This window comes from Microcystis sp. M061S2 (genome assembly GCF_020245605.1).
Taxonomy (GTDB): domain Bacteria; phylum Cyanobacteriota; class Cyanobacteriia; order Cyanobacteriales; family Microcystaceae; genus Microcystis.
The window spans coordinates 1-46,117 of record NZ_JADBUP010000087.1; the positions used below are offsets into that span (position 1 = coordinate 1).

The 46,117-nt window shown below is 43.0% G+C and carries 37 protein-coding genes and 3 pseudogenes; 9 read left to right on the forward strand and 31 right to left on the reverse strand.

From position 1 onward, the window contains the following. The 7 genes and pseudogenes from IM475_RS15570 to IM475_RS15600 form a co-directional block, all read right to left on the reverse strand. Positions 1-2,238: right-handed parallel beta-helix repeat-containing protein (locus IM475_RS15570; protein WP_287728150.1), on the reverse strand; the 2,238-nt coding region annotated here is incomplete at its 3' end. Positions 2,239-2,450: 212 nt separating this feature from the next. Then, positions 2,451-2,759, reverse strand: a pseudogene (locus IM475_RS15575) (DUF4351 domain-containing protein); the annotation flags it as partial. 13 nt (positions 2,760-2,772) lie between these two features. After that, the gene (locus tag IM475_RS15580) at positions 2,773-3,819 is read right to left on the reverse strand and encodes a DUF4351 domain-containing protein (RefSeq protein WP_287728152.1); all 1,047 of its coding nucleotides are present in this window, start codon (positions 3,817-3,819) and stop codon (positions 2,773-2,775) included. Positions 3,820-4,005: 186 nt separating this feature from the next. Continuing rightward, entirely contained in the window at positions 4,006-4,983 is a 978-nt protein-coding gene (locus IM475_RS15585; RefSeq protein ID WP_287728154.1) for a GNAT family N-acetyltransferase, read from the reverse strand. A gap of 268 nt (positions 4,984-5,251) precedes the next feature. Next, complete coding sequence (locus IM475_RS15590; RefSeq protein WP_110579929.1) at positions 5,252-5,749, reverse strand: PIN domain-containing protein; 498 nt, start codon at positions 5,747-5,749, stop codon at positions 5,252-5,254. Continuing rightward, a complete protein-coding gene (locus IM475_RS15595) occupies positions 5,746-5,991 on the reverse strand; it encodes a UPF0175 family protein (protein WP_110579930.1) in 246 nt (81 codons plus the stop codon). Before IM475_RS15595 ends, IM475_RS15590 begins: the two co-directional genes overlap by 4 nt. 168 nt (positions 5,992-6,159) lie before the next feature. After that, the gene (locus IM475_RS15600) at positions 6,160-7,116 is read right to left on the reverse strand and encodes a DUF4351 domain-containing protein (RefSeq protein ID WP_287728156.1); all 957 of its coding nucleotides are present in this window, start codon (positions 7,114-7,116) and stop codon (positions 6,160-6,162) included. A gap of 916 nt (positions 7,117-8,032) precedes the next feature. Here IM475_RS15600 and IM475_RS15605 point away from each other — a divergent pair. After that, entirely contained in the window at positions 8,033-10,678 is a 2,646-nt protein-coding gene (locus tag IM475_RS15605) for an efflux RND transporter permease subunit (protein WP_287728157.1), read from the forward strand. Positions 10,679-10,699: 21 nt separating this feature from the next. On the opposite strand, the gene IM475_RS15610 is transcribed toward IM475_RS15605, so the two are convergent. The 4 genes and pseudogenes from IM475_RS15610 to IM475_RS15625 form a co-directional block, all read right to left on the reverse strand. Then, positions 10,700-12,124 (reverse strand): FAD-binding domain-containing protein, encoded by a 1,425-nt coding sequence (locus IM475_RS15610; protein WP_287728159.1) that lies wholly within the window; start codon positions 12,122-12,124, stop codon positions 10,700-10,702. Positions 12,125-12,264: 140 nt separating this feature from the next. After that, positions 12,265-12,957 carry a Uma2 family endonuclease gene (locus IM475_RS15615; RefSeq protein ID WP_287728160.1) on the reverse strand — a complete coding sequence of 231 codons (693 nt, stop codon included), beginning with the start codon at positions 12,955-12,957 and terminating at the stop codon, positions 12,265-12,267. Positions 12,958-13,087: 130 nt separating this feature from the next. Next, positions 13,088-13,291 (reverse strand): annotated as a pseudogene (locus tag IM475_RS15620) (chromosome partitioning protein ParB); the annotation flags it as partial. 252 nt (positions 13,292-13,543) lie between these two features. Continuing rightward, positions 13,544-14,485, reverse strand: coding sequence for a serine hydrolase (locus tag IM475_RS15625; RefSeq protein ID WP_287728161.1), 942 nt, complete (start codon positions 14,483-14,485; stop codon positions 13,544-13,546). A 110-nt stretch (positions 14,486-14,595) separates the two neighbouring features. On the opposite strand from IM475_RS15625, the gene IM475_RS15630 reads away from it, so the two are divergent. From IM475_RS15630 to IM475_RS15650, 5 genes are all read left to right on the forward strand, one after another. Next, positions 14,596-15,258, forward strand: a complete 663-nt coding sequence (locus IM475_RS15630) for a 4'-phosphopantetheinyl transferase family protein (protein WP_287728163.1) — start codon at positions 14,596-14,598, stop codon at positions 15,256-15,258. 97 nt (positions 15,259-15,355) lie between these two features. Next, positions 15,356-16,489 carry a glycosyltransferase family 4 protein gene (locus IM475_RS15635; RefSeq protein ID WP_002752604.1) on the forward strand — a complete coding sequence of 378 codons (1,134 nt, stop codon included), beginning with the start codon at positions 15,356-15,358 and terminating at the stop codon, positions 16,487-16,489. A gap of 55 nt (positions 16,490-16,544) precedes the next feature. Next, on the forward strand, positions 16,545-16,838 hold the full coding sequence (gene clpS, locus IM475_RS15640) for an ATP-dependent Clp protease adapter ClpS (protein ID WP_002758084.1): 294 nt from the start codon (positions 16,545-16,547) through the stop codon (positions 16,836-16,838). 2 nt (positions 16,839-16,840) lie between these two features. Further along, the gene (locus IM475_RS15645) at positions 16,841-17,125 is read left to right on the forward strand and encodes a DUF2103 domain-containing protein (protein ID WP_002732155.1); all 285 of its coding nucleotides are present in this window, start codon (positions 16,841-16,843) and stop codon (positions 17,123-17,125) included. A gap of 5 nt (positions 17,126-17,130) precedes the next feature. Beyond that, positions 17,131-19,077, forward strand: coding sequence for a pentapeptide repeat-containing protein (locus IM475_RS15650; RefSeq protein WP_287728164.1), 1,947 nt, complete (start codon positions 17,131-17,133; stop codon positions 19,075-19,077). A gap of 548 nt (positions 19,078-19,625) precedes the next feature. Here the strand turns inward: IM475_RS15650 and IM475_RS15655 are convergent. The 9 genes from IM475_RS15655 to IM475_RS15695 all read right to left on the reverse strand — a co-directional run bounded on the left by IM475_RS15655 (position 19,626) and on the right by IM475_RS15695 (position 31,331). Further along, positions 19,626-22,121 (reverse strand): formylglycine-generating enzyme family protein, encoded by a 2,496-nt coding sequence (locus IM475_RS15655; RefSeq protein ID WP_287728165.1) that lies wholly within the window; start codon positions 22,119-22,121, stop codon positions 19,626-19,628. A gap of 8 nt (positions 22,122-22,129) precedes the next feature. Beyond that, positions 22,130-23,227 (reverse strand): AAA family ATPase, encoded by a 1,098-nt coding sequence (locus IM475_RS15660; protein WP_287728166.1) that lies wholly within the window; start codon positions 23,225-23,227, stop codon positions 22,130-22,132. Continuing rightward, on the reverse strand, positions 23,217-25,067 hold the full coding sequence (locus IM475_RS15665; protein ID WP_287728168.1) for a caspase family protein: 1,851 nt from the start codon (positions 25,065-25,067) through the stop codon (positions 23,217-23,219). The genes IM475_RS15660 and IM475_RS15665 overlap by 11 nt, the downstream gene beginning before the upstream one ends. 11 nt (positions 25,068-25,078) lie before the next feature. Then, positions 25,079-25,930, reverse strand: a complete 852-nt coding sequence (locus tag IM475_RS15670) for a hypothetical protein (RefSeq protein WP_287728169.1) — start codon at positions 25,928-25,930, stop codon at positions 25,079-25,081. Between the two features lie 267 nt (positions 25,931-26,197). After that, positions 26,198-28,552, reverse strand: a complete 2,355-nt coding sequence (locus IM475_RS15675) for a GH116 family glycosyl hydrolase (protein WP_287728170.1) — start codon at positions 28,550-28,552, stop codon at positions 26,198-26,200. A gap of 423 nt (positions 28,553-28,975) precedes the next feature. Then, positions 28,976-29,419 (reverse strand): DUF3531 family protein, encoded by a 444-nt coding sequence (locus IM475_RS15680; protein ID WP_002749339.1) that lies wholly within the window; start codon positions 29,417-29,419, stop codon positions 28,976-28,978. Between the two features lie 102 nt (positions 29,420-29,521). Continuing rightward, positions 29,522-30,103, reverse strand: a complete 582-nt coding sequence (locus IM475_RS15685; RefSeq protein ID WP_287728171.1) for a CPBP family intramembrane glutamic endopeptidase — start codon at positions 30,101-30,103, stop codon at positions 29,522-29,524. Then, positions 30,100-31,158 carry a DUF3326 domain-containing protein gene (locus IM475_RS15690; protein ID WP_287728172.1) on the reverse strand — a complete coding sequence of 353 codons (1,059 nt, stop codon included), beginning with the start codon at positions 31,156-31,158 and terminating at the stop codon, positions 30,100-30,102. The genes IM475_RS15685 and IM475_RS15690 overlap by 4 nt, the downstream gene beginning before the upstream one ends. After that, on the reverse strand, positions 31,155-31,331 hold the full coding sequence (locus IM475_RS15695) for a DUF8621 family protein (protein WP_002734354.1): 177 nt from the start codon (positions 31,329-31,331) through the stop codon (positions 31,155-31,157). Before IM475_RS15695 ends, IM475_RS15690 begins: the two co-directional genes overlap by 4 nt. Before the next feature lie 207 nt (positions 31,332-31,538). On the opposite strand from IM475_RS15695, the gene IM475_RS15700 reads away from it, so the two are divergent. Further along, positions 31,539-32,093, forward strand: coding sequence for a Uma2 family endonuclease (locus IM475_RS15700; RefSeq protein ID WP_287728174.1), 555 nt, complete (start codon positions 31,539-31,541; stop codon positions 32,091-32,093). Positions 32,094-32,170: 77 nt separating this feature from the next. Here the strand turns inward: IM475_RS15700 and IM475_RS15705 are convergent, their stop codons facing one another. The 11 genes and pseudogenes from IM475_RS15705 to IM475_RS15755 form a co-directional block, all read right to left on the reverse strand. Further along, complete coding sequence (locus IM475_RS15705; RefSeq protein ID WP_287728175.1) at positions 32,171-33,013, reverse strand: Rpn family recombination-promoting nuclease/putative transposase; 843 nt, start codon at positions 33,011-33,013, stop codon at positions 32,171-32,173. Between the two features lie 179 nt (positions 33,014-33,192). After that, positions 33,193-34,674 (reverse strand): DNA methyltransferase, encoded by a 1,482-nt coding sequence (locus IM475_RS15710; RefSeq protein ID WP_287728176.1) that lies wholly within the window; start codon positions 34,672-34,674, stop codon positions 33,193-33,195. A 374-nt stretch (positions 34,675-35,048) separates the two neighbouring features. Beyond that, positions 35,049-36,269: an efflux RND transporter periplasmic adaptor subunit gene (locus IM475_RS15715; protein WP_287728177.1), complete on the reverse strand. Its 1,221-nt coding sequence runs from the start codon at positions 36,267-36,269 to the stop codon at positions 35,049-35,051. 43 nt (positions 36,270-36,312) lie between these two features. Then, on the reverse strand, positions 36,313-36,534 hold the full coding sequence (locus tag IM475_RS15720) for a DUF4327 family protein (RefSeq protein ID WP_287659680.1): 222 nt from the start codon (positions 36,532-36,534) through the stop codon (positions 36,313-36,315). Positions 36,535-36,702: 168 nt separating this feature from the next. After that, the gene (argB, locus tag IM475_RS15725) at positions 36,703-37,590 is read right to left on the reverse strand and encodes an acetylglutamate kinase (protein ID WP_002802403.1); all 888 of its coding nucleotides are present in this window, start codon (positions 37,588-37,590) and stop codon (positions 36,703-36,705) included. Between the two features lie 79 nt (positions 37,591-37,669). Further along, complete coding sequence (locus IM475_RS15730) at positions 37,670-38,893, reverse strand: M20 family metallopeptidase (RefSeq protein WP_287728179.1); 1,224 nt, start codon at positions 38,891-38,893, stop codon at positions 37,670-37,672. Positions 38,894-39,121: 228 nt separating this feature from the next. Continuing rightward, positions 39,122-39,415: pseudogene (locus IM475_RS23000) on the reverse strand (group II intron maturase-specific domain-containing protein); the annotation flags it as partial. Positions 39,416-40,004: 589 nt separating this feature from the next. Beyond that, a complete protein-coding gene (locus tag IM475_RS15740; protein ID WP_002802399.1) occupies positions 40,005-40,562 on the reverse strand; it encodes a 50S ribosomal protein L25/general stress protein Ctc in 558 nt (185 codons plus the stop codon). Between the two features lie 27 nt (positions 40,563-40,589). Then, the gene (locus tag IM475_RS15745; RefSeq protein ID WP_287728181.1) at positions 40,590-41,933 is read right to left on the reverse strand and encodes an adenylosuccinate synthase; all 1,344 of its coding nucleotides are present in this window, start codon (positions 41,931-41,933) and stop codon (positions 40,590-40,592) included. A gap of 127 nt (positions 41,934-42,060) precedes the next feature. Next, positions 42,061-42,228, reverse strand: a complete 168-nt coding sequence (locus IM475_RS15750; protein WP_287728182.1) for a hypothetical protein — start codon at positions 42,226-42,228, stop codon at positions 42,061-42,063. Positions 42,229-42,288: 60 nt separating this feature from the next. After that, entirely contained in the window at positions 42,289-43,452 is a 1,164-nt protein-coding gene (locus tag IM475_RS15755; protein WP_287728183.1) for an LptF/LptG family permease, read from the reverse strand. Between the two features lie 208 nt (positions 43,453-43,660). On the opposite strand from IM475_RS15755, the gene IM475_RS15760 reads away from it, so the two are divergent. Both IM475_RS15760 and IM475_RS15765 read left to right on the forward strand, forming a co-directional pair. Further along, positions 43,661-44,713, forward strand: a complete 1,053-nt coding sequence (locus tag IM475_RS15760; protein WP_287728184.1) for a dipeptide epimerase — start codon at positions 43,661-43,663, stop codon at positions 44,711-44,713. Further along, positions 44,706-45,749 carry an N-acetyltransferase DgcN family protein gene (locus IM475_RS15765; RefSeq protein WP_287728185.1) on the forward strand — a complete coding sequence of 348 codons (1,044 nt, stop codon included), beginning with the start codon at positions 44,706-44,708 and terminating at the stop codon, positions 45,747-45,749. Before IM475_RS15760 ends, IM475_RS15765 begins: the two co-directional genes overlap by 8 nt. Positions 45,750-46,117 lie beyond the last annotated feature (368 nt).

The window sequence follows — 46,117 nt, forward strand, 5'->3', positions numbered from 1 at the left end:
TAAAACCAGAAAGAATTTTTCATCAGAAGTTAAACCAACAGCATCAAATCCTGTGGTAGAATCTTTGAAAACTTTATTGATACGATAGCCTTCGTAACCCAGGTCACTATAGTCATAGATCTTATCTACTTCTTTGCCTTTATCCGTATCTTTCCAAATATCACGAAAAGCAGTGTCTTTGGCAAAAATCTCAAAGGTTTGGTCGGTAGGAGGCGCACTTCCTAAAACAGTAATTTCTATTTGTTTACTGGTTTGTCCTGGGAAAAAGGAGAGGGTTTGTTTGACAACATTGTTAAAATCTTTTAATTGGTTAGGGTCTATTGAATTGGCACTTCCATCAAGGGTATAGTAATCAACGGTTATGGGTTTATTATATGTTGAGGACAGTTTAACCTCGAAAATAACCTTCCCTGTGGGAGCATCAAACCGCGCATTACTGACTGATATCGTTGGTTTAGGTGGAGGATTAGGAGTGGGTGGGAGTCCAAAAACACTCCCCTCAGTAAATATATCTGGATGTCGATGATCTTTGGAATACCAAGGATAATAACTAGATGTGACGTTGGGGCCTAAATACCAAACTTTGTTCGCAGTATTTCCACTAATAATACTATTTGTATACCATTTATTATCCCCATACGGATTGATACTTCTATTGAAAACACCACCACCGTAATCGGCACTATTGCCAGTAATAATATTATTATTCAAATATAAGCCATCTAATGTTAAATACGGACTTGGATGGTCATTGTAAATTCCCCCTCCTTTATCATTAGCCGTATTACCAACTATTGTGTTGTTGATTGAAGATAATGTTCCACTCTGTTTATAAATTCCCCCTCCACTATCAGCTGTATTACCAGTTATTGCATTATTTTCTAATGTTAATGCCACCCCACTGGCATTGGCGTAAATTCCCCCTCCTCGTTTAGCTGTATTATCAGTTATTGTATTTTTGTTGATTATTCTGGTTGATGTTGCCCCCCACGAAATGTAAATTCCCCCTCCACTATCAGCTGTATTACCAGTTATTGTATTGTTGGTTAATAATGTTGATGTTGATTCTCCAAATGACGAAGTGTAAATTCCCCCTCCCGTATAAGTAGCCTTATTACCAGTTATTTTATTGTTAGTTAATGTTAATGTTCCCCCGCTAAAAATTCCCCCTCCATAACCAGCCGTATTACCAGATATTGTATTGTTGGTTAATGTTAATGTTCCCCCGCTAACGCTAAAAATTCCCCCTCCATAACCAGCCGTATTACCAGATATTGTATTGTTGGTTAATGTTAATGTTCCATTATTTTCAATTCCCCCTCCCGTATTACCAGATATTGTATTGTTGGTTAATGTTAATTTTCCACTGTTGTAAATCCCTCTTCCTGCTTTGTTGCTGATATAGAGATTATTTAATATAACTCCAAGTTGACTAGAGTTGTATATAATAGAATTATTATCATTTTGTCCAGAGATAGGACTAGCATTATTAACAATAGAAGCTAGTGCTGTTCCATCAGTTTCAATGGTAATCGTACCATTCGTCTTCAAACTGCGATCGCCTGTTGTCGTATCATTAACATAAGTTAAAGCATAAGTCGTTCCTGATTTCAGCTTAATAATATAGGGAGTATTAGGACTTTTATTAGCAATTGCCACAGCATCCCGCAAAGATAAACCACTCCCAATAGTGGCACTACCATCATTCTCATCTATAGTAGTATTGACAATTAAAGTAATTGGTGCTGTTTGTTCAACCCCTATAAATTGTCCCCCTAAATCAATAACAGTACGATCATCTTCTGCTTGAATATAAGTTAACTCAGCCTCAGTTAAATTAACCCCTCTCACCAGATGAGAAAATAATTCTCCCTCATCCCCCACCGTATCCACCCTATTAATTTGAGCATCCACAAAATGCCCAATTTCTTCTAAAATCACCGCAACCAAAGCATCTAAACTAGCAGAAGCAAAAAAACTTTCAGATAGATATATCTTATTGGTGCTAATCCCATAAGCGCCATTTGCACTACCTAAAACACTGCTGTTGACAACCTCAATCTCAGGAAGTTGACTGAAATTTCGGCTTCGCCACTGCTGTTGTAATTGCGTCGCTTTAACCACATCATAACTTGTGCCAAAGGCTGTTTCTAAATTCGCCCAAAAACCATCAGATTGAGCAAAATCGAACAAAACATCGTCAACAACAGGAAGAATCGGCAACAGGGGAGAAGTCATGACATTAACTGCAACAGTTTATTGCTAACAGTTTTAGCCTAACAATTGCCAATTTTTCAAGACCCCTGTAACAGAAATTAATATTTATACAGAAAACGGGTTTCTCAAAGGACAAGAAAACGGGTTTCTCAAAGAAAACGGGTTTTCTAAATAGTTTCTCAAAGAAACCCGTTTTCTCTGACAAATGGCCAAAAGGTGATCACTAACATAAACTAAGCAGTTAAAGTATTTAACCAATTGATTAAATCTTCAACCGTAGAGAAGTCGAATAAAGCTTCTCCTAATACTTCAACATCATCAATACTTAACTCCATAATTTTAGTTTCTAAGGAAAAATTAATCTCCCCTAACTTGCGTTTAAGTTGACGAAGAATCAATGTCTTTTCCCGTTCAATACCTTGTTCAATACCTTGTTCAATACCTTGTTCAATACCTTGTTCAATACCTTGTTCAATACCTTGTTCAATACCTTGTTCAATACCTTGACGCATCCAACTGGTGGTAATTTGCATAACTCCCTCGAAATTACAAGCATTATAAAGTATTTAACCAATTGATTAAATCTTCAACCGTAGAGAAATCGAATAAAGCTTCTCCTAATGCTTCTATATCATCAATACTTAACTCCATAATTTTAGTTTCCAATGAAGGATTAATCTCCCCTAACTTTCGTTTAAGTTGACGAAGAATCAATGTCTTTTCGCGTTCAATACCTTGTTCGATACCTTGTTCAATACCTTGTTCGATACCTTGTTCGATACCTTGTTCGATACCGCGTTCGATACCGCGTTCAATACCTTGTTCGATACCGCGTTCAATACCTAGTTCGATACCTTGTTCAATACCTAGTTCAATACCTTGACGCATCCAACTGGTGGTAATTTGCATAACTCCCTCCTGTACGGGTTGACTAAATGTGCTAATCTCTTGTTGAAATTGTATCTCTTCGGCAGGATTTAGATTGAGATAAGTATCAATAAATCCGGAAATTAATTGCATTTTTGCAGGATTTAACTTTAAAGTAATTAACAAGCGCAGACATTCCGCCTTAACTTTTGCTCGCTCTTTCTCGGCAATGTTCATCTTAGCCATCAAAGCTGAAGCAACCGGATTCGGCTGATTGAGAAAATCTCGCCAATTTAATCGATTTAACTGCACTACTCGATAGTTAAATTCTAATACCTTAAAATCAGGAAAATCGACTACATATTGACTAATCGCTTCTCTTTTTGGCTTTGAATAAGAAAAAATTACAATCGGATAAATCGGTAGGACAAATTTCTCATGAAAACGAGCAAAATAAGTAAACATTCGCCGATTAAACCACTTGCGGGAACTTTCCTGCGCCTCGACATGAATCAGAAAAAAAGATTCTTTTCCTCGAAACTTAACTTGTACGACTAAATCGCTTTCATACCTTTCTCCTTCCGTGACATCGGTAAATACTTCTTTGTCTAAAAAAGTAATCGAGTCCCTATCTAAATAATCCATTACTTGAGGAAAAAATAACTCGATAAATTCGACAAAAAAGGTGGAGATTAACTCCTTAAATAAGCGATCATGGTCAATATTATTAGTCATGTAATGTCATCTTAACTAATCTGAACGATGAATGACTACTCTTCTCTATTGTATTCTGAAAAGTCGCCTTTGGCAACGGATTGTTATGACCTCACCCCCTTAACCTACCAGGAGAGGGGGATGCTTTCCGCAAAAAACCCCACAGAAAACGGGTTTCTTCAAGAAACCCGTTTTCTAGTTTAAAGATCAATTGGTAGATTTAAAGAGTGGTTTTCCTTCTGGTAATCGCCTAATTTTTCCCGACTCATCCCGTTCTACTTCTGCAAAAACATAATTGCCATTACTATCTTGCTTTAAGCATAATTTTCCATCTATTTGTTCATAAACAGGTGGACAAAATTGAGGGATTCCTCCAAATTCTACTACCTCACCCCCTAGCTCTTGTAAGATAGGACATAAGATGAGATTTTCTTCCTCATCAAAGACAAAATTATGAGTATTCGGATCTCGTAAAGGGAGAGGATAAATCGGTAAACCCATCGAACTCGTCAAAGCCTTTCCTGCTGCATCCCTAACTGGCTCTAAAAAAATTGGTTTTCCTTGAGAATTCTTGACAATTTCTTGAGTTTTTACATCCCTTAAAACAATTGTTCCAGTCGGTATAACTTCCTTTTCTATTAGCCTTAAATGAGCCTGGTGTAAATTCGGTAAATTCTTCTCCGATATGTTAAAATGTTTTGTATATTGAATCGCGGCTTTAACAAAGCCCAAGCGTTCTAATAATACCTGAATCCCTTGCTGATCTATACTGATTAATAAGTCAATATCGCTAACCTTTAGTTCTTCCGCTTTAGCAATCGCCGCTTTAATCAACAAATTAATCGTGTCCGGTTTGCGGTGCTTTTCTTTAACATACATCCCCAAAACTGCACCCACACGACGGGGAATGAAAGGATTTTCCCACATTTCCAAAGCAGAAATCTGGGGAGGTGGGGTCTCATCATAAACATAAGTAAAGAGAAACCCGACGATTTGCTGCTCATATTCCAAGACAAAACCGAAAGATAGCGGTTTTTTAAGCTGATACCTCACATATCCTTCATAGTCAAAATCAGGTTTCAGATTGATCGAGGGATCAGCATCCGATCGCCTTTGAGCAAAATCTCGCCAAAGAGGAGCGATCGCTATTGCATCTTCAGGTTTAGCTAGTCGTTGATGATACATAGTGGCTCTCTTGGATTTAGTGAGTAAAATGTATTCTAAGATACAGTCCCGCTGGCGAGGGAGTGGAACGAACCACAAAGACACAAAGGACACAAAGATCGATCAATCCTATGTAAGTTAAGCTTATCACACACAACCTAGAAGAGCCGCTATTTTATGCAAACAATCCCGAATCTTTCAAGGGTTCTATAACAAAAATTAACATTGATTACAAGAAACTGGGTTTCTAAATAGTTTCTCGAAGAAACCCGTTTTCTAAAATCACAACTTAATCTAATTCATTTGCCGTTTGCAAAACCTCCTCATAAAGTTGACGACTGATGCGAAAATTTGCTTGGAGTATTAGAGCATCGATTATGGGTTGAACCTTAGCAATCAATCCTCTATTTTTAGCGATTAAAAGAACTCCTAGAACCCCCGTAATTGACAGCCCCAAACGCACAGCCTCCCTCCGTCCAAGACGCTCATCAATTAACAATTCATCTGCTTTTAATTCTAAGGCAAGAGCGATTGCTTCTGCTTCGCCAATATCTAAATTATATTCATTGCTCAAACAAGCCACAAGTTCCAAATTAGCGGCTTGTTTAACCTGTATCCAGTTCAGAGAAATTATCGCTTTAATGCGGATATCTTCCTCGGTTAAATTGGCTAATTCATTGGCAACTGCTTGGGGAATAACAACATTAGTATAAATATCTCTTAAGATTGACAGATAACCAACAAGAGCAAGACTGCTGAGAGGAGAAGTATCGCTAATAATAATCATAGCCAACCTTTCTCTTTTAAATGCTTAATATCTTCCTGAAACTCAGCAACATCATAGTGAATACAAATTCCTCGTTCAAAAAGCATCCGTTGAAACTTGATTTGATTAATACCTAATAACTCACTTGCTTTTCCTAAGCTAATCTTATCTTGTTGGAATAACATAACAACAATTTCCTTCAACAGTTCATCCTCTGATAAACCACTTGCTTTAATCACTTCTTGAGAAATAACTAGAGTCATATTTTCTCCGTATTTTGATAAGAATTATACAAATTCTATCCTATGTTTTGCGCTCTGTCAATTCCCTTTGGCAGACCTCACTTCTAACTGTTAACTGTTAACTGAAATTCCCTCTCCGAAGCAATCTTACCCCTTGTCATGGCGAAGATGCGATCGCTAACGTCAAAGCTAGGCAGTTAAAGTATTTAACCAATTGATTAAATCTTCAACGTTAGAGAAATCGAATAAAGCTTCTCCTAATACTTCTACATCATCAATACTTAACTCCATAATTTTAGTTTCTAAGGAAAAATTAAGCTCCCCTAACTTGCGTTTAAGTTGACGAAGAATCAATGTCTTTTCCCGTTCAATACCTTGTTCGATACCTTGTTCAATACCTTGTTCAATACCTTGTTCAATACCTTGACGCATCCAACTGGTGGTAATTTGCATAACTCCCTCCTGTACGGGTTGACTAAATGTGCTAATCTCTTCTTGAAATTGTATCTCTTCGGCAGGATTAAGATTGAGATATGTATCAATAAATCCAGAAATTAATTGCATTCTCGCCGGATTTAACCTTAAAGTAATTAACAAGCGCAGACATTCCGCTTTTACCTTAGCTCGCTCTTTCTCAGCAATGTTCATCTTCGCCATCAAAGCTGAAGCAACTGGATTCGACTGATTGAGAAAATCTCGCCAATTTAATCGATTTAACTGCACTACTCGATAGTTAAATTCTAATACCTTAAAATCAGGAAAATCGACTACATATTGACTAATTGCTTCTCTTTTTGGCTTTGAATAAGAAAAAATTACAATCGGATAAATCGGTAGGACAAATTTCTCATGAAAACGAGCAAAATAAGTAAACATTCGCCGATTAAACCACTTTTGGGAACTTTCCTGCGCCTCTACATGAATCAGGAAAAAAGATTCTTTTCCTCGAAACTTAACCTGTGCGACTAAATCGCTTTCATACCTTTCTCCTTCTGTGACATCGGTAAATACTTCTTTGTCTAAAAAAGTAATCGAGTCCCTATCTAAATAATCGATCAATTGAGGAAAAAATAACTCAATAAATTCGACAAAAAAGGTGGAGATTAACTCCTTAAATAAGCGATCATGGTCAATATTATTAGTCATGTAATATCATCTTAACGAATCTGAGTGATGAATGACTACTCTTATGTATTGTATTCTGAAAAGTCGGTTTTGGCAACGGATTGTTATGACCTCACCCCCTTAACCGACAGCGATTGCCAAATTCGCCCAAAATCCATCAGATTGAGCTAAATCGAACAAACTATCGTAAACAGCAGGAAAAATCGGCAACAGGGTAGAAGTCATGACATTAACTGCAAAGGTTTACTGCTAACAGTTTTAGGCCAACAATCCCCAATTTTTCAACGTTGCTATCACAAAAATTAACATTTATTACAAGAAAACGGGTTTCTCGAAGAAACCCGTTTTCTAAATATTTTCTCGAAGAAACCCGTTTTCTAAATAAAGGCAATCACTCTCCCCAATTCATAATTCCAGGCTCCCTTCTCCCGCATCATACTTTGTGCTTTTTGTCAAAAAAACTTTTTTTTTGCAATAAAACTACATAAAAAAAAGATCATCGTTGTGGGTAAAAATGACTGATTTACCCGTCTTAATTAGGATCACCTTCTAGGTGTGGCAAGGGTTTCAACCATTGCTGCCCAAAAAAGCACAAAATAACCCATTATGAAATTCTATCAAATCGCTGTAACCATTATAACGTCGTTGTTAAATAAAAATCTTTCTCAATTAATTCTTAAGAATTTATAAATATTGCGGAATGTTAATTTAAATATTCTCAAGTTTTTGCAGTCAATAAATAATTTTTGCTTATCTTTGTCAGAAAATAGAACTTCTGCAAAAATCCAACATCTACCATTGGGTTAGGAGTCAGTTATCAGTTATCAGTTATCAGTTATCAGTTATCAGTTCACTGAGAAAACACCCCACACCCTACACCCGTTCGGCTGAGCTCACGGCCGAAGCCCACACCCCATACCCCACTTATTCAACAAACATGAAAGAATCGTGGCGAGAACGTCTGAATATCTCTCGAATAGCGATTAATGCTCCCAGGTTAACCATTGCTTTCTGGTTAGCGGTGGCAGTGGCGGGAATTTTGGCTTTTAGTTCCCTAAAATACGCTCTTTTCCCCGATATCAGTTTTCCAGTCGTAATAATTAACGCTCAAGCGGATTTAGCTACTGCTATCACCACGGAACAGCAATTAACTAAACCCCTAGAAAATCCCCTTTTCTCTCTCCCCGGTCGTCGTGATATTTCTTCGACTACTTCCGCCGGACAGTCAGTAATCAGCATTTTCTTTAAAATTGGCACAAATTTAGACAAAGCCACCGCAGCAGTTAAACAGGCTATCTCGCAAGTCCCTTTACCCTCTCAAGCTACTACAGAAGTTATCCCCGTTGATTTAAATGAGTCGGCAACAGTCACCTATGCGCTGGTGAGTGAGCAGAAAACTCTAGAAGAATTAAGCCAAATCGCCCAAGATAATTTAATTCCGCCCTTAAAAGCTCTCCCAGGTACGGCTAAAGTTAATTTACTCGGTCAAGGTACAGTTAGGGAAGATAATCCCCATAAAAGCTTAACCCGACCATTGCCCACGCTGGTGCGCTTTAACGGTCAAGAAGCGATCGCTGTGCAGGTAATCAAAAAAGGTGCCGCCAATAGTCTCGATCTGGCCGCTCAAGCAGAAAAACTGGTTAAAGACATAGCACAAAAACTGCCCGATGTCAAGATAATTTTAGCTGAAACCCAAGCGGAATATATTCGCGCTGCCCTACAAGGCACGATCGATGATTTACTTTTGGCAGTTTTGCTGTCCGTGCTGGTGATCTTGATATTTTTAGGCAGTTTCGCCGCTACGGTCATTTCTGCTCTGGTTATCCCCCTATCTCTTTTGGGGACTTTCATTATCATGGCAATCTATGGGTTTAATCTGGAAACCCTGACGCTGCTGGCTCTCGCTTTGGTGATCGGCATTGTCGTGGATGATGCGATCGTCGATGTGGAGAATATTTCCCGTTTAATCGATGCGGGGGAAACCCCGAAAAATGCGGCACTCAAGGGGACAAGGGAGATCGGATTAGCTGTCACTGCTTCCACTTTAACCATTGTTGCCGTGTTCATACCCGTGGCTTTTATGGGGGGTGCGGTGGGACAGTTTTTCCAACCCTTCGGTTTAACTGTCTCGGCTGCGGTGATTTTTTCCCTGTTGGTCGCCCGAACTTTATCGCCAGTTTTGGCAGTATATTGGCTGAAACCGCAGTCACGGGCAAAAATGACGAAACAAAAGCGACCGATTGAAAACGCCTATCGACGGCTCTTAAACTGGTCATTGCGTCATCGTTTGCTGGTCATTGCTATCGCCCTAATTACCTTTTTTGCAGGTATTGCCCTGATTCCTTTTATTTCTAGGGGATTTATTCCCCGACTCGATCGCGGCGAGTTTAATCTGGTTTATACTTCTCCTTTGCCGAAAATAACACAAATTAGTCCTAATAAACCGACGGCTAAGAGTTCTAGCGATAGTTTCGCTTGGATTTCCCAGTTAGCGAGTTCTCCCGAAATTTTTCTCCTGCGTCGCACTATCCGCGATGGCAGCAAATTAGAAGCGCCGATTTTACGGGATGGGGAAGTGGAATCGACTTTTATGATCGCTGGTTTACGCGGTGAGCCGAATCGTGGCAAAATTCACGTTAAACTGAAGAGCGATCGTAAATCTCACACCAGCGCCGTGCAGCAACGGATTCGGCAAATTTTACCGACAATTAGAGGGGTGAATGTCAGTGTCGAGGACATTCCTTTTGTGCAGACGGAAGCGGAAAAGCCGATCCAAATTGCGATTAAAAGCGATAATTTGCAGCTATTGCGCGATAGTGCCGAGAAATTGCGGGTTGAGGCCGCTAAAATCGCCGGTTTAAAGGATATTTCCCTATCATCTAGATTAAATGAGCGGGGGGATTTTTTGGCGATCGAGCGTTTAAATGGTCAACAGGCGATTTTTCTCAGTGCTAATCTTAGTCCCGATTTAGGATTAGAAGATGCGGCGATTAAAATTGAAGGGATTCCTTTACCGGAAGGGATAACTTTACAGCGTTGGGGTACTTCTTCTCAAAGTAGCGATGTTTTGGGCAGTTTTGGTCGCACTTTAATCCTGGCGACAATTTTAATGTTAGGAGTTTTATGGTTATTATTCAGAAGACTGCTAGAAACTATCGTCATCGCTTTATGTTTACCTTTAGCGATTGTGGGGGCAATGTTAGGGTTATTGGTAACGGGTAGTGAGTTTAGTATGATTTCTCTGATCGGGTTTATCTTCCTCTTGGGATTACTCGATAAAAATGCTGTGTTATTGCTGGATTATACTAACCAATTGCGTCAACAGGGTTGGAGTCGGGAGGAAGCGGTTTTAGAAACGGGAATGATTAGGTTAAGACCGATTTTAATGACCACCTGTTCGACAATTTTAGGCATGATTCCGATCGCTTTGGGATTGGGTACCGGTGCGGAATTGCGGCAACCCATGGCGATGGTAATTGTGGGAGGTTTAGTCACTTCTTCCCTGTTGAGTTTAATTGTTGTGCCTGTGTTATATCTAAGTTTAGAGGATGTTTGGAACCGGATTAAAGCCGGTCAAAAGTAGCTAGTTTTACCGTCCCTTTAGTTATTGTTTTGGCTTCTGATTACTATAGAGTCGTTTGAACTCTTTTTGTTGTTGATTATGATCGACAATTGGCTCAGGATAACCACAACGATGTCTTTCTAAACGGGGGATTTTCCCAGTTACTAAATATTCCGTATCTACGGAGGCTAATTCCGGCAACCACTGACGAATATATTCCCCTTCCGGATCGAATTTTTGTGTCTGACTAGCGGGATTAAAAATTCTTAAAGGTTTCGGATCCATGCCACTAGAGGCACTCCACTGCCAACCACCATTATTAGCGGCTAAATCGCCATCAAAAAGTTTCTGCATGAAGTATTTTTCGCCTTTTTGCCAGTTAATAATTAAATCTTTGGTTAAAAAACTCGCCACGATCATGCGACAACGATTGTGCATCCATCCCGTTTCATTTAATTGTCGCATGGCCGCGTCAACGATCGGATAGCCGGTTTTTCCCTGGCACCAAGCTTGAAAATGTTCTTCGTTATCCTGCCAAGGAAAATGACGAAATTCTTTTCTATAAGCACCGACCGCCAATTCTGGGAAAAAATAGAGACAATGCTGGTAAAATTCCCGCCAAGCTAACTCTTGCTGCCAAGTGATAATACTATCTTTTGCTTCCTCGGCGCGGCAATTTTCTAATAACTCTAGGGTTGCGGTCCAAATTGTGCGAATGCCAATCGCCCCAAATTTTAAAGCGGCACTCAAGCGCGAGGTGCCATCGAAAGCGGGGAAGTTACGATCTTCTTGATAATTGTTAATAACCCCTTGACAAAATTCTTCTAATCTGCTACTAGCGGCTTTTTCTCCGGGGGTGAGGGGTAAGGGATTTTGCCAGGTAAAACCTAAATTTTCTAGGGTTGGTAAGTTAATAGTTTCTGCGAGTTTCTCCCCCTCATTTTCGTCTAATCCTTGCAGGTTTTCTAGGGTTTTGGGGCTGGCTTTGGCTAATTGGCTCCAATTTTTCCAAAAAGGAGTATATACGGTGTAGGGACTTTTTGAGAGGGTGAGGACTTGCCCTGGAGCGTGGAGAAGTTGATCCCAGAAGGTTTCTACTTCAATTCCTTTTGTTTGTAAAGCGGCGATTACCTGTTGATCCCGTTGACGCGCGTAGGGTTCGATATCGAGGTTAAAAAAAACTGCTTTTGCCGATAAATTGCCGGCTAAATTGACGAGTGTTTGACTGGGGTTGCCGCGAATAATCAGTAATTGACTACCTTTTTGGCGATAATTTTTTTCTAATTCCTCTAGACAACCGAGGAGATAGGCAACTCTAGCAGGGGCGATATCATCCCTCTCTAAAATAGCGGGATCGAGGCAGAAAACCCCGATAATTTTCGGACTACGATCCCTAGCTTTACTCAGTCCAATATTATCCGAGAGACGTAAATCGCGACGATGCCAGAAAAGGATTAGATTTGACATAAAGTAAGGTGATGAGAAGATTATCAGGGGCGAGATTATTGGGGTAAAAGGGGGAGACAGTTAAGAACAAATTCAAGTCAAAAATACTCTTTCTGTAATTATAGGACAGTGGATCAAGAATAATTATCTAATTTTACAATCTAGCTGTGATTGGCAGTTAATTGATTGACAAAATCTCGATGTTCTGCTGTTTCTAACCCCCGCTGCAAAATCAATAAAACTTTTCCTAAGTCCCCCGTTAATAAAGCGTTTTTATCTAGCCATAAACCGGGGAAGATTTGGGAGCGTATTATGGCATCACTATCCGGTTCTAGTTTAATATATTCTCCTGCCTGTAGCCGAAACCAATCAATTTCTTGTTCATAAAACCGCCAGACTAGATATTCTTGGACTTGATTGCGACGGTAAACATTTAATTTTTGATGAACATCGTAGGAAGCACTAGAAGCGGCAATTTCGACAATTAATTCCGGCGCCCCTTCTACATAATCATCTTGACTAATTGTCGATTGTCCTCCCTTGTCAATTCTTAATAGGGCATCCGGTTGGGGTTCGTTATCAATATCTAATCTCACGGTGGCATTATCACCTAATCTAACACCTGGAGTCGCCGCTTTATAGAGAGCTAACCATCCGATAATATTAGCATGAGGCTCGGCGTGACTTTCAAATCTGAGGGGAGATGCCATATAAACAATTCCTTCAATTAGTTCCGCTTTTTTGAGATGGGGCATCCCTTGATAACGTCGTTCAAATTCCCATCGAGTTAATTTATCGCCGTTTTCTAGGGGAGGAATCGTTAAAGAAGCAGCTATTACTGGGGTAGTTGTCATAAGTTTTCTCTTTTCACCCGTCTTCTAGTTAATCTTTGCCCGCTATCGGATCAGGCTTTTTTACTGATCTTCCATTATTATAACACCCATCGGTAGGGTGTGTTAAAGCATCTCAACACACCCACAAAAATCAATTGTGAGTCAGCAAATAATCGACAAGCTTAATTAATCTTTTCTCTTTAACTCCTGACACCGGGCGATTTAGGACATCTTCCAAAGAATCAAAGGGCTTTTCTGAACGTTTTTTCAGAAATTCATTAACAGATGCCAGTGGAATTCCCGCTTTTTTAAGTTGATTAGCGTTATAGTTATTGAAAAAATATAAAATCGATTTATAACAATGAGAATAAATAATAATTTTTTATTCTCATTGTTAGTTTAAATGGTGATAGACCTTTCCGTCAAGGTGAAGCACAGACTAAATCCTTACTTAATCAAGTATTTCAGCTGCCATAAAGAACCCCATCTATCCCAGAAAAGCTGTATATTGAGATGCACATCGGTAAATTTACGGATTTATTGCAGTAGGATGTTTATCTAGCACTTTTGACAATGACAGAGAAAATCATCCTACCCACAGCTTCAATTAATTGAACTGCATAATTTTCTCGGCTACTTTCTGGGAAATAAAAGGTAAAATTGAGCGATTTTGACTGTTATCTTTTCCCTCGGTAAATACCACCAAGAGATAGGGAGTATGATGGGGAATTTCAATATAGGCTGCATCGTGACGCACTTGACTTGTCCAACCAGCTTTTGACCAAATTTGACTATTTTCTGGTAATCCTTGTCCCAGAAATCCTAAGATTTGTGTATCATCTCCTTGACTTGTCCAATCAGCAGGATTAAGACTTCGTTTTAGTAAAGACATCATCATCTGGGAACGTTGGGAAGAAACCGCAATCCCCCCGACAATAGTATGAATTAAACGCGCCACTGCATTGCTAGTTAACATATTGCGATTCTCCATTAATTCCCCTAAAAAAGCGCGTTCACGTCCATAGGGACCATCAGACCAAGTTTTTTGATTAACGTTAATTGTCGCTAATTCTGGCCAATTTAGGGATTGAAAATAACGATTAACTATGTTGCGTTGTTGCTTCCAAGTTTCAAAGGGACCGGCGGCAATTTCTGGACCGCTAGTGGTTCCCGTGACCAGATCTACAACTAAACTGGTAGCATCATTACTAGAGTCAACAATCATGTCACGAATGGCGCGATTTAATTCGGTGTTTTCGGGAATCATTTCCCCTTCTAACCACTCATGAATCGCTACTAGATAAAATAATTTCACTAAACTAGCGGGATAGGTTCTTTCTTGTCCGCGATAACTAAATCCGCGGGGGGAATATTTCCAGAATTCTTCGTGAGAAATTGCTCCCCCCGTGTTGACGATCACGGGAGGATCATATACTATCCAAGTTAGGGCAATTTGTTCTTGAGCTAATTGGGGAAATTCTCGCCAAGTTGTTTCTAAAATATCTGTACCGAACTGTTGGAGATGGTCTTCAGTATGAAAAAAGTTCATAGGTGTGCTGCAAAGTCAAGAGTTAGAAGGTGGATAAATTCTTGAGTCGGCAATTCTCATTTTACGGTAAAATTTACCGATAATTAATTATTTGATCGCTTCTGAGTTTAATGTTTATATCTACCGATGAGGTTCATCTCCATTTTATCAGTCTTGATCCGTCCGGGGATAGACTAGAAAAACTGACTTCTTTGCTCTCGGAAGATGAAATAATTAGAGCTAATCGTTACCATTTTCCCCAACACAAGCGGCGTTTTTTGGTGGCGAGGGGGTGTTTACGCGAGATTTTAGGGTCATATTTGGCGATAAGTCCCGAAAAAATCGAGTTTATCTACAGCGAACGGGGAAAACCGAGTATTAACTACCAATTGCAGTTTAATCTCTCCCATTCCGAAGATATGGCCATCTGTGGCTTGACTTTAACCGCTCGCATCGGGGTAGATTTAGAGAAAATGCGCGAGGTGAAAGATTTAGATAGCTTGACAAAAAGGTTTTTTTGTGCTAGGGAACATGAGCTTGTTGAAAAGTCCCCAGAGAAGGAAAAGCTATTTTTTCAGTTATGGACGGCAAAAGAGGCTTATTTAAAGGCACTGGGAACGGGAATTAGCGGGGGACTCGATCTAGTGGAAGTGGGCCTCAATCCCTTAAAATTAGACAATGTGGCGGGGGAATGGCAATTATGGACAGCGGCAATCGGCGATAATTATCGAGCGACGGTGGTTATCGAAGGTAGCGATCGAGTGATTAAAACCTTTGGCCTTTCTGATCTATGATTAATTGGGGAGTTAATTGCCTTGAGAAATTCAGTAATTATTCCTAGCTATCTCAAAAAAAGCTTGTCCTTAATTATTACTTAACCTTGTTTTCTCTATGCGAATTGCTCTTTTTACAGAAACTTTCTTACCGAAAATTGATGGCATTGTCACCCGTCTTAAACATACCGTGGAACACCTACAAAGATTAGGTCATCAGGTATTAGTTTTCTCTCCCGATGGCGGTTTAAAGGAGTACAAAGGTGCTAAAATTCATGGAGTTACAGGGATTCCCTTACCCCTATATCCGGAATTAAAAATGGCTTTCCCCCGGCCTTCCGTCGGTCAAGCTTTGGAAAGGTTTAAACCTGATATTATTCATGTGGTTAACCCGGCTGTTTTAGGGGTGGGAGGCATTTATTTTGCCAAAACTATGAACATTCCCCTCGTCGCTTCCTATCATACCCATCTCCCCCAATACCTACAACACTATGGATTAGGTTCCCTAGAAGGATTACTCTGGGAATTATTAAAACTGGCCCACAATCAAGCAAGTTTAAATCTCTGCACTTCCACCGCTATGGTGCAAGAATTATCTAGTCGTGGCATTGAAAAGGTCGAGCTTTGGCAAAGGGGAGTCGATACGGAATTATTTCAACCTCATTTAAAATCCCCGGCTATGAGACTGAAATTATCCCAAAATAACCCCGATAGTCCTCTCTTATTATACGTCGGTCGAGTGTCGGCCGAAAAAGAAATCGATCGCATTAAACCAGTATTAGAAGCGATTCCCGAAGCAAGATTTGCCATTGTGGGAGATGGTCCCCATCGGGAAGCTTTAACAAGTCATTTTGCCGATACAAATACCCATTTTGTCGGTTATTTACAGGGGTTAGAATTAGCCTCCGCTTTTGCTTCCGCAGATGCTTTTCTGTTTCCCTCACGCACAGAAACCCTCGGTTTGGTACTCTTAGAATCCATGGCTGCCGGTTGTCCGGTGGTGGCGGCAAATTCGGGGGGAATTCCCGATATTGTCACCGATGGAGTTAATGGTCATCTCTTCGATCCTAGGGATGAAAAGGGTTTAATTAGTGCCACCCAAAGATTACTAACCGCCAAGGCAGAAAGAGAGGAATTACGACGAAATGCGCGTCTAGAAGCGGAAAAATGGGCATGGCAAGCGGCCACCAAACAGTTATTAAATTACTATCACCAAGTTTTGAAGAATAATTCTGTGGCTTTTGCCGCTTAATTGTTGTCAAAATGCTCGAATTTAACCGCAAAAACTTTGACCTATTGTAACTTTTATGGCCAGCGCACCCAGTACCACCTTAGATAAGTCCACCCAAGGGGTGAAAAAGACTTATCCCAACTATAAAGTTATTGTTCTCAACGATGACTTTAACACCTTCGATCATGTGGCCAATTGTTTAATTAAATATATCCCGGATATGACCACCGATCGAGCTTGGGAATTAACTAATCAAGTTCACTACCAAGGACAGGCAATTGTCTGGACAGGTCCCCAAGAACAAGCGGAACTTTATCACCAACAATTGCGACGGGAAGGATTAACCATGGCTCCCCTAGAGGCCGCATAATTATGAATAATGGTCGCTTAGTTTGGAATCATTCTACTCATATTCCGGGGTTGATTGCGGTATTAGAAAAGTTAATTACTTATCAGGGAATCACCACTGTCACCCCCGGGGTACTTTCTCGCTCAAAAGGTCATTGTCCGCGGTTACAATTGCGGATATCAGTGCCGATTCGTGGTGGTTTTAAGCTGATTGCGAGGACAGGAAAAAGTGTTCAGGAAGTCTTTGTTATTACCGATTTAAACCAAGAGGATTTAGAAATGGCTATCCAAGCTTGTTTAGGAAAATAACTGTCGTGGGTGCGTTGTTGAAAGGCTGCTGGTTACTAATCATTGTTTTTCTGTTTTTCTGTTTACATTCTCTCCCTAGTTTGGCAGTAATGGATAGGGTTCCTTTAACAGTAACTTTATTGCAGGAACGTTTAAGCGCACCCGTCCTTAAAGAAGGGATGACTACTATCGATTTAGCCAATTTAGTTATCGATATCCGCGATGAAAATAAGGAACTACAAGAACAATTTTATCAACAGATTCAAGGTCAAATTAATCGCGCTAAACAACCCCTAGGTTTAGATTTTAGTAATTCCTTAATTCAAGGCAATTTTATCGCTTCCCGTCTGGGTTTACCGACTCCTTTAACAAAAGTGGCCCTTGCTACCTTGTTATCACCCACAGAAGAACAGTTATTACAACAGGACGAAAATTTTTTATTCGATAGCGATGAACCGGTTTTTAATGTCACAGTATTTCGCGGACCGGTGAAGTTGCAGGGAACCGTATTTATGGGAGAGGTGGACTTTTCTAAGACCTTTTTTCTGCAAATTGTCGAAGCAATGGCAGCAAAATTTAGTCGTGAAAGTAATTGGGTAGAATCGCGTTTTGCTAGGGTGGCAAAATTTACCAAAGCAAATTTTATGGGAGATGTAAATTTTAGTCAAAGTCAATTTTTAAATAAAGCCATCTTTCGCAGCGCACATTTTAAAAGTATTACTAACTTTCATGGCAGTCATTTTACTGCCGAAGCTTATTTTGATCAAACTAAATACGATAAACTCGCAGATTTTACCCGTACTTTCTGGGAAAAAGAAGCCAATTTTTCCCAAAGTCAATGGCGAGATCGTCCGCTATTTTCTAAGAGTAGATTTTTAAGTTTATTAACCTTTAGAAATGCCACTTTTGAAAAATCAGGTGCTTTCCGGTCTAGTTATTTTAATGGTGTGGTTAGTTTTCAAGATGTGAAACTTTTAGATCAGGTAGATTTTAGTAATTCCACTTTTACTAACAATAGTTATTTAAGTGTATCAGGATTAGCTTTTGATTCCGATAAAGCGAAAATCCTAGGAGATAGAGGAGTAATTGGTCAGGCAATTTATTTACCAAACCTAGCAGGAAATGAGACAGTTTTAAGAAATTTGGTTCGTAATTTTCGCTCCCTAGAACAAATTGCCGATGCTAATCAAATTGAATACAAAACCGAAAAATTGCGATTACAACAGTTAAAACAAAAGCTAAATAATATCTCAGTTATTCGCCTAATTAACCTCACTTGGGTAGCTGATTTTCTGCATACTTCTTTCCTTGCTTTACTATTACTCTTAAGTCAAGATGGTACAAATTTTAGTTTAGTTTTCGGGACAGGAATCATAATTTTTGCCTATTTTGGCTGTTTATTTTGGTTAATTGATCGCGTGCGTCGTCTCACTCCTAAACCAGTAATTCCTAGTCGTTATGAAATCTTTTGTATGGTAACTAGCTATATTATTCTCACCCTTTCTGGTGTGTTTAATATCCTGCAATCTGCCAGTCGTCCCCTACTAACTTTAACAGCTATTGCCCTAATTCTTGTTCCCTTACCCTTAATTTTAGTTATCGAACTTTATCGTCGGGGACGCTATCACGATTTAATGGATAGTTCCTATTTTCTGCAAGATGGTAGTATGCGACAATTACGCTTATTAATCACCCGTTTACCCGTGGTTCCTGAATTTCCCCTCTTTCGCGATCGTTATACTCCTATTTCTTGGCAAAAGCGTTGGAATTGGTTAAATTATTACGATTTAAGTCTCAATAATTTGCTAAAATTAGGCTTTAATGATTGGCGAGTTCGCGATCAAGAATTACCCGCTATCATTTCCTTTTTAGTTTGGTATCAATGGGGTATCGGCATCTTTTATATCACTCTCCTTATCTGGACTCTCTCGCGCACAATTCCGGGGTTAAATCTCTTGATTTATTTAAAATAAACTGTAAAAATCAAAGAGGGCGAATGCAATTCGCCCCTACAATCCTATTATTACCCCGCCCCCACAAAAAACTTTTTCAGCCAACCCCGAGGGCGAATGCAATTCGCCCCTACAATAATATTATTCCGCCAATGGTAGGGGCGCATCGTGGTCAGTGAGTTTATCGAACTGCGTGCGCCCAAAATGTCCTATAGATATTTCGACCAAATTGAGATGCACCCAAATTATCCCTATTCTTCTTCTTTCCACACAAAAACTGGAAGAGCCATCTATTTCACCTATGATAGAACTAAGGGACTTGCGCTTTGATAATTACCTTTTGGGCGAACGCAGTTCGCCCCTACATTGTGGACAAAATCCGTTACTGTAGGGGCGCAAAGCTTGCGCCCTCCGATCGATTGGGATATTATTCCCACGCAAGTCCCTAAGGGGGGATCGAACCCCCCAGGTAATTGACCACCCCTAAACCAATACACTTGTACTATAGCTTGCCCAAAAAAATTCCAGAAAAGGGAATGAGGGAAAAAAGGGAAAAAAAGAGAAAAGGGTTACAGGGTCCTCCCAGCACCGCACACCACCCGAAAACCGCTGCTGCTGTCGTAGTCGTCGCGGCGGTTGTTGACGGCGCGGTAAGCAGAACGGCAGTTATCGGGATTGTCGTACCAAGAACCGCCCCGCGGAAGAGAACGATTATCATCCCCATTTTCTGTCCAGACACTGCCATCCCTCGGCGCACCGTCATAATTATCGTGCCAGGTATCGGCGCACCACTCCCAGACATTGCCGTGCATATCGTACAGTCCAAAAGCATTCGGGGGAAATTGTCCCACGGGAGTCGTTTGCTGTCGATATTCTCCCTTCGGTTCCTCAGCATAGATTCTGCTGGCATTGTAGTTAGCCAATTCCCCGGTAATGGTTTCCCCAAAGTAAAACGGGGTGGTGGTTCCAGCACGACAAGCGTACTCCCATTCCGCTTCACTCGGTAGTCGGTATTCCCTTCCCTCCTTTAGTTTTGATAATCTCGCACAGAATTCGATCGCATCGTACCAGTTGACTTGTTCCACGGGACGGCGATCGCTATCGGGACGGTCTTTAAAATGGGCCGGGTTGAGATCAAGGTCTTTTTCTACTTTTAAATCCGTGCGAGAGGCGATCGCTTTCCACTGAGCTTGGGTGATGGGATATTTACCCATGAAAAAGTTGGAGACAGTAACCTCATGTTGAGGGCGTTCATTCTTAAAACTATCTTTCTCATTTGGCGGTGAACCCATCAGGAATTCGCCCCCTGGGATAGCAACCATAGTCAGGGGTTCGATGCCCTCCCCTAGGGGTTCCTCGTAGTAGTAGGCCTCCAGGGGTTCTCTTTTGGTAATTTCTCCCCATTTATCGACGTATAGGGTCTCGAAGGTGAATTTTAGGAGTTTTTCCGGGGTCAAGATTTCCTGTTTTCGCTGCCTCACTCTCTCCTCGATGTTTTGGGCGATATCGGCGTACTCTCCCCCCCAAGTGCGGAGAACAGCCGCGTCCACCTCAGCGAAATAGAGAGAGCGATCGCTGACTGCATCCGCTAGAGAACCCTGTGGATTGGGGATTAGAGCCGAAAAATCGCGAAATTCGCCGTAATGGTCGCGAATATAATCGCCGATGCCGCGCCAAATATCGATCGTGCGCCGGTTGGCACTATCTGCCAACAGTAACTGACGAATGCCGGGGTAAAAATCGTACCAAGCATCCGGAACCGTCGCTCCTTCCGGACTAAAGGTAGATTTTTCGACCAGTCCGCTAAAAAAGACCTCCGCTAGATGCCAATGTTTACTATCGGGTAAAAATCGCCGCTGTGCCAATCGCATCACTGGAGGAATCAGGGGAACGGCCGCCAGCACTTTAGCCAGTTCTCGGGCCAAGGGACTGGCATCGATTAAAAAGCCTCTCAATAACTCTTCCGGGGATTCCGCTTCCAGAGCGGCTGCCTCTTCTTCTCCGGTTTCACCCATATTCACCCCCGCAGTCGTTGCTCCCATTAAAACCCCCTGAATGGAGTTACCACCGCTCCCAGCGATAAATTTCGCCCAGGTTGCAAAGTGAGCAGGGGATAGATTGAAAATGGGGAACCGATAGAGAATCTGCTTCGTGCGGAGTCTTTCCCCCACTTGCAGTATTGCATTGGCAGAAGCGGGACCCGGTGCAATCAAAGGCCGGAGTATTGCCCCCTCTAAAGCGGTTCGTTGCCATAGCTCCTGCGGGAAAATGTGAGCAATGGTGACGGGGTGTTCTTTGCCCAGATCCGCTAGGGTGGCGAAGGCAGACCCCGATCGCCAAGCTTTCCCCAAAGTATCGGTTAGGACGATAAAAAGTCGATTTCCAGAGGGTGCAACCAGACTGCGAGGGTTCCGTTCGATTTGCCCCGCACCGGAAAGCAAACGAGCTTCATTTTCACCGGTCTCGAACCACCAAACCCGCACATCCCTAAAAAAGCCTTGCCAACGGAAGAGGGTGGTCATTCCCCCCGCTAGATCTCCCCAAAATTCCATCGGGGGAGAGCGATCGATCAACAGGTGAACCTCTAACCAACGTTCTAGGGGGGGACGGAAAGCGAGCATCGGTAATCCCCCCGCTTCGGCCGTCCGTTCCACTGTAACCTCGATATCCAACTCGTCGGCCCGTAATCCAGGCACGCGACGCGCTAGGGGAAGAATTGCCTTACTGATGGCGGTGGGTTCGGGTATTGGAAAGGGATCGGGGACGCGAACGGGAGAAGAACGATCGCTCTCGACCGAATCGCGCTTCCGGGGTGTCTGCATCGGGCGATCGATGGTTTCGGGATAGGCAACGGGGAGGGTTGGCTCGATCGCTCCGGGGGGAGGGGTTTCTTCACCGCTGCCGGATGACCGGTTATCCTCCTGATCATTAGATGAGGTTGCTTCCGAATGTTCAGGCTGCTCGATCGACCAAGGCGCGATAATTCGATCGAGGTAAGCAGCGCACCAGATCAGTTCTGCCATTTCCCTCTCGTCTTCCCACCAGATGGCTTTTTTCCCTTCCATCTCTCCCCCTACCCTTGCAAGGATTTAAAGAGGGTGTCTAGCAGCTTGCTATCGGGGTCGGTGAGGTCGTTTCCCTGTAGTAACAGATAGACCGCGTTGAGCAGTTGATCGGTGGCTAGTTTGTCTTTGCGTTTGATTCGATCGAGAAATTCCCGGATCAGATTTCTGGCCGGTTCGTCCAATTGATTTAGGCTCTCCGGGGGGAAACGTTGCTCTAGTATCCGATAGAAATCATCCTCGTTGTCGGGTTGTTCTAGTCTTAAACGCAAACATCGACGCAGGAAAGCGGGGGGAAACTCCCGGGCCTCGTTACTGGTCATGAATACTAGGGGGAACTCCTGACAAGACACACAACCTCGATCGATCGGGATTTTTTCCTCGCTGTCGTCCTGTTGACCGCGATAGGGAAGAACCGATTGGTCGCCGGTTTTTAATCGTGTCAATTCTGGGATCTCAAAAAATCCCTCCTCGAAAATATGGAGGAGATCGTTAGGCATATCGATGTCGCTTTTATCGATCTCATCAATTAGCAGCACCGCCGGTCGTCCTGGAAGGGATCGATAAAAAGCCATCCCCATGGGACCTAATCTTAGATAGCTGCCGATATCCGGCTCCTCGTACTCTCCCCCCTCTCCCACTTTCTGTCTTTGTAGGGAAGCTTCCTGTAACCGTCCGATCGCATCGTAGGCATAAAGACCCTCTTTAAGGGTGGTGCGGGAAACGATCGACCAACGGTAGGGGCCGGGTAATCCCAATTCCCGGGCAACTGCGTAGGCCAGGGAAGTCTTGCCGGCGCCGGGGTTGCCCTCGATCAGTAGGGGACGACGCAAGCAGAGGGCAGCATTCACCAATTCCACCGCTTTCTTATCCGCGACGAATCCTAAAGCCCTAGGGTCGATTTTTCCCTGTTCGGGCGGTATTTCCTGCGATTTCGCCGCTTTTGTCCATTCTTCCGGGGACAGGCTAAAACTGCGCCAAGGAGGTGGCGGTGGGATGCGATCGAGGTGTTTTCTTTGTTCTTTGGGTGTGGGTAAACTATCGGCACTCAGGGTCAACCCCCGATAGATGCGAAGTTCTTCTGCTTTGGTAACTGGTTTATTGGCCATTGGATTCCACCACTCTCGTGTTTAGAGGTCTTGGTCTCGGGGAGGGTTTGGGGTATAGATCGTCCCAGAAAAGGGCGATTTTTCGCTTGTTTCTGCGTAATTCTTTGATCTTATCGGGCCAGTTTTTCCATTCCGAGGGTTTTAGATCGTTATCTGTCATCGGTTGATTGGCGTTTCGACTCCAGACGGCGATCGGCAGGGATTCCACGATCTCTTCCAGATCGGCGATCGATGGTTCCGTTCCGATGTAGTAATCTTTCTGATCAAGATCGCTATTATTTTCCCATAAAGCTCTCTTGATCTCCTCGATCTCGTCGCGGATCTCTCGGAAATCTTCATCGAAATAGCGATCAAAGGAGTTAATAAAGACGGGATACTCGTATCCTAGGGATCTCCACATTGTACCTCGCTTAAATTGAAATTCTTCCAGAGGGTATTTTAAAACTTTTATTGGCAGAAAAATTTCGAGATTTAGCTTTACTGTGTTCGGCAAACTATAACGAGCTTTGCGAATTAAATTAGCGAGAAATGTCTGGCTTTCTGGACAAGATTCTATTTCGCTATTTAATTCAATTTTTTCGTTTTCAGCAAATCTTCCTAAGGGGCGATGTTGACTTTTAATCCAAAGATTCATTCTTAAGTGAAATGAGTTGAACACCCTTCCAGTATTATTATCTTTATCGAGATCCTGTTCTATTTCAATTTGAAGTCTCAGCTCTTCTCGATTAATACGTTCCTTGAATTTTTTCCACGACTGCCTGACTTCATTTTGTATTTTATATAAATCCGCATTTTCTCGATACTTAATAACCCTATACTGCCAACCTTCGATAACATCAATCGACGGGTTAATCCTATCTTCTTCTAATAACCTAGTTCGACACCACTCGGAACAAGCTATGAGAGGACAGATACCCTCTATAACTGGCTTGTTTGATAATTTCTTTAATTGTTCTTTAAGTTCTAGATCGTCCAAAATAAACTCTTCTAAAAATTTACTATTCAATAAAAATGAATTGATAAAAAGTAAATTTTTTGATAAATGTTTTTTAAATTCATTCAATAATTCTTCTGTGAATTTAAGGCGTTTTTCTTCCCAAGTTCGTATGGTTTTAGGAATAACTGGAAAAAATTTTGCTTCTCCCTGAGATCCCGTCAGGTCATGTATAACCTCTTGTTGCATTGAGTCGGGAATTTTTTCATTAACTTTGCCTACAATTTCATCGGGGGAAATATATCGATTACGAGACTGTTGACAAAAATCTTTCAAAACTGCTGCCAAAACGGTAGAGAATACACTCTCTTTAGCGGTTTGTTTGGCACGACAAGCGGCGATCGTGTGAACGGCAATACTTTTTTCTTTGCTCGATCGATATATCCCGATCGAGCCAGCAGCGAATTTTGTAACGTCCACCGCTCCCATTTGGGAGTAACAGGTATCGATAATATACAGGATCTGCGCTATCCGAACCCCATCATTATTGAGAGGACGAACTAAATCTTCGGTCGATAGAGCCGTTTGTCCAATTAGGTTAGGATCAGTATCCTCCAGTAAAAGATAATGTCTATCCCCCAGTATATACTCGCCGTGACCGGAATAATAAAAAATGACAATATCGGTTTCACGGCGATTTTGTTGAAGCCATTGAGCAAATTTGAGGGTAATTTCATCTTTTTTCGGATTAATATCTAAATCGGTTAACACTCGCTGGTATCCAAAATCACGAGTAAACAGATCGATTACCCGTTCTAAATCCGTCTCGACGCTGGGTAATTGCTCGAATGCGTTGTAATCCTTTGTCCCACAAGCGATTAGATAATACTTGGTTTCTTCATCCATACCATTACCCATCAATCGATTAACCCCGATCGAATCGCTTCCCCAGTTTCAACCGCCGTCAGATACCTTTTGGCATCGTGAGCCTTGCAACCATTATCAACTGGCTTATCCTCGACAGTTCCCTCAAATAAAGGGTTGAGTTTCTTTGTCAACGCCACCACATCGCCATCGTCTGCGATATTCACCCATCTTTCCACATTTCCGGGCCAGCACCCCAGGTTATTGCGGGGGGATGGTTGCAGTCGATCGAAAATTAATTGTCTTATCCCCAAAGGAGAACCGAGAGTGACAAAGACTTTAATCGGCCATTCTGGATGCTGACATAAAGTTTCGTAACAGACGATCGAACCGAGAGAATGAGCTACAAGTACCCGCGTATCTTCACCGATACATTCTATTACTCGCTCTTGAATCTGCTGTTTTAGCTCTCGATTGTGTAAATAGCTCCCCACTTGCTTAAGATAAGAAATAACCAATTTCTCGGCAATGCTACCGAAAAACCGAGATTCACTTAACCCCGACAAAGCTCTCTGGATAATTTTCGGGGTAGATTTTTCTCTCAAAAGGCTATCCGCATTGGGATGATTATTTTCCACTCGTTCCGTTTCTTGCCACCACGACTGGAGTAATTCTTTTTCCCAATCGGAATCGATATCATTAACATCGTAGTTCGGGATACCGATCGCTTTCGATTTTCCCCGGAAAATATCTCCGTAAAACGCACAACGAAAATCAGTATCGGACTCTAACTCGGTTCCCGCGAGTTTCAATCCATCCTTGAGACTTGGCAACCACTCAGCACAAATCGTGTTGCTACCCCCAAATTCTTGCGCAATACCGTGAACACCGACAATTTTAGCCATGATCCTCCAGTTACAGGGCTTTCCTATCCCTGTTTATTTTCAATTTTAAACGGTTTTTACCACTTGAGAACAAGAATAAAATAAGCTCTTGACTATCTAAATTACTCGACTCTCTTAAGGTTGTGGTGATGAGCAAATCTGATCGAAGAAAAGACCTACGCTATACACCCCCACCAGTCGCCCATGGTGTGACATGGTGAACATTTTTTAGCCAATATTCAAGGAGAGAAATTGAAGTTGAGAAAAGGGGGATATCTCCAAGAAAATTTATCCCTGAAATTCCGTCAAAACCCCATAGATTGCCCAGATAGCCATGGCGCGTAAATAATGACAAGCACGAAAAGTTCCCACCGATGTAATCGCTTCCGGGGTGCGAAATTGTAGGCCATTTTCATAGACTTGTTTCACCACCGCTTCTGTAATTTGCCATCCTTGCTTTTCCATTCCCATTTGCAGTAAAAAAGCCACCAACCCAAAATTAATTCCTACCCAAACTTCCAAGGGATGAGTTGCCTCGGGATTTTCGGGAGTACCATCGGGTTTTAAACCATTGGCCGCCCCAAATTTTCCCCCATGAAACTTGAGAAAACAAGCCTGATAAATCTTACTTAAAGCTGATTGCGTGTATTGATTTTCTACCACATCTGGTAAACTCAATAAACGAGCATAAAATTGACCGCATAATTGATCAGTCATCACCACATCGGAACCACTGCCACTATCTAAATTATAATATTCTCCATTCCAGAGAGTCTGATGATAAATAGCGCGAGATTGCTGCAACCAACTGGCAAAAATTGCCGTATCTTCTCCAATGATTTCGCCAATTTTAAGCGTCGCTTCTAGGGCCGCTATCCACAAACCACCACAATAGGCACTAATTCCCTGTAAACGCCAATCATCAAAGGTTTGGTCTGGTGCGCCAGAATTTTCGGGAATCCCATCGTTATCAAGGTCAAAAGTTTTTAAATATTGCAAAGTCAGGACAATTGACGGCCAACATTCCCGCAGAAAATCCTCATCTTTAGCCCCCGTTAATAAATAATCCCGATAGACTAATAAAACAAAATCACTGCCTAAGTCTTTCCAGAGATTACAATCTTGATAACTGGTGTAATTGCTCTTTTGCCAAGGGTGTTCATTGGGTGCGCCTAAATCGTGGGGAGTGGCATTTTTGGCCTTACGAATGGCACTAGCTTGGTTATAACCGATAATCCGAGGAGTGTCGTCACTGCTGGGAATTGCCCTGGCAAAAGCTTCCATGACGGCCTTTTCTAAGCGCGGCCATAACATCAATAACCCAAAGGAACCATAGAGACGCACATCCAGACTTTCATACCAACGATAATCAATACATTCTAACACTCCGAATTGACCGATCGGATCCTGTTCCGTGGCTGCCGTCCAGAGAGTGCCGCCGTCAGTTAGGAGATATAATTCGTTAAATAAAGCCATTTTAAACCAATCGGCCAGATCGCTGCGTTCTAGGATCGGTTTTTGCCAGTTAATAATATTTTCTCGCCATGTGTCGCCGTGTTTTAAAGCCGTGCGTACCATCGCCCAAGCATTTTGACCATTGCGACCGAAAAAGTCCGTATAACGACGATAATAGTTAATTCCCTGGGCAAATTCGGTGACGGGTAAATCCCAAGCTAAAATAAAAGGAATTTTGCGAGTTTTCCCCGGAGGAATGGTAAAACGAATCGCCATGGCCGTGGCCGTTTGTTCCCCTTTTTGGGCGGGGGTTTCGTCCTCAATATCCGGTAAAGAGCCATTCATGGCGAAATAGTCCCAAACTTCGCCTCCATCGCCGGCAGGGTTCCATTTACCCAGATAGAATACCTCTAGACTCGGATTAGTGATAGTGGCAATCGCCATCTGTCCATCCCCTTCCCCGGGGTTTTCGTAATCTCGACCCATTAGACAGCCAACGCGGAAATTATCGACAATCCATTGATTATAATTGCCCTCACTTTCTCCCCATTTTGATTGATATTCATAAACGGGACTACCATCATCTCTCACCTTAACCACTGGGGATTTAATCGCGTTAGTAAACCAACCGATTGTATTTTGCCAAGTCAGCATAATACTAATAGTAATCGGTTTATCGGTGGGATTATGAGCCGTCCATTCAAATAGGGCTATAGGATAACTACTTTCTTGATAATTATGCGCCCAAACCGGTGAGAATTGTTCGCAAATTAATTGAGTCTGAAAAACATCTTTATACTCGTACCAACTGCGGGGATAAAGTGCCCCATAGTTTCCCTTTTCGGCTGGATACCACGACCAGCGCGATAAAGTTCCATCCGTCGGGCTTTCCGTCGCCATAGCGTAGGCTTGGGTGCTTCCGTCTTCTGTTTGTTCAAAAATGCTAAATTGACAGGCGGCAAGGCTATTAAAACTGTGTTCACCGCCGTCCAGATGCCAGAGGTTAAAGTCACCTTTGGGGGAACGTCCGATGCAACCGGCCCCAAATCCCCCCAGAGGCATCCCATGCCAAGGACCATCATCTAAATTGCTGGCGTAACGGACGCTGTAGGGTTTTTCCCAACCTTTGCCTAGAGGACGTTTCCAAGCAGCGGCGGGAATTTCTGGAAGGGAGACGAGATTAAGCATAGATTTAAGTGGGAATTATGAATTATGAATTATGAATTAGGAATTGGGGAGAAGGGATAAGGGAGAGGGGATAAGGGATAAGGGAGAGGGGATAAGGGATAAGGAATTGGGGAAAGGGGAAAAGAGAGAGGGGAAAGGGGAAAAGAGAGAATAAATAAAAATAATATCCTGAATTCAGGCTCTACCGAACCTGTCATGTAAAACTATCAACAACTCGTGCTTGTAAAGCTTGTATACTAAAGCTTTGAGTTTTTGTTAGATTGATATTTATCAACTTTAGAGCATTGCTGGGCAGAGAGGGAGCTTAAGGAATTTTCTACAGTGTAAGTTCGGAAACCATAATTTCATAATTCATAATTCATAATTCATAATTCATAATTCATAATTTTGACCCCACCAAGAAACTTTTTCAGTAAACCCTAATTATTCGCTAAAGAGATAATTGCTCCGATCACTAACTGGCCAATCTTGATTTTCTCCACCGATAATTAAACGTTTAATATCGACAAAATCCTTACTTAATTGGGTCAAGGCATTGATTAAAATATCTAAAGCAATAAGATCGCTAGTACCGAGATCAAACCAACAACGTCCCCAAGTACCTAAGTATTCAAAATCGGTCATATTGTGCATCGGTGACATAAAGGCATTTTCGGCCATATCTGGATCGTATTCCATATAACTAATATCGACTCCCACCTCCTGTACCTGTAGGTTTTCGGCATTGAAAGCCCCTAATTTACCCAAATAAAACCAAGAGGCAAAAACTTCTTCTACATACTGCTGTTCCATATTCGAGGGAACTGTCGAAAATTCCAGCCAAAACCAGACATCAAAAGGATTAAATTCGCGAAATTGTACTTCCATATTTTTTAGAGGAGACAGGAGTAGGGAGTAGTCACTGATTACTGATTACTGATTACTGATCACTGATTACTTACCCACTGATAACTGATAACTGATAACTGATTACTGATTACTATGCTGTAATTTCCAGAGAAAACTAGCGAGGAGATTGGTGATAACATGAGCGAGGATCGGGATTAATAAATTACCGGTGATGATGACGGTATAACCGAGGGCAAAACCGACAACAGTTGCCCAGATAACATAGGGCCATTGTTGGGAACCGCTAAAATGGAGGATACCAAAAATTAGACTAGAAACGGTTAAACCAAAGATATTTAAGCCCAAAGCTGGCAAAATCACCCCGCGAAATAATAATTCTTCACTTAACCCCGGCAGTAATCCAATCCAAATTAAATCGGGCCAAGCTAAAGGTTTAATGACTAATTCTAAGTAAGCGTTAGCACTATGGCGATAACTAGACCAAAAACGATAGAGAAGCCCACTAATTCCACTAATTGCCCCCGCTAAGGCTAATCCGAATAGGAAATCTGGGAGAGTCCAGCGAATGGCGGGAATAGCGATCGCACCGAAATATTGCCAAACTTTGGCGACTACCAGCAAGATAATCGCCGTTACCGCCATAATGGTGAGGACTTGTGTGCGTGTCAGGGGATCAAATTCGGGATTAGGGGAATTAGTCACGGATTCTCGGATAAACAGCGTAAAGAGTTTAAATTAGGGCGAAGAGATGCGAGGCTAACCCCTGCCCGTTGACAAACGATCGCACCGATCGCCTCCATATACGAGTGTACCCTAATTGCTTTCACCCCTAGGGGTTCTGGGGCCACCTTCATTCTTGTACTGTTTTCCTGTACAGCAATCAGTACAGTTTTTTCTTGACAAAAACTCAATACTGTGCTAGAGCCGCAGGCACTGGCGGGAACGATCAGCGCGTCCACCTCCCGGCCCCAAATAGCATCGGGACCAGGCCGCTTGACCAATTGGGGGGCGCGACTCAAACCCACCAAAACGCAGGGTAAAAAAGTATAACCGATTTCTTCGGCTGCGGCCTTGGGGGAAAGTTGCGGATCGAGGGGCAGCGGACTTAAAGCGGGAGCGTGGGCTGCCGGTATTTGGAATTGTCGCACCACCAGATGGGAAATTACCGCCTCGGCCCCGGCAAGGGGATCCACCCCCTGACCATGGCGATAATTAGCCAGGGCAATGCTATCGGGATCGTCGGGAAAACGGGCAACAATGGCAATCGCTTCTGCCCGGCCCTGGTTAATCAGTTTTTCTGCTCCCCGCAGCAAGCTGTCGGGATTGCCAATTGTTCCCCAACTGGCCCCGGAGGCTGCCTCTCGCAACTGCACATTTAGGGGGGCATCGGTGATAACGTAATCGGTGAGATCTAAGCCTAGGGTGGCCCGGACAGCATCGGCAGCCTGAAGGTGTCTTTGCAAGAGGTCAAATTCAATGGCGCGATCAAATAGTAACCCGATACGATTTTGATGGACGGGACTTAATCCCCAATCCCCCCGGGCAAAACGATCTAAAGCGTAACCCTCCACATAATAGGTGTTGTCCAGAGGCCAGTACAGTTGTGCGCCGTTGAGGACATTGGGATGGGTAATTAGGCGATCGCAAACTTGGGCGATCGCTCTGGCCACGGGAATGCCATCCCCAGCATAACCGCCAATCGCAGCCCCGATGCCGGTGGGAATAATTAGTACGGCGGTATAGGGACGGGAATTCACGAGGCAGTGGTGACAATCGCTTCGACTTTGACTTGATTATTCTCGGTATCCACTTCTGTGATTGCCCAACGCAAGGGTTCACCGCGTTTGGCTAATTCTTTTTCGATTTCTTGCTGCAGTTGTTGCGGGGTTTCCTGTAGGTCGATTTCGGCACTAATAAAGTGAGTGGTCATGGGGATTGTCTGGGATAGTTATCCCCTTAGTTTATCAAGATTTTGCCCTCTTGCGCTGGTTTATCAGCCCTCTGGGTCAGGAACCACAAAGAGACAAAGGACACAAAGATCGATCGCCGCCATATAAGTTAAACTGATCACACAAAGAATAGGAGAGCCAGAGCCATTCTCGTACTATAATTGATACTAGGCTTTCCCCTAGAGATTATGATCGCAGTTCCCAACTACATCAGTCCCCAAGAATATCTCGCTATCGAGCGCCAGAGTCAGATCCGTCATGAATACCGACGTGGTTTGGTTTATGCGATGGCCGGCGGTACGGATAATCACGATCGCATTGCCCTTAATCTACTCGCTCTGGTTAACCTGCATTTCGGCGACTCTACAGACTGTCGGTTTTACTCGGGTAATGTCAAGGTTAACTATCAAGATCAGTTTTATTACTATCCCGATGCTTTTGTTACCTGCGATCCGCGCGATCGCCAAGATCGTTATCTGAAACGCTATCCGAAACTAATTGCGGAAGTGCTTTCCCCCAGTACGGCCGCTTTTGACAAGGGCGAAAAATTCCAAGATTATCAACAGATAGAAACTTTAGAAGAATATGTATTAATTTCCCAAGAAGTCCAGCGCGTGGAATGCCGTCGTCGTAATTCTCTGGGGATATGGGAAACGACTATTTACGAGACAGGCGATCGCGTGATCCTGTCAAGTATTAACCTAGATTTAGCGATCGCCGATCTCTACCGGGGAATAGATTAAAATGTGAACTACTCTCAAGGGAGTTGAGAGCTTGCTGCTTCCATGGCAATGGATAGACAGCATTTAGTTTACTTGTACTAACTAGCTCGGCAATTTTCCAGCCATTGTTCTAAATCTTGTGGTGACTGAAAATCTAACAAAGCTTCTCCCAAGTTTTCTAACTGTTCTAGGTCAAGACTGCGAATATTGGGCAATAATTCGGGGGAAATGTCCCCTATCCGCCGATTTAATTGACGTAAAACTAGGTTAGCTTCTCCCTCTTGTCGTCCTTCTTGTCGTCCCTCTTGTAAACCTTCGGACCAGATTTCTTGATAGATAACTGATTCTTTCATGATGTCCTTCCTCAATAATCGTTGGATGATGTCTTTCTTTAATACTAACCCGGCTAGAATTGCGGTAGATGCGGCCAGATTACTTTGTTCTCGACTATCGCTGATTTGCTCGATTTCTTGGGCAATTTGCCGCAGTAAGTTTTCTTGTTTCTCAGCTTGAGCGAGTATGGCAAAGGGAAACAGTCCGGGGGCCTTTAATAGGGGTTCCGAGGGTTGTTCCCACAGTCTAATCACTTCAAATTGATGAGAGGTTTTCCCTTGTTTATAATCATTTTGTCGGACTGTGGGGGAGTCACTTTTCCTTAGATAAATAACCACTTGATGGATAGGTTTACGCGGATAGCGTCGATAGAGTCTGGTGGCATAATCTAGCATTCTATAGGGAATATCTTCTTTAGGGTCGGTTTGGAACTCGATATGTAAGATTAATTCTTCCGACTCCAAAAAGATTAAAGTATCGGCTCTAATTGGCTCTAGGGATAATTCCGAGGGTTTGATTTCTGTTAATTCTAAGGGTTTACCCAGTAACCAAGTGGCCAAGTCTCTCGAATATTCAAGGGCGATAAATTTACAGGTAGAATCATACATTTTCAATTCAATTATAGGTTAAGGCTGACCGATATTTTAACAAAATTATCACCCTATTCCCCCTCAATCCCCCCTCAATCCCCCCTTATCAAGGGGGGTAGGGGGGATCGAACCCAAAATCTATCTTCAATTTAATTATAACCAGCTACTTAATACCTAGCTACTTAAACAAAGGAGATTTATTCGGGGAAGGGTATATCTAAACTCATTTGTTGTCCTTGGGTTTCCCTTTGTTTTTCGGCAGCTTTCAGGACTTCAAAGGTGAGGATAACATCGAGACGTTTTTTCTGTTCAAGGATTTCTTGTACTGTCACAATCTCAATTTTATCGACACTTTGACTCATGTAACGACCGCGATAAATTCCCGCAGATTTGGCTGTTTGGATCATATCTTTGCTGGGGGGTTTCAAGGTGATAAATATACCCAGGGCTGCCCCTTGTAGTGTCATGGTTCCCTGTAGATCTCTGATGTCTCCTGATTTGACATTACCGGATTTTACTTGAAAAATAATTTTCTCCCGATTGTCTTTATCTCCCTGAAAATAGGCAATAGCATCGACTCCTTTATCTGCCCCTTTTTTGTCATTAATCACAGCCCGGTTATTACTATAGGTTAAAACCGCCCATTTCTCAAATTCTTTGCGGGTACGATCATCGGGTTTAGTGGCTAATGCTTTGGCTGATTCTATATCTTTGGGAATACCATTTAGTTCAATTTTATCTAAAAAATTTTTACCAAAGGAGTCCTCTAGTCGCTTTAACATTAAGCTAATACTCTGATAGGTTATATCAATTCCAATCCAGTTTCTCTCTAATCTCTCTGCTACAGCGATAGTCGTTCCACACCCACAATAGGCATCTAAAATTACATCTCCTTTATTACTACTTGCTTTGATTATTCTTTCTAACAATGCCTCCGGTTTTTGCGTGGGATATCCTAACCTTTCTTTTGCTGTATTAGTTAAGATAGGTATTGTCCACCAATCAAAAGGAATCCGTCCCAATTCATGTTTTCTTTGATATGCTTTACCTTTAATAATTTTATGTTCAACTTTTTCAGGAGAAGAATAAGGTTCTCTTACTAAATCAACATTAAAAATAACACTATTACTTGATTTAGAATAGTATAAAATTACGTCATGTTTTTTAGAAAAATGATTTTTACTAGCACCTCCTGAACCATAACACCAAACTATCTCATTTTTAAAATCACCCCCCTGAGAGCAAAAAACAGCATCTAAAACTATTTTTAAATAATGACTAGCAGTAGGATCGCAGTGGAGATAAAAGCTACCGGTAGATTTTAAAACTCGATGGATTTCCACAATCCTCAGAGTCATACTCACCAGATAAGCGAGAAGACTGCCTTTACCTAAAACTTTGGTTAAACCGTCAATTAAATCAATAGTCTGACTGGTAAATTTACCTTGATAGTTGCTTTGAATTTCTTCTAAAGCTTCGTTAGCGTGATTATCCCATGTCCAGGTATCTACAAACGCTTGTGCTTGTGCTTGATCTTCCTTACCTAAGTTGTTATAAATTTGGTTGTAATTGCGTTTAGAATTAAAGGGTGGATCGATATAACAAAGATCGATCGATTCATCTTTGATATATTTCCGCAGCACTTCTAGGTTATCACCGTAGTATAGTTTATTGACCATAGAGATTAAGGGGATTGACTGCATTCTCAATTGTATTATTATTCCCCCTTAAAGAGGACGAATGCAATCGCTCCCGACAATAATATTATTGTGGGGGTGCATCGTGGTCAGTGAGTTGCTCGAACTGCGTGCGCTCAAAATTTAATTTTCTTAAGTCCATCTTGCCTGAAAATGAGGGGGTCGCAGGCAGGCACGGATTCCCATTATATAAATAAGTATATGTCAAGTGCTGGGATTTTGTCAAGAGGAATTAAGTAGCTGGTTATAATTAAATTAAAAATGGATTTTAGGTTTGATCCCCCCTTAGTCCCCCCTTGATAAGGGGGGTAATCTGACAGTTTTTAACACCTAACTACTTAGCAATCCCCAACTAATCAAGGATTACTCAGGATACTGACCCGGACTTTTTCGCCATTTTGCAAAGGTTTACTACTATTAACGACGAAACGCTCCCCCGGTTCAAGTCCGGTGATAATTTCTACTTGACCGTCGAGCGCTTGACCGAGACGAACAGGACGTTTTTGCACTTGTGAGTTAGACTCGGAAAGGACAAAAATGGCCGAGGATTCCCCTTGACTGACAATTGCTGTTTCGGGGACAATCACCTGAGGGGCAGAATTATTATTAAACCGCACCCGGGCCAATAATCCCCCTTTAATTAAACCATCCCCATTGGGTAGAGTAATCTCCACGGGAATCCGCCGGGCCGTGCCTTGGCTGAGGGGAAAAATCCTGTTGATGCGACCGGAAAAATTTCTCTCACCGAAAGCATCAAGGCTGACATTAACCGTTTGTCCTAAATTAATTGTTTTTAAATCCAATTCCGATAATAATACTACTACCTTGACCTGTTGAAAATCGCCAATTTTGAGGACTTCATCGCCGATACTGACTAAATCCCCCGGCTCTTTCAGTTTTTCGATAACTATCCCCGTCGCCGGTGATTTAAGAATAGCGTAGGCCTGACGTTGTTGTTCCTGAGCGATGACCGATTTTTGGGCGGCAATTCTGCCGATAATTGCCGCCACTACCTGTTCCTCGACTTTAATTCTCGATCTCGCGCTATTAACGGCTTTTAAAGCTACTGCAGCTGTAGTTTGGGCTGTTTCGCCCTGTTGCAGGGGAATCGCTCCTTCTAGGGCTAATTTTTGCAGGCGCTCGCCATCATTTTTGGCCTGTTGGTATTGTAGTTGTAGTCGCTCCACTTCAATTTCAGCGTTACTGACTTCAATTCTCGCCCGGGCTAATTCTGCTTCTAGGGCCGACAGGGCGGCTTTTTCTTGCCGGACAACGGTGGCGAGGAGACGATCATCAACATGAGCGAGGATTTGTCCTAATTGCACCTCATCTCCCACATCGACGACGAGATTAAGTAACTGACCAGTGGCTTGCGATCGCAGAGAAACTACTTTTAAAGGTCGGGTAGTTCCCGTATAATCGAGATTGCGTCCGATGGTTGCCAGTTTAGCGGTGGTGACGTTGACGGTAGTAGTACGGGCCGCTGGTGGCGGTGGTTGGGTTTCGGTCCTGGGAGAACAACTCGCGCTTAAGGATAAGATAACCAGAGCGGAAAGGATAATCGGAGTCGATCCCATGGCGATAATCTTGGTAGAAAGCTGCTTTTGAGTCGATGGTCGCTTATTCTTCGTCCCAAGCTTCTACCGCTACCACTTCGCTGAGAGGGTCTTGCATGGAGAAACCGAAATCGAGCAACTCCTGCTTCCAGTATGCCCACTCATCTCCGTATAAAAGAGCGAGTTTCCAGATACTATCGCTAGGTTTGACTACTTTTGCATCTATCCACTTGCTAGCCTTGCGTTGAAACCTCACCATCGGGTGAGCTACAGCTTGTTTGGTCATAAATTCAATTGCTATGAATACTTCAGATTTTGCGCTTCCCGACTAAACTAACTCAAGACTAAGACTTTTGCCATTACAAAGGAGCGAGAAGCGCGTTTATTAACTTATTTGTACACCAGATCTCTGGTTTTAGGCAAGTCTTTTTGAGCAAAAGTACGGTAATTACTACTATAGATTAGTATAACCGGAAGCCACAATCATGGAACCGATGCCTCGATCGGTGAAAATTTCCAGTAAAAGGGCGTGGGGAAGACGACCATCGATAATATGAGCGGCCTGAACTCCCTGGGCCAGCGATCGCACACAGCAGCCAACTTTGGGAATCATCCCGCCGGCAACGATGCCTTTTTGAATCAACTCCCGGGCCTGTTGGATATCTAATTTAGCCAATAAAGTGGAAGGATCCTTGTAATTCTCTAAAATTCCGGCTGTATCAGTCATTAAAATCAGTTTAGCTGCCCCTAAAGCCGCCGCTATTTCTCCGGCTACCGTATCGGCATTGATATTATGAGCCTGGCCGGTTTCATCGGCGGCCACACTAGAAATCACGGGAATATAGCCACTATTGACCAAGGATTCGACAACGCTAGTATCGACACTGCTGACTTCTCCCACAAAACCAATGCCCTCTTTACCCACGGGACGGGCAGTGATCAGATTACCATCCTTACCGCATAATCCTACCGCTTTACCGCCAGCTTGATTGATCAGGGCCACAATTTCTTTATTGACGCGCCCCACTAGCACCATTTCTACCACATCCATGGTGGCGGCATCGGTGACGCGTAAACCGTCTTTAAATTGGGGTTCAATGCCTAATTTATCCAGCCAACTATTGATTTCTGGACCGCCGCCGTGGACAATAACGGGACGAACCCCCACACAGGAGAGAAAAACGATATCTCGCATAACCGTGTCTTTGATATCGCTGTTATTCATGGCCGCGCCACCGTATTTAACCACTACGGTGCGACCGCGAAATTCTTGTATATAGGGTAGGGCTTCGCTGAGGATTTTCACCCGTTGGGTATCGTTTTCGTGGATGTTATTGTTCATGGGTTTTTTTACCTGTCTGATTCAGTGATCAGTTTAGCGGTTTCAGGTTTGACAAAAACTGTTCACCTTGAACGGATTTCTAGAAAGTCTTAGAGTTGCCGAATTTTTCGACGCAACGGACAAAAATCTCGACTCCCATGGTTAACACCGATTCATCAAAATCAAAACGGGGATGATGGTGGGGATAGGCTAATCCTAATTCGGGATTGGCAGACCCCAAGAAGAAATAACAGCCCGGTACTTCCTGTAAAAAGAAGGACATATCTTCCCCTCCCAGGGTTTGACATTCGGGAACGATTCCCGCTGGGGTTTCCACCACTTGTGCGGCGATTGCTCGCACTAATTCCGCCATCTGATCATGATTGATTACCGGGGGATACAATTGCCAGTAATCGAATTGATAACTAGCCCCCTGACTTTGGCAGATGCCCGCGATGATTTCTTCCATCCGTTGTCGGAAATAGCCCCCTAACTGGGGATTGAAATAGCGCACCGTGCCACTGAGATTAGCACTATCGGCGATCACGTTTCTAGCGCTTCCCGCTGCTAATTTGCCCACAGTCACCACGGCAGCATCGAGGGGGTTGAGGTTGCGGGCGACGATGGTTTGCAAGGCGTTGACGATTTGGGCCGCCACCAGTAGTGAATCGACGGTTTGATGGGGAATTGCCCCGTGGCCTCCCCGGCCTTGTATCTGGAGATCGAAACATTCCACCGCCGCCATTAAGGCCCCATTTTTCACGCCCACTGTCCCTAAAGGCAGATTATTCCAGAGATGCAGCCCGATAATTCCCTCCACGTCGGGATTTTTCAGCACTCCCGCTTCGATCATCGGTTTCGCACCCCCCGGCCCCTCTTCGGCGGGTTGGAAAATAATTTTTACTGTCCCCTTGACATCGTGACGGTTTTGTGCTAGGTAAACTGCCGTGCCGAGGGCGATGGCTGTGTGGCCATCGTGACCACAGGCGTGCATTTGGCCCGGATGTTGGGAACAATAGGGGACTTGGTTTTCTTCGGCGATCGGTAGTGCATCCATATCGGCCCGCAGGGCTAAAACTGGCCCCGGTTGACTGCCTGCGATGGTGGCGACAATTCCAGTGCCAGCGATGCCAGTTTGATGGTCAATTCCATATTTAGTCAGGGTTTGACTGATTAAGGAGGCGGTGAGGTGTTCTTGAAAGCCTAGTTCTGGTTTTTGGTGTATTTGTCGGCGCCAGTGAACCAATTGCGGCTGCAGGCAACGAATAGCAAGGCGAATTTGAGGGCAATTTAAGCTATTAGGAACGGGAAAGGAGGAAATCATCGGGTTCGGGCGGCTAGATTTTTTGATCATTAGGGGTCGAGAAGATCGTCACCGACCTCCCCTCCCATTCAGAACCGTGCATGAGATTTTCACCTCATACGGCTCCTAAGTTTGACTGTTCCCTTGTTAAAGATACAGCTTGACTTCCTTTGGTTAACTGTGTATTATCTAGATTGACAAAATCTTCGTGGGATGTCAATCAAGATGATTCTAGGCTTCCATGGGATGCCGATTGAAGCTATCCTTAGATACTATCCCTGAGTAGTAGTTAGCCCAACCTCTAATGATTGGGTTTAGTTTACTAATCAAGGCTGATTGAGGTTCTGTTTTATGTATTTTAATTACACCTTTAATCGCTTCTGTGTGGAGTTTAACTGCTTTTTGGCTAGGTTTAATATGGGTTAGGAATGTTTTGTTCCCGTGTCCAGTTTTACCTGCTTTGTGTTTTCCTGCTGGGTATTGTCTGATATTGAATCCTAAGAAATCAAAGCCTGGTTCTTCTGTTTTCCCATTATACTCAATAGACCTCGACCTAATATTATCTCAAGACCAAAAGTCTTTCTAGTTAAGGAATCTACCCGAATAAAAATTATTTTAATTACCTCATATTTTTTCAGTGAAATTGAATTAGCAACGACAGATATACATTCCAACTATCGAACTATTTAGTTAGTACATAGACTAAAGGCAAGCTGTGACTCGGTTATAATTTTTGGAGATGTCTATTACACTGCTGTAAAATTACGATGGTTCAGGTCGGACACGGAACCCAGCCTAATCTTGGATGGTTGGCAGTGGTCACAATCTTGGCGTTAGGTTACACCTCGGAGCCTTCCGTTCCCCGCTTCAATTCCAGAGTTGTGATTTCTGAAACTGGGGGTGGCTATCGCCGTTACTCTTAACTTGTAAAGATTTATTACAAGTGTATTGACCTTGAGTTCCCTTGCCTGGTTTATGTATCTGAGTGATACTAAACGTCGGGACAGATAAACAGTTATAAGGTTGGTCAAGGTTGACCTTTTAGATTCAGTCAAGGGACTGAAGACCTTACTAGGCGGTTATTTTGGGGATTTAAACCCTATTTCATGCCCAAACGTTTCGCGCACTGAATTTACCGTTTAGCGGCAACAATGGCAAAAACGGTGGTATGGGGATCGTCTTTTAAAGTCACCCCTTCCGGCATTTTTAAATCACCCACGAGCAGGGATTGCCCCACACCGATCTCCGAAACATCAAATTCGATCACTTCCGGGATATTATCAGCAGTACAGGAGACATTAACTTCGTTGACGAACTGTTCGATTAAACCGCCCTGTTTGGTTCCGATCGCTTCTCCCATGGCTTTAATGGGAACAACGATATCGAGCTTACCGTGGGCAGACACCGAGAAGAAACTGAGATGATAGAGATTTCTTTTCCAGGGATGAGATTGTACCTCTTGGATCAAAGCTTTTCCTGTCCAAGGCATTTCGGGAACATTCACATCCACCAGGGTGTTATTTACCGAGGCTTTTTTCAGTAGAGTTAAGGCCGCTTTTTCAGGAACCACGAGGGAAACCGATTCCGTGCCGTTGTGGCCGTAGAGAACCGCTGGGATCAAACCCTGACGACGTAGGGCCCTGGGGTTAATATTTTCGGGTCTTTTTTGACATTCAACGCTAACTTGCATAGTTGACTAATCCTCTTTGACAATGATTTAAAATTCGTAATTATCCCAAGGTGAGCCATTTTCGTCCAAAAGAGCGCGTTTGGGTCCGTGAATGGGATCTTCAACGATAATAGTTTGGTCGCGACTAGCTCCTAGGGAGATAATCGCGATCGGTACTTCCATAATCGCCCCTAGGAATTTTAGATAATCGAGGGCCTGTTTAGGCAGCTCTTCCAGACTGCGACAATCACTGGTGGGTTGTTGCCACCCCGGCATCGTTCGGTAAATCGGTTGACAACGGGCGAATTCCCCGGCACTACTGGGTAAATGGCGACAGGTTTTGCCGTCCAATTGGTAGGCCACACAGACTTTGATTTCCTCTAGGGTATCGAGAACATCTAATTTGGTAATCGCTAGACAGTCTAAACCATTGATTCGCACCGCATAACGACCGATCACCGCGTCAAACCAACCGCAGCGACGACGACGACCGGTGGTGGTTCCGAATTCCGCCCCACGATCGCATAATAACTGCTCGATCTCCCCCTCTAATTCCGTGGGAAATGGCCCTTCCCCCACCCTAGTGGTGTAAGCTTTGGCCACACCGATCACTCGATCGATTACCGTCGGACCGATACCAGAACCCACACAAGCACCCCCAGCGATCGGATTGGAGGAGGTAACGTAGGGATAGGTTCCGTGATCGAGGTCGAGTAAGGTGCCTTGGGCCCCTTCAAAAAGAATATTCTTACGCTTGCGGATTGCTTCGTAGATTTTTAGGGAACTATCGACCACATGGGGACGCAGTATCTCGGCATATTCTAGGTATTCCTCGATCACCGTCTTCGCATCTAAAGGCGGTAAGTTATATAACTTTTCTAAAATGACGTTTTTATAATTGATCGTCCATTCTAGTTTTTGCCGCAGATTCTCGGTATTCATCAAGTCGATGACTCGAATGCCGATGCGCTCGGATTTGTCGGCATAGGTGGGGCCGATACCCCGTCCCGTGGTGCCGATTTTATATTTACCCCGTTTTTCCTCGGATGCTTGATCGAGCAGCCGATGATAGGGCATAGTGACATGAGCCGTTTGCGAGATATAGAGATTGTCGGTGGTGACATTGAGGGCGTGTAATTGCGCCATCTCTTTGAGTAACACCGAGGGATCTATGACTGTTCCTGAGCCGATTATACATTCCGTATCTGGGTAGAGAATCCCAGAGGGAATTAGATGGAGTTTGAACGTTTGCTCCTCGACGACGACGGTATGACCCGCATTTACGCCACCTTGAGAACGCACCACCACATCCGCCGATCGACTCAGCAGATCCGTGATTTTTCCTTTTCCTTCGTCGCCCCACTGAGCGCCGATTACAATAACGTTAGCCAAGGTATTTTAGTCTAGCTAAAGTTCACACAAACTACTATTATCCCTCTTGGCGAATACAACTGTCAAGTTATCTCTCTTAGCTAATTGTGGGGAGAAGGCGAGGGGAAAACTCGCCTATTTTCAGGGTTTATTGACCTTCCTGGCTCATTTGACGCTCGATAGTTTCGATAGCGGCATTTAATCCCGCTAGACGGGTTTCGAGGTCATCGCGCATCCATTTGAGGAATGTTAATTTACGCTCTTGACATTCTTGGCGGGAAGTGCTGCCACAAGTGTTAAAGAAGAAGGGAAACATAGACTAAGGGGCCTGCTATAACTCTACGTCTCCTATCTTGACGAAAATTTTCAAAAAAGTCTAACCGTTAAGTCGCCATAATAACCACAGACCTAACCCAAAACCGAAAAAGTTAGGCAGCCAGGCAGCTAGGAAGGGGGAGAGGGTGGCGGTTAGTCCTAAGCTGCCGACAAGGAAGTTTAAAAGATAATAGAGGAAAACAATGGCGACACTGAGGCCGAAACTGGTGCCTCGACCGATTCTTTGCGGTAGAGAACCCAAGGCACAGCCGATGGTAGCAAAGACGATACAGACAAAGGGAAAGGCGATTTTTTGCTGGATTCGCACTTGAAAAAACCTGACTCTCTTATCATCGCCACTGAGTTTGAGCAGTTGCACATATTCGAGCGCCTGTGGTATGTTCATCTCGTAGGGATCGCGGCTTTGACGAGCAAAATCGAAAGCGGAACGAGATAAAGCGATTTTTTCGGCTTTAAAGGGGATAACTTGGCTATAGGAGGCGTTAGGGGGGGTTAATTCATAGATAATGCCGTTAAAAAAGTCCCAGACGTTATCGACGGCATTCCAACGGGCCGAATCGGCGATAATAATTTGATTTAATTCTTGTTTTAGCCAACGGATAACGGTGACGGTTTTCATCTTTTCCCCGTCGAATTGTTCAGCATAAAATAAACTTATTAAATTGCGATTAATCGTACCATTTTCTAGGGTTTTTATTTCATAATCGGGATAATAAAAATCTTTATTTTTCCAAAAACTTGCCTCTTTATTAATTTTCTGCACTAAAATTTCTGTGGCTCGATAATTAGCATTGGGAACCACATATTCATTTAATAAAAATGTCACAATTGTAACTATTAAACTCAGGCAAAAAGTGGGTATAAAAAGACGATAAAGAGTGACTCCACAGCTTTGCAGGGCAACGGTTTCGCTATCACTACTTAAACGTCCGTAGGTGATTAAAGTGGCCAGCAAAAGAGAAACCGGCAGGGAATAAGTGACAAATTCTGGCACTTTTAACAGGAGAATTTCTAGGGCCGAAGCGAGGGGTAGATTGGCATCAACTACCTGATTAGCCAAATCGGAAAGATTGCCGATCGCTACTCCCAAAGAGGCAAATAAACCAACACTAAATAAAAATGGGGGTAGTAGTTGGCTGATCAGATAGCGATCAATGAGGGCAATACCTCCATTTACCCAGTAAGAAATCTTTTTCTTAATCATTGATTTTGGTTAACTCACTCCTCTTTCATCCCAATTTCCTAACCCGCAGCCGTCTTGCTTACACCTTCGGTTAGCCTATCATATTTTGTCTTTGACGAAAAACACCGCCAGAAGTTGTATGATTGCGGGGAGAGTGGACAGAAGTAAGGATTTGGGTAAGTGTAGATAATTTTTCTGTTCCTATTCCCCGATCATCCCGAGGTGAATTATGCTGCTAAACTGGCAAACTTTTACTATTCATAAACGAGTACCTTTAACGATTAGTCGCGGCACTACCAGCGAAAATACTAATATCTGGCTGAAAATTAGCGAGGAAAATATCGAAGCGTGGGGAGAAGCATCCCCTTTTGATATTACCAGCGAGGAGAAAAACCCCGATAAAATCCTGCAAGAATTAAACTCGATCGCTCCTATTTTACAATCTTTTCATCCCTGTCAACGCCAAGAAATTGAGAAAATTTTATGGCAAAATCAGATATCTTCGGCTACTCGTGCCGCTATTGATACGGCACTGCACGACTGGTTAGGCAAAAAAGCTAATTTACCTCTTTGGCAAATTTTTGGACTCGATCGCTCTTTAATGCCGCCGGTTTCTGTTACTATCGGTTTAAATTCTCCAGAAAATGTGCAGAAAAGGCTGTTAGATTGGCTAGAAATTGGCGATTTTAGCTTATTAAAAGTCAAATTAGGCTCACCAGACGGTATAGAAGCCGATCAAGCCATAATTCTGGCTATTAAAGAAATTGTCCCCCATTTGCCTCTAACTGTCGATGCTAATGGTGGTTGGCAATTTAGCGATGCGGTGAAAATGTGCCAATGGTTAGAGGAAAAAGGCGTTATTTATGTGGAACAACCCCTATCCGTGGGACAAGAACGAGATTTAATTGATTTATACCAAAAATCGCCCCTACCTATCTTCGTCGATGAAAGCTGTTTTTCTAGTCAAGATATCCCGAAACTGGCCGATCGAGTCCACGGCATTAATATTAAACTAATGAAAGCCGGTGGATTAGCCGAAGTGCAGAGAATGATTCATGTTGCCCAAGCTTGCCGACTGCAAATTATGTTCGGATGTTACTCTGACAGCAGTTTAGCCAATACTGCCCTAGCACATCTTGGCCCGCTTGTCAACTATCTTGACCTAGATAGTCATTTAAATTTACGCGATGATCCCTTCACGGGATTAAGCTTAGAAAAGGGACGTTTACAACCAAATAATTCACCCGGTTTGGGTGTTAGTTTACGGATAAAAGATGACTAATTATTTGACTCCTGACAAGAAAGTAGCGATTCTTCTCCACGAAGGAATCAAAGGAACTCGCGGCAAAACCGGATTAAGTTATCTGCGTTACGCGAAAGCGCCGGTAGTGGCGATTATTGACGCAGAAAACGCCGGCCGCACCTTAAAAGAAGTGGCTGGAATCGATCGCCCCTTGCCGATTGTTGCTAGTGTTAGGGAAGCTTTAACCTATCATCCCGATACCCTGTTAATTGGAATAGCGCCTTCAGGAGGCATTTTACCCCCCCATTGGCTAGAAGAAATCAAAGAGGGGGTAAAGGCAGGGTTATCCCTCGTTAATGGTCTCCATACACCCCTAAAACCCCTTTTTCCTCAGCTTAAACCGGATCAATGGATTTGGGATATCCGTCTGGAACCCCAAGGCTTAAAAATTGGGCAAGCGCGGGCGAAAAATTTAACCTGTCAGCGTATTTTAACGGTAGGGACGGATATGAGTGTGGGCAAAATGTCCACTAGCATCGAATTACATCGGGCAGCCCAAGAAAAAGGGCTAAAATCGCAATTTTTAGCCACTGGACAGGGGGGAATTATGATCGCGGGGAAGGGTGTACCCTTGGATGCGGTGCGCGTCGATTATGCTGCTGGTGCGATCGAGGCTTTGGTGTTAGAATCGGCGGAAAATAACGATATTTTGTTTATTGAGGGTCAAGGCTCTCTTTTACACCCCGGTTCGACTGCTACCTTGCCCTTAATGCGTGGCAGTCAACCAACGGGGTTAATTCTCGTCCATCGCGCTGGACAAATTCATATCAATGATTTACCCGATATTCTCATCCCTCCCCTAACAGAAGTGATTAAACTCTACGAAATGACTGCCAGCGCCGGGGGAAGTTTCGGGGAAGTGAAGGTAAAGGGGATTAGTTTAAATACTTTTCATCTTAGTCCGGAGGCGGCAGTTAAAGCTATAGAAACCGTGCAGGAGGAAACGGGGTTATTTTGTACCGATGTTGTTCGTTTTGGCGGTCAAGGGTTATTATCAGTGATCAGTGATCAGTAAACAGTTATCACTTATCACTTCAATCACAGTTCATCACATAATTAGTCTCAACTGTGATTGGAATGATTGAATGAATACTATGATTATGTTGTATTCAGTAACCTTTTATCAATAATCAATCATAGTCCATCACATAATTAGTCTCAACTGTGATTGGAATGATTGAATGAATACTATGATTATGTTGTATTCAGTAACCTTTTATCAATAATCAATCATAGTCCATCGCATAATTAGTCTCAACTGTGATTGGAATGATTGAATGAATACTATGATTATGTTGTATTCAGTAACCTTTTATCAATAATCAATCATAGTCCATCACATAATTAGTCTCAACTGTGATTGGAATGATTGAATGAATACTA

What these genes read in the sequence shown, in the direction of transcription:
- IM475_RS15580 (WP_287728152.1), bottom strand. Translation starts at nt 3,819, where the DNA reads ATGACTAATAATATTGACCATGATCGCTTATTTAAGGAGTTAATCTCC.
- IM475_RS15585 (WP_287728154.1), bottom strand. Translation starts at nt 4,983, where the DNA reads ATGTATCATCAACGACTAGCTAAACCTGAAGATGCAATAGCGATCGCT.
- IM475_RS15590 (WP_110579929.1), bottom strand. Translation starts at nt 5,749, where the DNA reads ATGATTATTATTAGCGATACTTCTCCTCTCAGCAGTCTTGCTCTTGTT.
- IM475_RS15595 (WP_110579930.1), bottom strand. Translation starts at nt 5,991, where the DNA reads ATGACTCTAGTTATTTCTCAAGAAGTGATTAAAGCAAGTGGTTTATCA.
- IM475_RS15600 (WP_287728156.1), bottom strand. Translation starts at nt 7,116, where the DNA reads ATGACTAATAATATTGACCATGATCGCTTATTTAAGGAGTTAATCTCC.
- IM475_RS15605 (WP_287728157.1), top strand. Translation starts at nt 8,033, where the DNA reads ATGAAAGAATCGTGGCGAGAACGTCTGAATATCTCTCGAATAGCGATT.
- IM475_RS15610 (WP_287728159.1), bottom strand. Translation starts at nt 12,124, where the DNA reads ATGTCAAATCTAATCCTTTTCTGGCATCGTCGCGATTTACGTCTCTCG.
- IM475_RS15615 (WP_287728160.1), bottom strand. Translation starts at nt 12,957, where the DNA reads ATGACAACTACCCCAGTAATAGCTGCTTCTTTAACGATTCCTCCCCTA.
- IM475_RS15625 (WP_287728161.1), bottom strand. Translation starts at nt 14,485, where the DNA reads ATGAACTTTTTTCATACTGAAGACCATCTCCAACAGTTCGGTACAGAT.
- IM475_RS15630 (WP_287728163.1), top strand. Translation starts at nt 14,596, where the DNA reads ATGTTTATATCTACCGATGAGGTTCATCTCCATTTTATCAGTCTTGAT.
- IM475_RS15635 (WP_002752604.1), top strand. Translation starts at nt 15,356, where the DNA reads ATGCGAATTGCTCTTTTTACAGAAACTTTCTTACCGAAAATTGATGGC.
- clpS (WP_002758084.1), top strand. Translation starts at nt 16,545, where the DNA reads ATGGCCAGCGCACCCAGTACCACCTTAGATAAGTCCACCCAAGGGGTG.
- IM475_RS15645 (WP_002732155.1), top strand. Translation starts at nt 16,841, where the DNA reads ATGAATAATGGTCGCTTAGTTTGGAATCATTCTACTCATATTCCGGGG.
- IM475_RS15655 (WP_287728165.1), bottom strand. Translation starts at nt 22,121, where the DNA reads ATGGAAGGGAAAAAAGCCATCTGGTGGGAAGACGAGAGGGAAATGGCA.
- IM475_RS15660 (WP_287728166.1), bottom strand. Translation starts at nt 23,227, where the DNA reads ATGGCCAATAAACCAGTTACCAAAGCAGAAGAACTTCGCATCTATCGG.
- IM475_RS15665 (WP_287728168.1), bottom strand. Translation starts at nt 25,067, where the DNA reads ATGGATGAAGAAACCAAGTATTATCTAATCGCTTGTGGGACAAAGGAT.
- IM475_RS15670 (WP_287728169.1), bottom strand. Translation starts at nt 25,930, where the DNA reads ATGGCTAAAATTGTCGGTGTTCACGGTATTGCGCAAGAATTTGGGGGT.
- IM475_RS15675 (WP_287728170.1), bottom strand. Translation starts at nt 28,552, where the DNA reads ATGCTTAATCTCGTCTCCCTTCCAGAAATTCCCGCCGCTGCTTGGAAA.
- IM475_RS15680 (WP_002749339.1), bottom strand. Translation starts at nt 29,419, where the DNA reads ATGGAAGTACAATTTCGCGAATTTAATCCTTTTGATGTCTGGTTTTGG.
- IM475_RS15695 (WP_002734354.1), bottom strand. Translation starts at nt 31,331, where the DNA reads ATGACCACTCACTTTATTAGTGCCGAAATCGACCTACAGGAAACCCCG.
- IM475_RS15700 (WP_287728174.1), top strand. Translation starts at nt 31,539, where the DNA reads ATGATCGCAGTTCCCAACTACATCAGTCCCCAAGAATATCTCGCTATC.
- IM475_RS15705 (WP_287728175.1), bottom strand. Translation starts at nt 33,013, where the DNA reads ATGTATGATTCTACCTGTAAATTTATCGCCCTTGAATATTCGAGAGAC.
- IM475_RS15710 (WP_287728176.1), bottom strand. Translation starts at nt 34,674, where the DNA reads ATGGTCAATAAACTATACTACGGTGATAACCTAGAAGTGCTGCGGAAA.
- IM475_RS15715 (WP_287728177.1), bottom strand. Translation starts at nt 36,269, where the DNA reads ATGGGATCGACTCCGATTATCCTTTCCGCTCTGGTTATCTTATCCTTA.
- IM475_RS15720 (WP_287659680.1), bottom strand. Translation starts at nt 36,534, where the DNA reads ATGACCAAACAAGCTGTAGCTCACCCGATGGTGAGGTTTCAACGCAAG.
- argB (WP_002802403.1), bottom strand. Translation starts at nt 37,590, where the DNA reads ATGAACAATAACATCCACGAAAACGATACCCAACGGGTGAAAATCCTC.
- IM475_RS15730 (WP_287728179.1), bottom strand. Translation starts at nt 38,893, where the DNA reads ATGATTTCCTCCTTTCCCGTTCCTAATAGCTTAAATTGCCCTCAAATT.
- IM475_RS15740 (WP_002802399.1), bottom strand. Translation starts at nt 40,562, where the DNA reads ATGCAAGTTAGCGTTGAATGTCAAAAAAGACCCGAAAATATTAACCCC.
- IM475_RS15750 (WP_287728182.1), bottom strand. Translation starts at nt 42,228, where the DNA reads ATGTTTCCCTTCTTCTTTAACACTTGTGGCAGCACTTCCCGCCAAGAA.
- IM475_RS15755 (WP_287728183.1), bottom strand. Translation starts at nt 43,452, where the DNA reads ATGATTAAGAAAAAGATTTCTTACTGGGTAAATGGAGGTATTGCCCTC.
- IM475_RS15760 (WP_287728184.1), top strand. Translation starts at nt 43,661, where the DNA reads ATGCTGCTAAACTGGCAAACTTTTACTATTCATAAACGAGTACCTTTA.
- IM475_RS15765 (WP_287728185.1), top strand. Translation starts at nt 44,706, where the DNA reads ATGACTAATTATTTGACTCCTGACAAGAAAGTAGCGATTCTTCTCCAC.